This is a genomic window from Actinoplanes philippinensis (assembly GCF_900113015.1).
Taxonomy (GTDB): Bacteria; Actinomycetota; Actinomycetes; order Mycobacteriales; family Micromonosporaceae; genus Actinoplanes; species Actinoplanes philippinensis.
In genome coordinates this window covers 56226-113896 of sequence record NZ_FONV01000015.1, presented here as the reverse complement: position 1 = coordinate 113896, position 57671 = coordinate 56226, and the positions used below count along the sequence as shown (strand labels likewise).

Genomic DNA, 57671 nt, shown 5'->3' with positions numbered 1-57671 from the left:
GGAGCGGCGGCCAGAGTCAGACGCACGGACCCGGAGCAACCCGAGTCGGCGAAATTCTGGTAGCCCAGGTACGTCCCCGCAATGACGACGACTATCGCCATCGCACCTCCGACGACGCCCGCTCCCTTTGAGTTGAAGTTTCTACGATGGCGGCCAGACACGCGCTCCATAGTGCGCATGTCCGAAGCTGAATGCCATATACGTTCGGACGAAAATTACTCAGATTGGCGTTTCCGGATCTAGAAAACACCGAGCGTGATGACGCCGTCTCGATGGGTATCAACTTCGACCTGCGGCGTGCCGGTTTCGAGATGGTTTCACAACCGACACGCCGCAATGTCCGAACTTCCCTATGACCTGATCACCGCGGGATTCCACCGATGCAGGCAGGTAGGAGTCGGTTCGCCGGTCGGCTCGCCCTGCAGGCCGGGAATTCCGGTCTCCGGGTCGATGCGGAAAATGGTCACGTTGTGTGATCGCTGATTGGTCACGTAGAGGTGATCCCCGAGCAGTGCCATGTGCCTCGGCCAGACCCCGCCGGCCGGCACCTCGGCGATCAGCGTGACGCCGTCGCCGTCCCAGGCGAAGGTCGAGACGGTGTCCGGTCCACGGTTCGCCACGTAGACGAACCGCCCGTCCCGGCCCATCGTGATCTCCGACGGGAAGACCTGGCCGGCGGCCGTGCTGACGGCGACCTCGCCGCGCGGCTCCAGCGTCGGAGCGCCCGCCGGCCGATGCCAGCTCAGGGTGCCGGCCAGCTCGCCGACCACGAGCAGCGCCCCGTCCGCCGACCGCAGCAGGTGCCGCGGGCCGGTCCCGGGCTTCGCCTCGACCGCCACCTCGGGCAGACCCAGGCGGCCCGAGTTCGGGTCCAGCCGGGACCGCCACACCCGGTCCGAGCCCAGGTCGGAGATGAGCACGTCGGCGCCGTCCGGGACCACCTGGTGGGCGTGCGGGCCGGTCTGGCGCTCCGGGTCCGGGCCGGCGCCGCTGAGGGTCAGCGAGTCGCTGCGCTCCCCCGGCACCCCGTCGGCGTCCAGCGGGTGCACCGACACCGAACCGCTCGCGTAGTTCGCCACCACCAGGTGCCGGCCGTCGGCGGTGACCGCCAGGTGACACGGATCCGACCCGCCGGTCGACCGCACCGTCAGCGGGGTCAGCGAGCAGTCCGGCGCCACCGCGAAGGCGGAGACCGTGCCCTGATCCAGCTCGTTGACCGCATAGAGGACCGGGAGCGTGGGGTGCTGCGCCAGGAACGAGGGCGACGGGGTGCGGGCGGCCAGCCCGAGCCGGGTCAGATCCCCGGTCACCGGATCACGCCGCAACAGCGTGATGCCGTCCCCCTCACCTCCCTTGTCACCGGTGTAGCAGCCGACGAAGACGTACTCATGGCTCGAACCCATGCGTCGATCCCACCACAGAACCGTGGGAACGCACGGCAGGACACCACCGCCGGCGGCGCGGACCCCCGTTGATCGCCCGCGCCGCCGACGGTGGTGCCGCCGGATGCTCCCGATCAGCCGTTCAGGAGCTCGTAGGCGTCCGCCGGGGCGTTCACGGCGTCCGAGGGCGCCTTGATCGGGGCCGCCTTGCCGTACTGGTCGTAGACGACCTCGTAGGTGGCCGCCTTCGCCTTGCCGGCCGCCGGGATCTTGACGACGGCCTTGGTGACCCGGCCCGCACCGTCGAGGGTCACTTCCAGGGGTACGGTCTTCGCCTTCTCGCCGAGAGCCTTGAGGGTGCCCTCGGCCACGATGCCGGCCTCGGTGGACCTGGTCAGGTCGGTGATTCCGGCGTACGTGCCGGCGCCGGTCTCCTTGAGGCCGGTGGCGGCGGCCAGCAGCGTGCTCACGAAGCCGGGGTCGGTCTCGCCCGCATAGGCGAGGTCCTCGGCCGAGTCCTTGGCGAGCTTGCCCTGGTCCAGCTTCATCCACTTCTTCGGCAACCTGGGCAGGCCCGCGTCGGACGGGGCGTTGTCGAACGAGATCCGCGCCCAGGCCTGCTTCTCGATGACCAGGAAGCGCATCGTCAGGGTGATCTCGGAGTCCGGGATCTTCTCGAAGAAGTCGCTCGTCACCGACTTGTTCGGGGCGTCCAGCACGCCGGTCGACGACTGCTGCCCGCCCTTGATCGTGTAACGGAACGCCGGGGTGTCGCTGCCCGGCACCCCCTTCTTCAGCGTGGTAGCGGCGGAGACCGGCGCCGGGGCCTTCTCCGGCGTGGTGCCGGCGGTCCCGCCGCACGCGGTGAGGCCGGCGCCGGCGATCAGCAGGGCGCCGGTCAGGGCCAGGCGCTTGGTCAGAACGTTCATCGTCTTGTCTTTCCTCACGGGGTCCGCGATGCGTTGATGGACACAGGCTCCTGGAGACGACTGCCGATGCGCTGCGGCTATGCTGCTGCCGGCTGCCGTTCCGCTGCCGTCGATGGAAACCGCAGGTCAGACAGGGGGTGCCGGTGACCGACCAGTCAGCGTCCGGCCCACTGCGGTTCGAGGTGCTGGGTCCCGTCCGGGCCTTCCGGGAGGGCCGGCCGGTCGACCTCGGCCCGGCGAAACAGCGGGCCGTCCTCGCCGTGCTGCTGCTGAGCCCCGGCAAGCCGGTCCCGACGCATCGCATCGTCGACGCCGTGTGGGGTGACGAGCCGCCGGAGAACGGGACGAACGTCGTCCAGAAGTACGTGGCCGGCCTGCGGCGCGCCCTCGACCCGGAGCGGTCCCCGCGCACTCCCGGCGAGCTGCTCACCCTCACCGACGGCGGATACGTGCTGCAGACCGGCGCGCTCGACGCCGAGGACTTCCGCAACCGGCTGGCCCGCGCCGACGCCGAGCGCCGCGCCGGCCACCTGGAGGAGGCCGCCCGGATCGCCCGCGACGCCCTGGACCTGTGGCACGGCGAGGCGCTCGGCGGGCTGACCGGCCCCATCTTCGACGCCGCCCGGACCCGGCTGGTCGAGGAGCGGGCCAGCGCCTGCGAGCTGTGGGCGGAGATCGAGCTGTCCCGTGGCGGCTTCGCCGGGCTGGTGTCCGAGCTGTCCCGGCTGGTGCAGGAGTTCCCGTTGCGGGAGGGTCTGCGGGCGCAGCTGATGATCGCCCTGCACCGCAGCGGGCGGCAGGCCGAGGCGCTCGCCGTCTTCCGCGACGCCCGGGAGTACCTGCTGGACGAGCTGGGTGTCGAACCGGGCGAGCGGCTCCAGGAGACCCACCGGCAGATCCTGCGCAACGAGCCGATCCCCGCCGATCCGGCTCCCCCGGCCGGCACGGCTCCGGCGCCCGTCCTGCCGGCGCCGGTCTCGCCGTCACCGGTCGCGGCATACCCGGCATCCCCGCAGATCTACTCGCCGCAGCCGTACTCTCCGCAGCCGTACTCTCCGCAGCCCTACCCGGCGCCGGTGCTCGGCATCCCGCTCCCGCCCCGCCGCGACGGCATCCCCTGGGCGGAGGTGATCCTGGCCGGTCTGGTCCCGGTCGTCACCTGCGGGTTCGGCAGCTGGGCCTGGTTCGCGTACGCGACGGTCCAGCGGCGTGCGCTCCGGGAGGCGATCCCCCTGGTGTGCTACGTCGCCGTCTGGGCCACCGTGATCTTCCTGTGGCTGGTCGACCCGAGCCCGCTGGAGAGCGACTACACCACCCCGTCCGAGGATGCCGCGATCCTGCTGCAGTTGCTGCTCATCCCGGTCTCCGCGGTGCACGGGGCGATCCTCGCCGCGATACCCGGCGACAGCCGCCAGGCGCGCGCCCAGCGGTACATGGCCCGGCAGTTCGCGATGATCAACCCGGACGGCGCGCGACAGGCCGGCATCGGACGGCCCGATCTGCTACGCACCTTCGACGACGGCGGGCTGGTCGATCTCAACCACGCTCCGGTGCCGGAGCTGGCCCGGCTGCGCGGTGTCAGCCCGATCGAGGCGCATCACATCGCCCTCGACCGGTATCAGCGTGGCCCGTTCACCAGCCCCGACGAGCTGGCCCAGCGTGGCCTGCTGCCGGCGCGGACGGTGCGCCGGCTGACCCCGTGGCTGGTCTGCGTCCCGCCGGAGCAGACCGCGCTGTAGCGGTTTCAGCGGGCGGCCGCGGCGGCCAGCTGGCGGCGCGCCACATACTCCACCAGCTCGATCAGCACGTTGCGGGCGGCCGCCTGGTCACGGGCGTCGAAGAGGACGACCGGGACGCCCGGGTCAAGGTCGAGCGCCCGGGCCACCGCCTCCGGGGCATACCGGTGCTGGGTGTCGAAGCAGTTCACCGCCACCACGAACGGGGTGCCGCGCTGCTCGAAGTAGTCGATCGACGGAAAGCAGTCGGCCAGCCGGCGGGTGTCGGCCAGCACCACGGCGCCGAGCGCGCCCTGCGACAGCTCGTCCCACAGGAACCAGAACCGGTCCTGCCCCGGCGTGCCGAAGAGGTAGAGCTGCAGATCCTCGGTGATGGTGATCCGGCCGAAGTCCATGGTCACCGTGGTGGTGGTCTTCGCCTCCACACCGGAGACGTCGTCGGCGCCCTCGGCTCCGGTGTGGATCTCCTCGGTCTGCAGTGGCCGGATCTCACTGACCGATCCGACCATGGTGGTCTTGCCCGCCCCGAACCCACCCGCGATGAGGATCTTGAGAGCGACGGGAATGCGCGACGAGCCGCCGTTGCGGTCAGAGCGCACGGAGTCCATTGACAACCGCCTTGAGTACGTCGACGTCATGCGGCTGCGAGGCAGCCGGGGGTTCGTACAGCGAGATCAAGCCCGCTGAGCGTAGATCACCGAGGAACACCCGGACCACGCCGACCGACAGGTCGAGCTGAGCCGCCAGCTCGACCACCGAGATCGGCTCCCAGGCCGCTGCCACGATGGCATGGTGCTCCGGCTGCAACTGCTGGCCGGAGGTGAGATCGGGCACGGTCGCCACGACGAACGCGACGAGGTCGAAGTCGCAGTCCGCCGGGGCGACGCGTCCCCCCGTCATCGCATAGGGACGCACCACCGGGCCCGCGTCGTTGTCCAGCCAGTCGTGAGTCACACGCGGCTGCTCAGTAGACGTCGGACGGTGTCAGCACCGTCCGTTCGGGGGCGGCCATGGTCTGGCCGACCCGGGTGACCAGCATCGCCATCTCGTAGGCGATCAGGCCCAGATCGGCGTCGGCGGAGGCGAGCACGGCCAGGCACGCGCCCTGGCCGGCGGCGGTGACGAAGAGGAAGGCCTCCTCCATCTCCACCACCGTCTGGCGGACCGGGCCCGCCTCGAAGTGCCGGCTCGCCCCCTTCGCCAGGCTCTGGAAACCGGCCGCCATCGCCGACAGGTGCTCCGCGTCCTCCTGGTTCATCGCCGCGGAGGCGCCCAGCATCAGGCCGTCGGCCGAGAGCACCACGGCCTGCTGGGCGGTTGGCACGCGTTCGACCAGGTCGTCGAGGAGCCAGGTGAGATTCGCGCTCTGCTTCGTCTGTGCCACTTATGCGTCCTTCTCCAGCATGAGGTTCTCCCCGGGACCATCGGCGTGATCGCCGTTCACGCCGGCCTCCGGCCCGGATGGTGCTTTCTCCCCGTCCACCGCGGAGTCCGCGGAAGCCGGGAAACTGACGGTAGCCGCATCGGTGATCGTCGCGTCGGCAGGCGGCGCGGCGTGTCCGTCGGCCTCGGTACGGGCCGCGTCGGCGCGGCCACGGTTGGTGCCGGTCTGCAGCGCGCTCATCAGCGAGCGCGCCTGCTCGGGGCTGCGGGCCGGGCCGGTCGGCTCCGGTTCGACGACCGGCTTGCGCAGCTGCGGGGCCAGGTTCGCCTGCCGGACCCGGCGGGGCAGGCCGTCCTCCCCGATGATCTCGCCGGTGGTCTCGCCGGGAATCTCGGCGGTCTTCTCCTCGACCTGCGCCGGGATCACCTGCGTGACCTCGGCCGGATCCGGCTCCACCACGGCCGGCGCCGAGTTGCGGGGGACCGCCCGCGGCGCCACCGGCAGGCCCGCGGCCAGCTCGTCGAGCACCGACGGGTCGACCGTCCGGTCCGCCTGGGGCGAGCCGTTGACAGCGGGTGTCGGCAGCGTCGGCTTGCGGACCCGCCGCCGCTGGACCAGACCCTCGGCGCTCAGCTCGGCCGCGACCGTGCTCGGCGCCGGGCCGGTGATCTCCGGAGCCGTCCGGTGATGGCCGTTCAGCGCGGGCGCCTCGGCCGGCGCGGTGGCCGGCGCGGCGGCGATCGCCGGGATGTCGTCGGGCGCCGGGCGGTGGCCGGGGCCGGTGATCTGCGGCAGCTCGCCGCTGCCGGACCACTGCAGGGCGCCGGTCGGCTCGTCGGACCCGCCGTCGAAGCCGGCCACCAGCTCGCCGGGGACCAGCACCACAGCGGTGACGCCGCCGTACGACGAAGCCCGCAAGGAAACCCGGATGTTGTGCCGCTGAGCGAGCTGGGCGACCACGAACAGGCCGAGCCGGGCGCTGTCCGCGGGGTCGAAGTCGGGCGGCTCCACCAGGCGGCGGTTCGCCTCGGCCAGCGACTCCGGGGTCATGCCCAGGCCACGGTCCTCGATCTCGACGGCGTACCCGTTCGGGACGACCTGGCCGGTCACCTGGACCCGGGTGTGCGGCGGAGAGTAGGACGCCGCGTTCTCGATCAGCTCGGCCAGCAGGTGGATCACGTCACCGACCGACCGGCCGACGAGCGAGGACGAGGCGATCGTCCGGATGTCGACCCGCTTGTAGTCCTCCACCTCGCTGATCGCGCCGCGGACGACGTCGATCACCGGGACCGGGTTGCGCCAGCCACGGCCCGGGGCGGCGCCGGCGAGGATGACCAGGTCCTCGGCGTGCCGCCGCATCCGGGTGGCGAGGTGGTCGACCCGGTACAGATCCTCCAGCTCCCGCGGGTCGGTCTCCCGGCGCTCCATCTTGTCCAGCAGGGACAGCTGACGGTGCAGCAGCGTCTGGCTCCGGCGCGCGATGTTGAGGAAGACCTCGTTGATGCCGCGCCGGACGTTGGCCTCCTCGACCGCGGACTGCACGGCCGTACGCTGCACGTCGCTGAACGCCCGGCCGAGCTGGCCGATCTCGTCCTGCCCGTACGCCAGCGGCGGCGTCTCGGAGTCGACATCGACCATCTCGCCGTGCCGCAGCCGGCCGACCACCGCGGGCAGCCGCTCGGAGGCCAGCTCGATCGCGTCGCGCCGCAGCCGGATCAGGCGGCCGACCAGCGAGCGGCCGAGACGGACCGAGACGTAGACCGAGGCGCCCAGGGCGATCAGGCCGAGCAGCGCGGCCAGGCCCAGCTTGCCGAGGATGTCGACGGCGAACGGGGTGGCGTCCTTGGAGACCTGCGAGATCGTGCGCTCACCGAAGAGCCGCAGTTCCTGGGAGGCGTAGTCGTACGCGTGCTGCCAGTCGGTGCCGGAGACCGGTGGCGCGCCACCCGCGTAGTTCTGCGCGAGCAGCTTGTTCTGCAGGATGTCGAGGTCGATGAAGGTCGGGTGGATGACCAGCCGGGCGTAGTCGTCCTGCGAGCTCTCCGGCATGTCGGCCACACCGGAGCGGAGCAGGTAACGCTCGACGCCGATGTACTCGATGAGAGTCTCGCGGGTCTTGTTGTCGATCCGGCCGCCCGCGTTGGCGCCGGCCAGCAGCGCGTCGATGCGGCTCAGATACTCCAGGCCACGGAAGGCCGCGATCAGGCCACGGACCTCCCGGTCGACCCGCTCGTCGAAGAACACCGCGGCGGTACGGAAGACGTCGAACCCCAGCTCGATGATCGAGTCGTACTTCTGCGCCAGGTAGAGATAGCTGGTGCGCCGCTCGTCGACCTCCTGGCGCAGCGGGCCCAGCTCGCCGACCTTGACCAGGAAGCCGGACACCTCGGCACGCAGGTCGTCGGTCATCTCGGTGTCGGTCGCGGCCTGCTGGAACTCGTCGATGATCCGGTCGGTGGTGTCCCGCTCGCGGGCCAGCTCGGTCTTCGCCGGACGGGTGGTGGCCTGGTAGATGGCCGAGAAGTGCCGCTCCCGCTGCAGCTGAGCGATCAACCGCAACCCGGGGTCGCCCAGTTTCTGCACCGCGTCCCGTGCGTTGAGCAGGGTGAAGGCCGGCCCGGCGGTGACCACGGTCGCGAAGATCCAGATCGCGAGCAGCGCGGACAGCGGCACCGCGACCATCGCGATGATCTTCGAACGGATCGACCAGTTGCGGCTTCTCATCAAGCTCCGCCAGAGGGGTTCGGCAGGGAACGATCAGCGGACCGCCCGTGGCACCGGCCGCCTGGGAACGGGGGGAACGTCCGGTACGCCCGTGGCGAGCGCTGGCAAAGAATACGTAATGACGTCCGTCTCAGCTAGTTCCCGGGCCTGTCCGATCCCTGCCCTCTCTCCTGTTTGTCCAGCCAGAACGGCCCGCGATCTTTTTCTCATCGATCGTCGGTCTTACGACACTGTGCGCCCGCACACTGCCCGATTACGACCCTGGTGCGCGTTGTCCACGCCGGCGTGATTGGCGCGTGGTGCCGGATGGGAATACAGGGACGGAAGAAGGAGGAACCTGATGTCCACCGCCACCACCATCGTCCTGATCGTCGTCGTCCTACTGGTGCTGGCCGCGATCGTGGTCGGTGTCCAGGCCGCGCGCCGCCGCCGGCTGCGGCAGACCTTCGGCCCCGAGTACGACCGCGTGGTCGCCGACACCGGCAGCCGCACCGAGGCGGAGAAGGAGCTGCTCGAACGCACCAAGCGACACGCGCAGCTCGAACTGAAGCCCCTCTCCGCCGAGTCCCGTGCCCGCTACTCCGCCGCCTGGGAGGAGGTCCAGATCCGTTTCGTCGACGACCCGAAGGACGCGGTCTCGACCGCTGACGAGCTGGTCACGCGACTGATCGCCGAGCGGGGCTACCCGACCGGCGACTACGACGAGCGGCTCGCCGACCTGTCCGTGGAGCACGCCGCCACCCTGGAGCACTACCGCTCGGCGCACGACATCAGCCGGCGCAGCCGTGACGGCCAGGCCGAGACCGAGGACCTGCGCCAGGCGCTCGTCCACTACCGCGCCCTCTTCGCCGACCTGCTCGGCGAGGACCCGGTCGCGCACACCACCCCGGCGCCGCGGCCGGCCGCCGAGGACACCACCCGCCCCGACACCACCACCGAACCCAGCCGCTGAGGAGGCACCGACGATGCGCTTCTTCTCCAACGAGGCCCAGGACAACGTCGACGACAAGAACGACCGCCCCACCGACCCGGACACCACCGCGCCCGTCCCGCAGCAGCGGGCCGGCTCGCCCTGGCAGCACGACACCGACCCGGCCCCGCAACCCACCGCGGCCGGCGCCTCCACCGGGGGCGACGCGGACCGGACCGTGGCGTTCAGCGACGGCGTGACCCGCGACCGAGACGACGCCGAGCCGGCGCCCAAGCACTCGCTGCCCGACGACACCACCCCCCGTCACCAGCTCCCCGACAAGGACGACACGGTCGAAGACGACAAGACCGACGAGGGGGTACGCCCGGACGACACCGGCGTCGACTCGGCCCTCGACGACCGCGGCACCTTCGACGACCCGCACCTCACGGAGACCGGCACGACCCCCGCGGCGCCGAACGACGGCGACCCGGAGGATCGGGTGCAGGACGAGCCGGCTGTCGTGGACGAGCCCGGCCCGACGCCGGACCCCACGCCGGACCCGACGCCGGACCCGGTGGTGGCGCCGGTGGCGGAGCCCGCCGCCGAGACGCCGGCCGAGTCCGGTCCGCTGCCGTTCTTCCCGGCCGCCGACACCCAGCCGCTGCGCGACCGCTGGCGTGACGTGCAGCTCCGCTTCGTCGACGACCCGAAGGGCGCGACCGCCGACGCCGCCGGCCTGGTCGACGAGGCGGTGGACAAGCTCAGCCAGGCGCTGCGTGACCACCGCGGCTCGTTCGCCAAGGGCACCGACGACACCGAGGCGCTGCGGGTCGAGCTGCGCAGCTACCGCGACATCCTGGACCGCCTGCTCGGCCTCTGAGAAGAAAGGGGGAGCCGGACGGCTCCCCCTTTTTCGTGCGATCGGTGACGGCGACCGTCCATCATGTGCTCGGTGACGGCGACACGGACCCGCTCGGCTCGGTGGACGGCGTCGCCGAGTCGCTCGTGGACGGTTCCGGCGACGGGCTCTCCGATGCCGACGGCGACGACGAGACCGGCGGCGACGAGGGCGGCGGAGGCACCGGCGGAACCGGCCGGCCGGTGTCGCTCACGTGGGTGGCCACCGGGGACGGCCGGACCGCGACCGGCGAGGCGCTCGACGTGAGCGGGGTGTACGAATACGTGCTGAGCGGCTCGTCGTCGTCCGGCATCTCGCCCGCCCCGGCCCCACCGAAGTCCATGTCGGCGCCGGGGAACTGCTCGTCGACCGGCGCGGGCCGCTGACTCGGCGCGAGATCGACCACACTGAGCTGGGCGCCGAGCCACAGTGCCGGCCCGAGACCGACCGCGAGTATGGCTCCGAAGAGCGCCACCGGCCCTCGTTCCATGACGGCCCCTCCCCCGCTTCGCCCGACGATCGTCCCGCCTCGTCCGGATACCTGCCTACCCATTCCGGACGTACGTGAAGCGAACAATTCGCTGAGGTCATTGTGACCCCGAGTGACGCGACGGTTGCTCATCCGTCGCGAACGAGACTGCGTTCACTTTCGGGTACGGGAGAGACCTCCACCGGGTTCAGTGGATCACCTCATCGGGTCGGCTCAGCGGGTTCCGGCGAGGAAGGTCACCGCCTCGTCCCAGGCCGCCCAGCCGCCCGGCAGCTCGTCGGTGTCGAGCGCCGTACGCACGCTCAACTCGCCGCCCGCACGCATGCCGAACGTCCAGCCCTTACGCCGACCGGGCACTGTGGTCACCCCGGCCACGTCGGCGAACGCGACGAACCGGCCGCCCGCGGGAAGGGCAAGACCGTCACCCGCCGGGGCATCGGGCTTCTCACCCCCGGGCGCCGCCATTCCACCGATCGGCACACCGCCGGCCGCGATCCTGGTCAGCCGCCGTTTCGACTCCGGCCCGCGGCCGCGGGGCAGCCCCGGCACCAGCAGCAGCCCGAGATCGGTGATCAGCACGTCGGTCCGCGCCCCGTCGGCGGACAGGTTGACCAGTCCACCGAGGACCTGCGCGCGCGCCGAGCCCGGCCGGGACGCCGCCGCGGCCAGATCCACGCCCGCCTCGGTCAGGTAGGCACGCACCGCCTCGGTGGTCTCCGGGTCCGCCGCCGCGGCCGCCAGCTCGGCGAGGTCGAGGTAGGTCCCGTCGGCGCCGACCACCTCGGCCGCGCCGGTCCAGCTGTGCCGCCACCGAGCCACACCGCTGCGCAGGGCGGCGAGGGCCAGCATCAGGCCGAGCAGCTCGACGATCCGGGAGGTGGTCTCCTCGGCCGGCGCCTTCGGGAAGACCGCCTCGGCGGCCGTCCGCAACCGCCCGTCGGCGGCCAGGGTCAGCAGCTCACCGGCGTCCGGCACCGGGCTTCCGACCGCCCGGGAGATCGCGACGAGCGCCGCTTCGGCCTCACGTTCCATCTCGGAGGTACGCGCCACGCTGAGACATTCGTCCCAGCTGACCACTTTCCGACCCTGGGCCGGGAAGGCGACGACCTGCAGAGCCCGCCCGAGCGCCGGCAGGTCGGGCACCAGGTCCTCGACCGGCCTCTCCTCCACCGGCGCCGCGGATCCGGCCGGCGGCGCGGGATCGGCTGGCGGCGCGGGATCGGCCGGCGGCGCGGGATCGGCGGGTGCGCCGGGCTCGAGGGGCGCGGCGGGGTCGGCGGATGCGAGGGGCACGGCGGGGTCGACGGATGCGACGGATGCGGTCGGATCGGTGGACCCGGCAGACACGACGGGCTCCGCGGGGGCGACCGGCTCCGCGGGGGCGACGGAACCGGCAGACGCGGGCGAGGGGGCCGTGAGTGAGCCGGGTGACGGGGACGACGGGGCGGCGGCAGACCGGGACGACGGGGCCGCGGTCAGGGCCGCGATCCGCTCGGCCAGCGGCGGATGGGTGTCCCACGGCCCCGACGGCTCCGGGTCGCGGGCCCGCAGCATGGTCATCTCGGTGGTGCGGGCCGCCAGCACCCGCAGCAGCCCGCCGAACACGTCGTCCGGCACGAAGCCGGCCTGCCATCCGGGCCCCACGTACTCGGCGTGGAACAGCCGCTGCATCCCGGCCAGCGCCGGCAGGTCCCGCAGCGCCGCGACGGTGGCCTCGGTCCCGGCGTGCGCCGCGGCGATCCGGTCCGCGGCCAGCTCCTGCGCCCGGCTGAACGGCGCGTCCATCCGGCGGTAGAACCCCGCATACCACCGCAGGACGATCGCGGCCGGCCCGCGCCGGGAGATCCGCGGCATGGCCCGGCCGATCGCCACCCGGCCGCGGTAGGCGAGCGGCGCCCACCGCCCGAGCGCCGCCGAACCGTGCGCCAGCTCGTGCGTGACGACGGCGGTGAGCCGGTCCGGGGTGAGCGCCTGCAGCAGCGGCAGGCCCAGGTAGAGGTCGCGGCGGCCGCCGATCACACCGAGCAGGTGGGTACGCTCGCCGAGGGCCGCAGTGGCGTCGGCGACGACGGTCACCCCGGCGGGCGCGGCGACACCGGCGGCCTTCGCGGCGTCGTCGATCATCGCCCAGAGGCGGGGCGCCTGGTCCCGGGCGACCGCCACACCGGCCGGAGTGCGGTGCCGGGTGTGCAGGGCACGCCACGTCGCATACGCCAAGGTGCCGAACGTGGCCAGGCTGAGCGGCACGCCGATCCGCACCGCGAGCGCGCCGGGCAGCAGCGAGAGAACCGCCCAGAGAGCGAGCAGGACGGCGGCGAGCTGCGCGCCGGCGACGACGAGGAACCCGGCCAGCGCGGCGGCCGACCGCCCCGCCCCTGGTGCACCCTTGCTCAACCCGCGCTCCTCCCGCCCGGTGGGCCACCAAGAGTAGGGCCAAAACGCTGGGTAACCGTTTCGTGCCCGTGCTGTGGGTAATACGACCGCTATGGCTGACCTCGATCAGACACTGGCCGTCGCCCTGAAGGGGTACGCGTGGCTGCCGGATCTGCGCCGCCGGGCGGGTGGCGGGCCGGTGCGCACCCGGGTGATGGGACAACCGGCGGTGGGCATCTGCGGAACCGCCGCGGCCCGTTTCTTCTACGGGACGGGGAATCTGGAGCGGCACACGGCACTGCCGAGTCTGGTGGTGCACACGCTCTTCGGCGCGGGCGGGGTGCAGACCCTGGACGGGGACGCCCACCGGCGGCGCAAACCGCTCTTCACGTCGCTGCTGACGGGGGACGGTGTCGACCGGCTCGCGAAGATCGCCGGGGAGGAGTTCGACGCGGCCGCCGACACCTGGCGGGAGGGACCGCCGGTGCGGCTGTTCGACGAGACGGCGCGGATCCTCGCGCGTGCGGTGTCGCGCTGGGCGGGCGTACCGCTGGAAGATCGTGAGATTCTCGCCCTGGCCCGGGATTGTGTCGCGATGGTGGACGGGTTCGCGACGGTGGGTCCGCGCACGGCGCGGGCGCTGGTGGCACGGCGGCTCCAGGAGCGCCGTCTTTCCAAGATCATTGCGGGGGTACGGGCGAAGCCGCGCACCACGAGCGCCCTGTCGGCGGTCGCCCACCACAGCGACGACGGCTCACCGGTGGATCCCCGGACCGCGGCCGTCGAGCTGCTGAACATCCTGCGCCCGACGATCGCGGTGGCCTGGTACGTGGCGTTCGCGGCGCACGCCATGGACATGTGGCCGCGTCATCAGTCCCGGATGCGGGCCGGCGACGACGACTACACGCTGGCTTTCACCCACGAGGTGCGGCGTTTCTACCCGTTCGCGCCGTTCCTGGGTGGGCGGGCGACGCGTGACCTGTTCTTCCAGGGCGAGCCGATCCCGGCCGGGACGCTGGTGCTGCTGGACGTCTACGGGCACCATCACGACCCGGAGCTGTGGATCGACCCGTACCGCTTCGACCCGGACCGTTTCCTGGGCCGGGAGCCCGGCGAGTTCGACCTGATCCCGCAGGGCGGCGGCGATCCGCGGACCGGCCACCGCTGCCCGGGCGAGAAGATCACGATCGCGCTGCTGGGCACGCTGTCGCGCCGGCTCGCCGAACTGGACCACTACCTGCCGCCGCAGGACACCGGCATCACCCTGTCCCGGATCCCGGCGCTGCCCCGCGACCGGATCCGCCTGGTGGTGCCGGAGCATCACCGGCCGGCGCGGGCCACGCCGGCGGTCAGTGCCAGTCGATCTCCGGTGAGCGGTGGAAGTTGATTCCGCCGGCCGTCCAGCGCGGGCCGAAGGCGGCCAGCCGCTCCCGGAACGACTGCCAGTCCCGGCCGTCCTGCGGTGACCAGGCCACCTCGGCGACGGCCGGCAGCCGCGGCAGGGTGAGGTAGCGCACGTCGTCGACGCTGCGCAGGGTCTCCGACCAGAGCGGCGCCTCGACCCCGAGGATCGCCTCCTCGCCGACACCGGGCAGGCGCTGCGCCGGGTCCCAGTCGTAGGCCCGCTCGACGCTCAGGTGGCCGGCCCAGTCCAGGCCGAGCGGGGTGTCCGCGTCGTACTTCATGTCGAGGTAGGTGCGGTCGGCCGGGGAGACGATCACCCGGCGGCCGGACGCGGCGGCGCGGGCCACGGCGTCGTCGGCGGGCTCGATCCGCCAGTACTGCACGATCGCGTCCTCGGGCAGGTCGACGGTGGCGATCTCGTGCCAGCCGATCACGCTCTTGCCGAACCGGCCCGGGATCGGCAGCACCCGGTCGAGGAACGTGCGGTAGTCCTCCGGCGGCGTGGACAGGCACTCGTCGCCGCCGATGTGCAGGTAGGGGCCGGGCGTCACGGCGGCGACCGTCTTGAGCACGGTCTCGACGAAGGCGTACGTCTCCTCCCGGCCGGCGACCAGCGAGGAGTAGCCGACCTCGGCGTCGGTGCGGGGCGCGACCGGCTGCCCGTCGGCGGTCAGCTCCGGATAGGCGACGTGCACCGCGTTCACGTGGCCGGGCATGTCGATCTCGGGAACGATCGTGACGAACCGCTCGGCCGCGTAGGCGACCACGTCGCTGTACTCGGCGAGGGTGAGGAAGCCCGGGCCGGCCCCGTCGACGCCGGTGCCCGCGCCGCCACTGACCTCGGTGAGCCGGGGCCAGCCGGGGATCTCCAGCCGCCAGCCCTGGTCGTCGGTGAGATGCAGGTGCAGGTGATTGATCTTGAACTGGACGAGCAGGTCGACGTGCGCCTTGATCTCGGCGGCGGTGAAGAAGTGCCGGGCCAGGTCGAGCATCGCGCCACGGAAGGCGTACCGCGGCCGGTCCTCGATGACGCCACCGGGCAGCACCGTGCCGAGCTGGCGCAGCGTCTGCACACCCCAGAAGACGCCCTGCGGAGCGCCGCCGGCCAATGTCACCCCGGTCGCGGCGATCTCCAGGCGGTACGCCTCCGCGGCGAGCGAGTCGTCCAGAGCGAGGGTGATCGCGCCGTCCGGGGCCAGGGGCAGGCCGAGGTGCGCGGCGACACCTTCGAGTGCGGGCGGGGCGCTCACCGCCGTACCCCCGGGAATGATCGTGAACGATGCGGCCGTGACCGGCCGCACCGAGGCCGGCCGGGGGATAACATCGCCGAGTCGCTGCATCCGATCGCTCACTCTGAAGATTGTAAACAGTTAGGCTATGACGACCATCACACGTCTTGCCGGCTCGGGTGACGAACCGGTCCTGCACGACCTGGCCGCCCGGACATTCGGGCTGGCCTGCCCACCGGGGACCGCCCAGGCCGACATCGACGCGTTCATCGTGACGAACCTGTCGGCCGAGCGCTTCACCGCCTACCTGGCCGACCCGGCACGCATCCTCATGATCGTCTCCGTCGACGGCGAGCCGACCGGATACTCCATGCTGGTCGGCGGCCCGATCACCGACCCGGATGTGGCCGCCGTGGTCGACCAGGCCACCAGCATCGAGCTCAGCAAGTTCTATCTGGCGCCGGAGCGGCACGGCACCGGGGCCGCGGCCGCGCTGATGACCGCGACGCTCGCCGCGGCCGCCGGGACCGGGACCGCGACCTGCTGGCTCGGGGTCAACCAGCGCAACGTGCGGGCCGCGAGGTTCTACGCCAAGCACGGCTTCGAGATCGTCGGGGTGAAACGGTTCCTGGTCGGCTCCGAGTGGCACGACGACCACATCCGGCAACGGGACATCTCCGCCCGGCACGGCTGAGGTTCGGGCAGCGGCCCTCGCCGCGACTGCCCTTCCCTTCCGTGAACCGGATGCGGCGGTTCGGGCATCAACGGGTGTGAACGACCTACGCTCGCAACCGATGCACCTCGCCGACGACGTGCTGATCCGGGAATCGGTGCGGCAGCCGGAACAGTTCGCGCCACTCTTCGACCGGCACGCGGTGGCGATCCACCGCTATCTCGCCCGCCGGATCGGGGCGCCCGCGGACGACCTGCTCGCCGAGACGTTCCTGATCGCCTTCCGCAGACGCGCCGCCTACCAGCCGCTCGGCCTGGATGTGCGGCCCTGGCTGTTCGGCATCGCCACCAACGTCCTGCACCGGCACGTCCGCCAGGAGGAACGGCGTTACCGGGCACTGGCCCGCGCCGCCCGCGAACAGTCCACACCGGATCAGGACGACCGGGCCGACGATCGGGTGGACGCCGCGGCCCTCCGGGCCGACCTGGCCGCGGCGCTGGCGAAACTCAAGCCCGGCGACCGCGACGCGCTGTTGCTTCTGGCCTATGCCCAGCTGTCGTACGCCGAGATCGCCGCGACCCTGGAGATCCCGGTGGGAACCGTCCGCTCCCGCATCAACCGGGCCCGCAAGCTGACCCGCGCCGCCCTCGAACCGGCCCTCACATCCGATCCCGCGCCCGATCCTCCGGCCTCACGCAGCCCCTCAGCCGTATCCGGCCTCCCGCCCGCTTCCGGCTCCGCCGCCGCGCTCAGCCCCTCGACCGTGTTCGACTCCCCGGAGGTGGGAAATGAACGATCTTGAATTGCTCGACCGTCATGGCCCGGATGCTCCACCCGTCTCCGACGTGACACTCGCCGCGGCGCGTGCCCGGCTCCTGTCCGGCATGGACAGCACCGCACCGGCCCCGCGAAGCCGTCCGGCCCTGTTCCGCCGCGGCCCGATGCTCGCCGGCCTGGGCCTGGCCGCCGCGGTGGCCGTCGCCGCCGTGGCGGTCCCGCGCCCGGATGCCCGCCCCGATGGCCGCCCGGATGCCCGACCCGACGCCGCGCCCACCGCCGCCCCGGCGATCACCTCCAGCGGACCATCCTCCGGCGCGCCGCCCGCCACGAGTGGGATCCGCCTGGTGGCCGCCACCGCGCCCGGCTTCCCCTACACGATCCCCGGCCTCGGTGACGCGACGTTCACCGCCGACCCGGGGGGTCCGATCATCGCGGTCTACCTGGCCGACGACCGCAGCGACGTCTACCTCAGCACGGCCACGGAGGCTCCCGGCTTCGGCGGGGAGCCGGTCGACGTCGAGATCGACGGCCGCCCCGGCCGCCTGCTGCCGTTCGACGGAACCTCCGACGACGGTCGTCCCCCGCTCACCCTGGTCTGGGAGCACCGCGACGGGGTGTGGTTGAGCCTGACCGGCCACCGGCGGTACGGCACCCCGGAAGCCCTGGTGAAGCTGGCCGGGAAGGTGCAGGACAAGCCGCAGCGGTTGCGTTTCGAGGTGACCGTGGGCCTGATCCCGGACGGCTGGGAGCTGGCGGCCTTCAAGGACGAGAGCATCCTGATGTACCGCGACCCCGCCGACCCGCAGACCGGCTTCCAGGTGCAGTGGACGCCGGGATCACGCCCGCTCTTCCGGGCGGCCGAGGTGGACGGCCTGGAGAAGGCGTCGAAGGTGACGGTGCAGGGCCGCCCGGCCGACCTGTTCCGGTGCCGGGACTTCTGGATGGTGCAGGCGAGACTCGCGGACCGTTCGATCGTCCGGGTGATGACCCCCCGGACGTTCACCGCCGACCAGGCCGTGCAGCTCGCGGAGTCCGTGCGCCGCAGCTGAGCCCCGTTCAGGAAGATTTGTATAAGGCTCCGCTTAAACGTGACAGGAATTTGTCGTACCCCGTCAGTAGGTTCTTGCCTGCGGACCGGCGCCACGGGGGCGCCGGTCCGTCCAGAGAGCCTCAGGCCGTGTGCCGCACCAGGGCCTCCCCGGCGCGGCGCAGGGCGTCACGCAGCTCGTCCGGCGACTCGACGGTGAAGGGGGCGCCCAGCACACCGAGCGCCATCACCGGCCAGCCCAGGTCGTCGACGCTCATCCGCAGCCGGCAGCCGCCCTCGGGCAGTTCCTCGGTGTGGCCCCAGTCGCCGACGAAACCCTGGACCGTCGCGACGTCGGCATGGATCACCACGGACACGTCGTATCGGCTGGGGATGGTCCGCATCCGCGAGCGCAGCCACGCGACCGGGTCCCCGCCGGGCAGCTCCCGCGGGCGGAAACGGGCGCCGGTCGGCTGCGGCGCGGTGAGCCGGTCCACCCGGAAACTGCGCCAGTCGCCGCGCTCCAGATCCCAGGCCACCAGATACCACCGGCGTCCGAGCGAGACCAGGCGGTGCGGCTCGACGTGCCGGCGGCCGGCCTCGCCCTCGCGCGGGGCGTAGTCGAAGCGCAGCCGCTCCTCGCCGCGGCAGGCCATCGCGAGGGTGGTGAGGGTCAGCGCGTCAAGGACCGGGCCGCCACCGAACACGCCGGGAGCGGTGACGGCCTGCAGCGCGTCGATGCGGCGGCGCAGCCGGGGCGGGAGCAGCTGGATCACCTTGGCGAGCGCCCGTACCGACGTCTCCTCGAATCCGGCGACCGCGCCCGCCGCGGCGGTGCGCAGACCGACCGCGATGGCCACCGCCTCCTCGTCGTCGAGCAGCAGGGGCGGCATCGCCGCACCGGCCTGCAGCTGGTATCCACCGGCGACACCGCGGGCGGCATCCACCGGATAGCCCAGCTCGCGGAGGCGGTCCACGTCGCGGCGCAGCGTGCGGGCGCTGACCTCGAGACGCTCGGCGAGCTCGGAGCCCGGCCAGTAGCGATGCGTCTGCAGCAGGGACAGCAACCGCAGCATTCGTGCACTCGTGTTCGCCATGGCTCCAGAATCTTCGCTATTGCGGTCAGGAAGTGGCCGCTACAAATCCTACCGGCGGAGCCTGAACGATCCCCCGAAAAACCCGGCTGGTCGCTGAGAGCCGGCCGAGCCCCGGCCCGCTACCTTGTCCCTCGCGGAAGACGAGCAGGTCAAGTGAGGCGGAAGGGGCCGGGCCGATGCGACGCCGACTGATTCCCGGGGTGTTCAAGGAGTTTCTGGACACCCTCACCCGGCCGGTCGGCGGCGAGGAGGCGGCGCGCTCCAGCAATCCGGACGCGATCGTCGACTGCGCGGTCTATGCCGGCGGGCTGCGGCACGGCGGCGCGGCGCAGGTCCCGTTCGCGGACGCGGCGCGGGTGGCCCGGCGCCGGCGCGGCTCGTTCGTGTGGCTCGGCCTGCACGAGCCCGACCTGGCCACCATGCGCCCGGTGGCGGAGGTGTTCGGCCTGCACGACCTGCTCGTCGAGCAGGCCGTCTCGGGTGGCCACCGGCCCGGTGTGCAGACGCTCGGCGACGTGACCCGGCTGGTGCTGCGCACCGCCCGCTATGTCGAGCACGATCGGCTGACCGCCACCTCCGAGGTGGTGGAGACCGGTGACGTCACGGTGCTGATCGGCCCGTGGTTCGCGATCACCGTGCGGCACGGCCCGGTCGGCCCGCTCTGGGAGGTGCGCAAGGAGCTGCAGAGCCGGCCGGAGGTGCTGCGCCAGGGCCCGTGGTCAGTGGCGTACGCGGTGGGCAGCCGGATGGTGGACAGCTACCTGGACGTGGCCGAGCACGTGGAACGGGATCTGGAGCGCATCGAGGAGGAGACCTTCGCGTCCGAGCGCAACGCCGAGTTCGCCCACATCTACCAGCTGAAACGGGAGATGGTGGAGTTCAAGCGAGCGGTGTTGCCGCTGTCCGAGCCGCTGGCCCGGCTGATCGGGTCGCCGGAGCTGCCGGCCGGGTTGCGCCCTTACCTGGAGGACGTGCGGGGCCGGCTGGCGCGGGCCGTGGACCGGGTGGGCAGCTTCGACGACCTGCTCAACTCGATCCTGCAGGCCCGGCTCGCGCAGGTGTCGGTCGACCAGAACCACGACATGCGCAAGATCGCCGCGTGGGCGGCCATCGCCGCGGTGCCGACCGTCATCGCCGGCGTCTTCGGGATGAACTTCGAACACATGCCGGGTCTGGACTCGACGTACGGCTTCTACGCCTCGATCGCCACGATGTCACTCATCGGTGGTGGCGTATATCACCGTCTGAAGAAGTCCGGCTGGCTGTAGTCACTCAAAGTAATTGCGCCATCGTCCGCCGAATCGGTCTTTTTCCGAGCTAGACGGGTATCCGGTGGCGTGCTTCCCGCCCTACCGATGAACACGGCGAGTTACTAGGTTCGGTAACTGAGTCGATCATTGGGGGGAATCAGCGTGACGGCAACCGAGACCTTGCCACGGCACGCCAGGCACGGCGTCCTCGCGGCGCTGAAGGGTCACGTCGATCTGTTCCTCAACGCGGGCTCGCTGATGGCGACGACTCTCGTCACGTCCGCGTTCGGGTTCGCCTACTGGTGGGTGGCGGCCCATCTGGCGCCGCAGGCCGCGGTCGGCCAGGCGTCCGCCGCGGTGTCGGCGATGACCCTGATCGGCACGATCGGCATGTTCGGCATGGGCACCATGCTGATCTCCGAACTCCCGACGGTCGCCCGCGGCAAGTGGGACCTGATCTCCACCTGCCTGCTCACCGCGGGTGTCGCGGCCACCGCCGGCGGCCTGGCCTACGTCGTGGCCGCCCAGTGGGCGCCGAGCCTGCGCGACGCGCTCGGCGGCAGCGCCGGCACCGTCCTGCTGATCGCCGGCATCGCCCTGAACGCCATGACGCTGGTCCTCGACGAGGCCATGGTCGGCCTGCTGCAGGGGCCGCTCCAGCTGATGCGCAACGCCTGGTTCTCGCTGATCAAGCTGGTGCTGCTGGGCCTGGTGGCGGTCGTCCCGGGTCTCGCGCTGACCGGCCCGGTGCTGCTGCTGACCTGGGTGGCCGGCATCGTCGCGTCGACCGCGATCCTGTTCCGGGTGCTGCGCCGACGCGGCATGATCGACTCGTTGCGTCCGCGCCCGTCGCTGATGCGCGGCCGCGGCCGGGCCACCTTCGACCACAACCTGCTGAACCTGGCCACCTATCTGCCCCGGGCCGCGCTGCCGCTGATCGTCACCGCCACCCTGTCGGCCGAGGCGAACGCCGCTTTCTACACCGCGTTCATGGTGCTGTCGTTCATGGCGATGGTGCCCGGCAACGTGGCGCTCACGCTCTTCGCGGTGACCGCCGGCGACAAGGGCGCGCTGCGCGGCAAGGTCCGGGTCGGCCTGCTGATCTGCCTCGGCGGCGGTCTGCCCGCCTCACTGGTGGTGTTCCTGCTGTCCGAGCAGATCATGGGCCTGTTCGGCGCGGACTACGCGAAGTCCGCGGGCGAGGCGCTGGCGATCCTGTCGCTGACCTACGTCCCGTTCGTCTTCCACCACTTCTTCCTGGCCATCTCCCGGGTGCAGAACCGTCTGCGCGGCGCGGGGATCTTCTCGGTCTTCGCGGGCGTGGCCGAGCTGCTGGCCGCCTGGTGGGCCGGCGCCCATGGCGATCTGAACGACCTGGTCACCGCGGTGGCCGTCGTGATGGCCGTCGAGACGGTGCTGGTCGCCCCGACCGTGCTGAAGGTCGTCTTCGCACCGGTCGCCGACATGTCCGCGGTAGGAGAGGGAGTCAACGTCATGTCCACCACCAGCCTGACCCTGCACGAGCGCGCCTGGCTGCCCCTGGAGTACATCCGCACCGTCGGCCCGCTGACCGGCGTCGACGCGGACCGGGTCCGTAACGCGCTGATCGGCCTGCACGCCGCCGACCCGACCCACCGGGCGGTCTCCCGGCTGGACCGTTCCGGCGCGAAGTGGCAGCACATGGACGCCGTGTCGTTCGCCGGCTGGGTGCAGGACGCGGTCACCGACCTCGGGCCCGGCCCGGTCGACTTCGACGCGATGACCCGGCGGCTGCAGGCCGAGCCGCGGGCCCACCACCCGGTGCGGATCCTGGTCGGCGGCGGATACTTCGCGCTCAAGGTGTCGCACGCCTACGGCGACGCGGGCCCGGTCAACGTCCTGGTCCACGAGCTGGTCCAGGCGGCGTACGAGGGTCGCGCGGCCCGCATCGCGCCGTCGGAACGACACCGCACCGCGCTGCTGAAGGCCTGGTGGAAGCAGTTCGGGATGCAGCCCTCCCGCTGGAAGGAGGGGCTGAGCTTCGCCCGCCCGCCGCACGTCGAGGAGGGCCCGGCCCGCCCGTGGCAGGCGGACCTGACGGTGACGACGGCCCGATCCGGCCAGGTGCTCGGCCAGATGCGGACCTGGCGCGACCAGTACGCGCCGGGCGTCACCACCTCGGCGATCACCTTCGCCGCGTTCACCTCGGCACTGATCGAACTCGGTCTCGACCCGGACCTGCGGGGTGGCACGTTCCTCGCCGACGCCCGCCGGTACCTGGGTGAGGGCGTCAGCATCGACAGCAACTTCTGCATGGGCCCGTACCTGACGCCGCCGAGCCTGACCGACCCGCTCGCCATCCACCGGACGCTGAAGGCGGAGCTGGCCACCGGCCGGATCCTGACCATGATGCTGCTGCGCGAGGGCAAGATCCTGCTGACCGGCGCGCCCGGCATGCCGGACCCGTTCCCGTCCGAGATCGCGGTCGAGGCTCGGCCCCGGCTGACCTTCAGCAACCAGGGCCGGCACGACGTGCTCGGTGACCTGCCGTGGGCGGTCGAGCCGGCCGGCCGGGTCAACCAGAGCGTGCCGACCCTGAACGGGCCGGAGGGCATCACCCTCACCACCAGTGAGATGAACGGTGTCCTGCACCTGGAGGCGACGTTCCACGCCAGCACGTACAACCCGGCGGTCGTGGCCCGGGCCCTGGAGCTGGTCTGCGCCGACCCGGCCGGATTGATCATGGCGCGTCGCTGAAATGCATTAAAGATCGATCAACAATGGTACGGCCAGAGGTGACGCCCGATCGGCATTGACGATCGGGCGTCACCTCATCCGCGATTCAGCCCGTGACGATCAATTGCCGGACGTGCCCTGGCCACCACCGGGGGTGTGCTGACCAGGGCCGTCCTGCCCCGGACCCGCGGGCCGCTGCGGACCCGGCGAGTCCTGGCCCGGACCACTGTGCCCCGGGGCGCCGGGACCGTCGTGGTTCGGGCCGCCCGGCCGGCCGTGCCCGGGACCGCCCGGACCGTCCAGGCCGCCCGGGCCGGTGTGGCGCAGCACGGGCAGCGACAGCACCGCCGTGCGCGTCTGGGTGCGGGCCCGGAAGCCGCAGTCGTCGTAGGAGATCGTCGCCCAGAGTTTGGCGACACCGGGCCCCCGTCGGTATGCCGTGACCCGGACCCGGGTGTGGCCGGTGTGCCCGGGCCGCAGCGTGTCGCCGCGGGTGAACGACGCCGAGCGCCGGGCTCCGGGGTATTCGACGCGGACCCGTTCACCGCGCACGCGGACCTCGGCGTCGCAGATCCGCCGGTCGGTCCGCCAGGGGATGGACACCCAGCTGCCGGTGCCGGCGCGAACCGACTGGAGCCAGTTCGACACCGGCTGCGGACCTCGGGGAGCCGCGCCCGCCGGGGTGGTGGCAACGGTGGTCGCCGTGCCGAGGGCCGCTGTCACCAGAGCGATGGCCGCGCCGATTCGCCGTGTCTTCTGCATCGAGATTCCTCCCATGCCTGCGGGTCCGCCGGTCACCATCGACCGGCCTGGCAAAGCGGACACTATGCGGAATTCACCCATACGCCATTATTTTAAGCGGCGTTTCGGAGCAAAAAGATAATCCGGACAAAATGTTTAGATTCGGTAGTCCGAAAAGATGATGTTGCCGCGCTCGGCTGAATCGCCCCGGATACGGGGTAATGCGACGACATGACGCAGCACACCGCACCAGAGGATCTCGGCGCTCCGGTGTCGTACCTCGTCCTCAAGAACGGCACGGCCGTCTACGACCGCTCCGGCGACGAGGTCGGCACCGTCGACCACGTCCTCGCCGACGAGCCGGCCAACCTCTTCCACGGCCTTCTGATCAAGACCGCCGACGGGCACCGGTTCGCGGCCGGCGACCAGGTCGACGGCCTCTTCGAGCACGGCGTGATCGTCGCTGAGCCGGCCGATCGCCTGGCCACGCCGAGCGCCGACGCCCCCGCCGAGCAAGCCGGGAACCGCGCCACCGGCCTGAAGCGCGCCTGGGAGTGGCTGATCCGGCCGAAATGAGAACCGGCCGGCTCTCCGGGCTGTCCGAGCACGCTCGGGACGACCGGGAGAGCCAGCCGGAATTGACCGGGAGCCGCGCGGAGGCGGCCCGGGCGTGGCTCAGCCGCGGCCCCAGCGCAGCAGGCAGGCGCCCATCGACATGCCACCGCCGAACCCGGCCAGCAGCACCAGCTCGCCGTCGCGCAGCGACCCGTTGTGGTTGGCGTCGTCCAGGGTGACCGGGAGCGAGGCGCTGCCCACGTTGCCGTACCACGGCAGCGTCAGGTGGGTGTGCGCGTTCTGCAGGCCGGCCGCGTCCACGAGTTCCTGCAGCATGATGCCGTTGGCCTGGTGCGGGACGAAGTGGTCGACGTCCTCGGCCTTGAACTCGTTGCGCCGCAGCAGCGCGTCGAGCGCCGGCGGCACGCCGGTGGCCACGAAGTCGCGGACGCCCCGGCCGTTCATCCGGAAGTAGTGGTCCCCGTCGGCGACGGTCGCCGACGACGCGGGCAGCCGGCTGCCGCCCGCCTTGACGTGGATCAGGTCGTTCGCGTCGCCCCGGGAGTTCAGCTCCAGGTCGACGATGCCGTAGCCGTCGGGCACCCGGCCGACGACCGCCGCGCCGGCCCCGTCACCGAACAGCACCGCGGTCCGCCGGTCGCCGAAGTCGAGGATCCGCGAGTACACGTCCGAGGCGAGCACCAGGACGAGCGCGTCGGGCTGGGTCTGGACCAGGCCGTTCGCCACGCCGAGGGCGAAGACGAACCCGGCGCAGACGGCGTTGACGTCGAAGCAGGCCGCCCCGGTGGCGCCGATGGCGTGCTGCACCAGGTTGGAGGTCGGCGGCTGCGGGGAGTCGCCGGTCGAGGTCGACACGATGATGTAGTCGATCTCGGCCGCCGTCACGCCGGCCCGCTTCAGCGCCGCCCGCGCGGCGTGCGCCGCCAGATCGGAGGCCGCCTCGTCGGGGGCGGCGAATCTGCGCGCCTCGATCAGGGTCTTCCGGGACACCCATTCGGGGTCCGCGTCCGGCACCAGAGCGAGCAGGTCCACGTTGGTCACGACCCGCTCGGGGAGGTACGACCCGGTACCGAGAATGCCTACCGCCACGCCTGTTCTCCCAGCTCTCCGCACGTTTTCACGTTTCCGCGACCGCCCTGCAAAGGTAGTTCCGCAGGGCGGTGACGTGCGGATCGATCGGGTGGCGGTTCGGCTGATTAAGAACGGACAGTCGGCAGGCCGCCATCGGCCCGAAGTGGTGTCTACTGGCGACCGCGATCCCGGTACGTCCACGAGCCGTCACCGAGAGTGGTGCGGCCGGCCCGGCCCGGCTGCTGCGACTGCTGCGACTGCTGCTGCGGAGCCGCGGGACGGCCACCGAACGGCGCTTTAGCGGGCGCCGGGCCCTGACCCTGGCGGTGGTCGATGCGGGCCTTGAGGTACTCGGCCGCGGCCCGGTCCTCCTCGGTCGGCGCGGAGACCAGCGCGTAGCCCATGCCGATGATCGCGAAGACGACCGCGGCGCCGACCGGCACGAGCAGGCCGGCCGCGGTGGCGCCCTCGACCGAGCCGAACTGGCTCTCCGGGACGACCGACATCGCCAGCATGCCGGTGAAGTGCATGCCGTTGACCGCGATGCCCATGACCAGCGCGGACACGAAGATGGCGATCGGCTTGGTGACGACCAGGGTGAGCCAGAGCGCGACGGTGGCGGCGACCACGGCGATCGCGATCGAGGCGATCACCTCCCGGCCCGAGTAGTGGATCTGGCCGCGCAGCTCCATGGCCGCCATGCCGGTGTAGTGCATCGCCGCCACACCGAGGCCGGCCAGGACGCCGCCGATCAGGATGCGGATCTTGGAGGCCGTACGCCCGAGGAGCGCGATGGACAGGCCGACGCCGACCGACACCAGCGCGATGATCGCGCTCGCCACGGTGAGGCCGATGTCGTACCGGATCGGGGTGCCGTCGACGTCGAAGCCCATCATGGCGACGAAGTGCATGCTCCAGATGCCGGTCGCGCCGATCGCGACCGCGGCCAGGGTCAGCCACCAGAACCGCTCGCTGCCGGTCTTCGCCGACCGGAGCCGCACAGCGCTGGTGAGTCCGAGTAGTGACCCGAGCACGGAGAGGATGTAACTGACCGTGGGAGTCAGCGCTCCGTATTCAAAGTGATGGATCTGCGCCATCTCGCGCCGTTCCTCTCGTTCGCGATTCCGCCGGGCTGCATACTGCCCTCACCACCGCCATGGGCGTGACTGATTGTGACGCAGGTTTCGTTACGAGAGAACGTGCACAGCATCTCGATTTGGATCACGCCAAACGTGAGACGGAGCGGCTACCCGCACTTCCGGCGACATAAGCCCACAGACTGTCACACAGTCGTCACAGGGGAAAGGCATCGCCTAAGATAACTTTCCGTAACATCGGAGAAATCCTCATAAAGGCCTGGATCACCCGGCACGGGACAGCATGACCAGCGCCTGCGCCCGCTGCGAATGCAGAATCTGGACGGTGTCCTCGGTGCAGGTGCCGGGTTTCTCGTCCATCACACAGAGGGTGCCGACCACGTGCCCCTCGGCCGAGTTCAGCGGCACGCTCGCGTAGGAGCGCACCCCGCTGACCGAGAAGAGCGGCGAACCGGCGTACTCCTCGTCGGCAGCGCTGTCACTGATCAGCACCGGCACGTCCTCGGCCACCACGATGGTGTCCGGCGACCACTCGACCGGCACGCCCCCGGCCTCGCGCACCCAGCGCGGCATGCCGTGCGACCCGGCCACCACCACGCTGTCGTTGAGCACCAGCGTGACCGCCGCCGCCGGGACCCCGGTCAGCTCGGTGAGCTTCTCGGCGAAGGCGTCCAGGATGTCGGCGTGGGCCGGCCGGGTCAGATAGTCGGAGACGGCGAGCAGCCGCCCCACATCGACCAGCTGGTGGGTGGCGTCGTGCTGCTGGCCACCGTGGGCGGCCAGCAGCTCGTTGGCGGCCTCGACCACGTGCTTGGGCCGCACCGGCTTGGAGATCGTCACGTCGCAGAGCCCGCGGGCGGCGGCCGGCGCCGCGGCGGAGAGCATGATCACCGGGATCGAGGCGGTGGCGGCGTCGCCCCGGAGGCGGCCGGCCACGTCCAGTCCGCTCATCCCGGGCATGTGGTGATCCAGGATGATCAGGTCCGCGCCCGCCTCGTTGATCATGTCGAGGGCGTCCGGGCCGGTAGGGGCGGTACGGACGGTGTGCCCCGCGTTGCTCAGCACCGTGGACAGCAGCTGAGCGATGTCGGTGTCGTCCTCGGCGACCACGATCGACGCCATCGGTGTGCTCCCCCATCGCTCGGTCCCCGGGTCGCCCGACGATAACCCGGATCGCCCGCGCCGTGGCCGTGAACAGGCAATACACGTAGGGTGTAGCAATGCCGGAGCGTCTGACCAACTGGGCGGGGAACATCGGGTTCGAGGCGCGGCGGCTGGTCCGCCCACGCAGCCTCGACGAGCTGCGTGAGGTGGTCACCGGCGCGGGGCGGGCGCGGGTCCTCGGCAGCGGCCACTCCTTCAACCGTCTCGCCGACACCGACGGCGACCTGATCTCGCTGGCCGAGCTGCCGCGCACGGTCGAGATCGCGGCCGACCGCGCCACCGTCCGCGTCGACGGCGGCATCCGCTACGGCGAGCTGGCCACGCGGCTCGCCGCCGAGGGCCTGGCCCTGCACAACATGGCCTCGCTGCCGCACATCTCGGTGGCCGGCGCGGTCGCCACCGGCACCCACGGCTCCGGGGTGCGCAACGGCAACCTGGCCACCGCTGTCGCCGGGCTGGAGATCCTGCGGGCGGACGGCTCGGTGACGACGCTGGACCGGTCCGATGCCGATCTGGCCGGGGCGGTCGTCGGCCTGGGCGCGCTCGGGGTGGTCACCGCGCTCACGCTCGACGTCGTGCCCGCCTTCGAGCTGCGGCAGTACGTCTACGAGGACCTGCCCGAGGCGTCCCTGCACGAGCACCTCGACGAGATCCTGTCGGCCGGCTACAGCGTCAGCCTCTTCACCCGCTGGTCCTCCGCCGGCATCGACCAGGTGTGGCTCAAACGCGCCGAGCCGGTGAGCGGCGACTTCTTCAGCGCCCGGCCGGCCGACGGCCCGCGGCACCCGGTGCCCGGCATGCCGGCGGTCAACTGCACCGAGCAGGGCGGGACACCCGGGCCGTGGCATGCCCGGCTGCCGCACTTCCGGATGGAGTTCACCCCGAGCAGCGGTGAGGAGCTGCAGTCGGAGTGGCATCTGCCCCGGTCGGCGGCGCTCTCCGCGATCACGGCGGTGTCCGGTCTGCGCGAGCGGGTCGCCGCGGTCCTGCAGGTGTGCGAGGTCCGTACGATCGCCGCCGACGACCTGTGGCTGAGCCCCCACCACGAGCGGGACAGCCTGGCCCTGCACTTCACCTGGATCGCCGACACCGAGGCGGTGCTGCCGGTGGTCGCCGATCTGGAGAAGGCCCTGGCCCCACTGGGCGCCCGCCCGCACTGGGGCAAGGTGTTCACGACGTCCCCTGCCGACCTGCGCGCGGCGTACCCGCGTTTCGACGACTTCGCCGCGCTCGTCGCCCGCTTCGATCCACAGGGGACGTTCCGCAACCCGTGGCTGGACGCACTGCTCGGCTAGGGTCCGAAACGAACCCTAGGAGCAGCCACAGGTGAGAGCGTGCGCCGGGGCGGTCAGGTCGTCGACCGGGCGGCTCTCCCGGCCGTGCGCCGTGTCGATCGGGAAGCCCTCGCGCACCCAGTACTCGTACCCGCCGATCATCTCCTTGACCTGGTATCCGAGCTTCGCGAACTCGAGCGCGGCCCGGGTCGCGCCGTTGCAGCCGGGCCCCCAGCAGTAGGTGACGACGGTGCTGCCGGCCGGCACCGTGGCCGCGGCGCGGGCGGCGATCTCCCGGGTCGGCAGGTGGATCGCGCCGGGAAGGCGGCCCTGGTCCCAGGCCTCGGTGCTGCGGGAGTCGACGACGACGAGGCCGGGGGTGGCGGCGTCCAGGTCGTGGTGGACGTCGCTGACGTCGGTCTCGAAGCGGAGCCGGTTGCTGAAGTGTTCGATCGCGCTGGTCATGGCATTGATCGTGCCGTCCGGGCGGGGCCGAGCCCAGTGGCGGCGACGACACCGACCGCTAAGATCCCGCCATGCACACCGTGGCCGTTCTCGCCTATCAGGGGATGTCCGTCTTCGAGACCGGCATCGTCACCGAGGTGTTCGGGCTGCCCCGTCCGGAGTTCGACTTCCCCTGGTATGCGTTGACCATCTGCGCCGAGGAGCCCGGCCCGGTCCGGCTGGTCGGCGGCGCGACCCTGCACACCGAGCACGGCCTCGACGTCTTCGCGGCCGCGGACACGCTGATCGTCCCGGGGGTGCCGGACGTCCGGGACGAGCCGTCCCCGGCGCTGGTGGCCGCGCTCCGGCGAGCGCACGCCCGGGGCGCCCGGATCATGTCGATCTGCTCGGGGGCGTTCGCGCTGGCCGGCGCCGGTCTGCTGGACGGTCGCCGGGCCACCACCCACTGGCGTTACGCGGAGACCCTGCGCCGCCGCCACCCGGCTGTCGAGGTCGACGCGGACGTGCTCTACACCGACCTCGGCGACGTGCTGACCAGCGCGGGCAGCGCGGCCGGCCTGGATCTCTGCCTGCACGTGATCCGCCGCGACCACGGCTCGAAGGCGGCGAACCTGGTGGCCCGCCGCCTGGTCGTGCAGCCGCACCGGGACGGCGGGCAGGCCCAGTTCATCGAGGCGCCGATGCCGGACGACCCCGCCGACGACCGGCTGTCGCGCAGCATGGAGTGGGCGCTGGGCAACCTGGCCACGCCGATCGCGGTGGAGACGCTGGCCCGGCGGGCGCACATGTCGGAGCGCACCTACCTGCGGCATTTCGCCCGGGCCACCGGAACGACGCCGATCCGCTGGCTGATCGGTCAGCGGGTGCACGCCAGCCTGGCGCTGCTGGAGACGACGGCGACGCCGATCGAGGAGGTGGCGGCCGCGGTCGGGTTCGAGAGCCCGGTCACCTTCCGCCACCACTTCCAGCAGGCGATGCGCACGTCACCCTCGGCCTACCGGCGCGCCTTCCACCTCGGCTGACCGGATCCGCACCCCGCCGGGCGGCAGCACGACGTCGCCCACGGTGGCCGGCCGGGCGCCGTGGTTGAAGAGGAAGAGCAGGTCACCACGACGGACCGCCTCCACGTCGGGCGGCAGATCGGGCAGCACCGGCTCGACACCGGCCGACACCGCGATCTCGTGCAGCAGGGTCTGCAGGGAGTCGTCGGTCAGGGCGGTGGAGAGATACCAGGCGCTGCCGGACCCGTACCGGTTGCGGGTGATCGCCGGCGCTCCGGCCAGCGGGCCGTCGGCGTACAGGCTGATCGTCTCGGCCCCGGCGGTCTCGACCCGTTCGATCCAGCGCCCGGCGGTGAGGTCGGCGGACAGCGCGACAGTGGCGCCCGGCGCCTGCGGGTGCCACTCGACCACCCGCATCCCCAGGACCTCGCGGAACGCGCCCGGGTAACCGCCCAGCCGGATCCGGCTGTCCGGCTCGGCGATGCCGCTCAGGTAGGTGACCACGAGCGTCCCGCCCGCGGCGACGTAGTCCCGGAACGCCGCGGCGGCTTCGTCCGAGACCAGGTAGAGGTGCGGCACGACGATCATCCGGTAGTCGCCGAGATCGGTGGACACCCCGGGAAACACGAAGTCGGTCTGGAGTTTGGCCCGGTAGAGCGCACGATGCGCCTGCCGCACCGCGCCCAGGTAGTCGATGTCCCCGGCCGGAAGACCGGGCCCCTGCAGGGCCCACCACGAGGGCGCGTCCCAGGTCACCGCGACCCTCGCGGTGGGTTGGCCGGTCGCTGCCACGTCGAGATTCCGGAGGGTACGCCCGAGCGCGATCGCCTCCCGGAAGACGGGAGTGTCGGGTCCCGCGTGCGGCACGAGCGCCGAGTGGAACAGTTCGGCCCCGCCGCGCGGCTGCCGCCACTGAAAGTACATCGCCCCGCCGGAGCCGCGGGCCACGTACCCGAGACTGTGCCGGGTGAGCCGTCCCGGCTCCTTGGCGTGCATCCGCCCGGACGTGTAGATCAGGTTGGGCCCGGTCTCCATGAGCAGCCACGATCCACCGCCCCAGCCACGGGCCAGGTCGGCGGCGAAGGCGGTCTGCTCCTCGGCGCCGGCGCCCGCGTCGTCCGGGTAGTGGTCGACGGCGACGATGTCGACCTCCTCGGCCCAGCGCGCGTGATCGACGCTGACCCAGCCGCCCTGTACGAAGTTGGTGGTGACCGGCACGTCCGGGTTCGCGGCGCGCAGCAGGTCACGCTGCTCGATGAACCCGTCGAGCAGCTCGTCGGAGAGGAACCGGCGGAAGTCGAGCACGTGTGCCGGGTTCGGCATGTACTGGGTGGCGCGCGGCGGGCTGATCTGCGCCCAGTCGGAGTAGCGCTGACTCCAGAACGACGTGGTCCACGCCTCGTTGAGGGTGCTCAGGTCGCCGTGCTTCTTCTGCAGCCACAGCCGGAAGGCGGCGGCCGTGACGTCGCAGCGGCAGTCGGTGCCGTACTCGTTGTGCACGTGCCACATGGCCAGCGCCGGGTGGTGGGCGTACCGCTCGGCGAGCCGGCCGGCGATGGTGCGGGCGGCGGCCCGGTAGGCGGGCGACGACACGCAGTAGGTGTCACGGCTGCCGTGGGTGAGGCGTATCCCGTCGGCGGTGACCGGCAGCGCCTCCGGGTGGGCGAGGGTGAACCAGGGCGGCGGCGACGCGGTCGGGGTGGCCAGCGCGACCCGGATGCCACCTTCGTGGAGCAGGCCGAGCACCCGGTCCAGCCAGCCGAACTCGTACCGGCCCGGCTCCGGCTCGAGGTCGGACCAGGCGAAGACGCCGACCGTGGCGATGTTCACCCCGGCCTGCCGCATCAGCGCGACGTCCTCCGCCCAGACCTCCTCCGGCCACTGCTCCGGGTTGTAGTCGCCGCCGAAGAAGAGCAATCAGACCACCTCTTGCTATTAGTTTGAACTCTAAACAAAATATGAGCCGTGCAGAGCAACGTCAATCCGTCGTTCCGTGACGCCGAGTCCACCGAGGACTGGGAGCGCGCGCTGATCAGCGGCAACGGCCGGCAGGGCGCGCTCTGTTACGGCTCGCCCGCCCGGCTGCGTTTCACCCTGGCCCACGAGGACCTGTTCCAGCCGGTCACCGAGCCGCTGCCGGCGCCGCTGACCGCCCCGGCGCTGCCGCGGCTGCGCGAGCTGCTCGACGCCGACCGGTTCCGCGACGCGGCTCGCGCGGTCTGCGACCTCGCCGTCGAGGAGCATCCGGGGTACGAGCAGACGCGCTGGATAGATCCGCTGATCGGCGCGGGAACAGTGACTTTCACTCCGGCGAACCCCGGTGACGGCTACCTGCGCGGCACCGACTTCAGCACCGGCGTGGCCCGGCAGGAGTGGACCGGCGTGACCGTCGACGCGTTCGTGTCCCGGCCCGCGGACATGCTGGTCGTCCGGGTCGCCGGCACGGACGGGACGGTCGGGGTCGAGCCGATCGGCGGCACTCCCGAACGGCCGATCCACTACACCGTCGACCGCCTCGGGGACGACCTGGTCCTCACCGGGCGCTTCGAGGGTTCGCTGTGGCCGGGAGCCCTGCGGGGATGGACCTTGGCGGTACGCGTACGGCGTACCGAAGAAGGGGTCTTGATCTTCGCCCGAACCGTGACCGGACCGCGGACCCCGGCCGACGCCCTCGCCGAACTGCCCTCCGGGAGCTTCGACGACCTGCTGAAGGAGCACGCCGCCGAGCACGCCGACCTGTTCGGGCGGGTCCGTCTCGACCTCGGCGGGCATCGCGCGGAGCAGCTGTTCGACGCCGGCCGGTACGCGATCGTCAGCAGCACCGGCCGCCGCCCGCCGACGCTGCAGGGGGTGTGGAGCGGCACGTATGCGCCGCCCTGGCGCAGCGGCTGGACCATCGACGGCAACCTGCAGGCCGCGCTGCTCGCCGTGCACCCGACCGGCGCCCCGGAGCTGATGCCGCCGCTGTTCGACCTGCTCGACGAGCAGATCGGCGACTTCCGGGAGAACGCGCGCCGCCTCTACGGCATGCCCGGCCTGTTCGTGCCGGCCCACCTCGGCACCCACGGACGGCAGAACCACTTCGGGCCGATCTGGTGCCTGACGTTCTGGACCACCGGGGCCGCCTGGCTGGCCCGCCTCTACCTGGAACACTGGCAGCACACCGGTGACCTGGACTTCCTCCGAGAGCGAGCGCTGCCGTTCCTGCGCGAGGCGGCCGAGTTCCACCTGTCCTTCGTCTCCGTCAGCGGCGGGCGCGCCCGGTTCAGCCCGTCCTACTCCCCCGAGAACGACCCGGGCGGCTCCGGCGATCAGGCGACCGTCGACGCCACCCTCGACGTCCAGGCGGTCGGCGCGCTGCTGCGGGGCCTCCTGACGATCAACGACGTGCTGGGGCTCGACGACCCCGACGCCCTGCGCTGGCGGTCGCTGCTCGCGGCGCTGCCCCCGATGCGCGTCAACGACGCCGGTGAGCTGGCCGAATGGGTCGACCCCCGGTTCCCGGACAACCACGAGCACCGGCACTGCAGCCACCTCTACCCGTTCTACTACGGCGGGGATCCGGCCTTCGACGAGGATCCTGCGCTGCGCGCCGCGGCGGTGCGGGCGGTGCGGGCCCGGTTGCGGTGGTGGCTGAGCGAGGCCTCCGACGAGATGGGGTACGGTCTGGCGCTCCTCGGTGTGGCCGCCGCGCACCTGGGGCTGGCCGAGGAGGCGTACGCGGCCCTGACCCGGATCTCCGAGGCGTACTGGCGACCGAACATGGCGCCCACCCACAACCGTGACCACATGTTCAACGTGGACCTGGCCGGCGGCACCCCGGCCCTGGTGACGGCGATGCTGCTGCGCAGCCGCGACGTCGGCGCCGACGGCATCGCCCGGATCGACCTGCTCCCGGCGTGTCCGGCGGCCTGGCCCAGCGGCTCGGTCCACGGCCTGGTCGCCCGGGGCCCGGTGACCGTGGACCTGGACTGGTCCCCCGGCACGGTGCGGGCCGTCCTGACCTCCGCCGTCGATCGCACCGTACACCTCGGACTGCCGTCCGGCCCGGCCGGGACGGTCACCCTCCGGGCGAACGTCCCGTACCGGGTCTAACCCTTCACGGCGCCGATGATCACGCCCTTGGTGAAGTGGCGCTGGACGAACGGGTAGATGATCAGCGCTGGGACGATCGTCACGACCACGACGGCCATCTTGATCGCCAGGCTCGGCGGGACCGTCGAGCCCAGGCCCGGGATGGCGACGGCCGCACCGGACGACGCCGGCGACTGCCCGGCCAGGATGAACTGCTGGAGCACCCGCTGGACCGGCTGCAGGTCGTTCCGGTCGATGTAGAGGATCGCGTTGAAGAACGCGTTCCAGTACCCGACCGCGTAGAACAGGCCGACCACGGCGGTCACCGCCTTGGAGAGCGGCAGCACGATCCGGGTCAGGACACGCAGCTCACCGGCGCCGTCCATGCGGGCGCTGTCGTACAGCTCGCCCGGGATGCTCATGAAGAACGCGCGCAGCACCACCAGGTTGAACGCGCTGATCGCGGTCGGCAGGATCAGCGACAGCAGGTTGTCCTTCAGCCCCAGGCCGGTGACCACGAGGTAGCTCGGGATCATGCCGGGATAGATCAGGAACGTCAGCAGGAAGTAGAACAGGATCGGCCGGTGCCCGAGAGTGCCCGGGCGGGACAGGCCGTACGCCGCGAGCACCGTGACGACCAGGCTGAGAGCCGTTCCGGCGAGCGTGACGATCGTGCTCACCAGGATCGCGTCGGTGATCTGCCCACCCGAGAAGATCACGACGTACGCCGACGGGTTGAACTCGCGCGGGAGGAACACGTACCCCCCGGCGCTGTTGATCGTCTTCTCGGACGACAGGCTGGTCACCACGACCACCCAGAGCGGCACCACCACGACCGCCACCACCAGGGTGAGGATCGTGCCCTTGCCGAGCTGGCCGAGCAGCGACGGCTGCTCCTCCCACACCGGCCGCAGCGTGTTGCGGCGCGGCCGGACCACGGTGTCTGCGCTCATCTCTTCGAATAGATCCCTTGCTCGCCGAAACGGTGCGCCAGCTTGTTGGCCCCGACGATCAGGAGGATCCCGACCGCCGCCTTGAACAGGCCGGCCGCGGCGCCGACACCCCACTGCTGGACCGCGATGCCCTGGTAGTAGACGTAGGTGTCGACCACCTCGGCCGCCTCCCGGCCGACCATCTCCCGTTGCAGCACGAACTGCTCGAACCCGACGTTCAGCGCGTCGCCCAGCCGCAGGATCAGCAGCAGCACGATCACCGACCGCAGGCCGGGCAGGGTGATGTGCCACATCCGCCGCCACCGGCCGGCCCCGTCCGCGGCCGCCGCCTCGTAGAGCGAGGGATCGATGGCCGCCAGCGCCGCCAGGAAGACGATCATGCCCCAGCCGGCGTCCTTCCAGATCGCCTCCGAGGTGATCAGGAACATGAACGTGTCCGGGTTGGTCATGATCTCCGGCGGCGTGTGCCCGGCCTGGCGCAGCGTCTGCGCGAGGAGTCCGGCCCCGCCGAGCATCATCTGGAACAGCGACACCACCAGCACCCAGCTGAAGAAGTGCGGCAGGTAGACGATGCTCTGCACCAGCGACCGGATCCGCGGCGACATGATGCTGTTCAGCAGCACGGCCAGGGCGATCGGGATCGGGAAGTAGAAGACCAGCTGGAACGCGGTGATCGACAGCGTGGTGGTCACCGAGTCCCAGAAAGCCTGGGTCTTGAAGAGGTACTCGAAGTTCCCGAACCCGATCCACTCGCTGTAGAGGAACGCCTCCAGCGGGTCGTCGCCGACGAACGGGTTGTAGTCCTGGAAGGCGATGATGTTGCCGAGCGCCGGGAGGTAGTGGAACACCAGCAGCAACGCCATCGCCGGGAAGCACATGAGCAGCAGCGGCCAGTCCCGCCGCAGCCGCTGCCCGAAGGACAGCTGCTGCCGCGAGACCGCCTTGACCTTCTTCTTCGCCCTCACCGCAGTGGACTGCGGCTCAGCGACGGGTGGCGCGCTCATCGTCCGTTGTCAGCCAGAACCTTGGCGTAGAAGTCACGGCCCGCGTCGCCGCCGGCGGCGCGCCACTCCGAGACCACCTTGTCGAAGTCGCTGACCGGGGTACGGCCCTTGAGGATGTCGGTGATCTTGTCCTCGGTGGGCTGTGCGATGGCGGCCATCTGGGTCGGCGTCTCCACCTTGATGCCGTCCCACGGGTTCGTCTCCAGATACTTCGAGGCGTCGTTGCCCCAGTTCACGAAGTCCGCGGCGTAGGTCGGGATGTCCGGGCCGCCGACGACGACCGGCGGGCGCCCGCCGAGGAAGATGAACTGGTTGGCGAACTCCTTCACCCACAGGTCGTTGGTGACCGGCGCGCCACTGGCGTCCCGCTTGAAGTGCGTGCCCTCGACCCCGTAGTTCTGCAGCTCCCACTCCTTGGTGCCGAACGGCGCCGCGGTGTAGTTCAGGACACGCAACAGCTCCTGGGTACGCTCCTGGCCGAGCCCCTTCTTGACGAAGGTCCAGAGGATCGCCGGCCGCGTCCGCCAGCGAACCGGTGCCTGTCCCTTGTCCGCGCCGAACACCTTGACGGCCTGCATGTTGAACTTCGGATTGATCTGTACGGCCGGACGCCACGTCTCCTTCCAGGAGCCGCCGCCGGTGCCGTACATGAAGAGCTTGCCGCCCTTGAACAGCGTGGTGACGTCGCCGCCCTTGCTGGCCGCGATCTCCGGGTGGACCAGCTTCTCGGCGTAGAGCCGAGCCATGAACTCGACGGCCCGCTTGTACTGCGGCAGCTCCATGCGGTGCACGACCTTGCCGTCGGCGCCCTTCATCCAGCCGTTCTCCGAGCCGCCGGCGCCGCAGATCTGCTGCACCTCGAGCCAGATGTCACCGAAGGCCCACTCGCCCTTGTCGGCGTTCGTCATCTTCTTGCCGAACTCGTAGAGCTCGTCCAGGGTGGTCGGGTCCGCGACGCCGCGCTCCTGGGTGACGTCCTTGCGGACGAAGAGCACCGAGGGGTACGGCGCGTCGGTCGGGAACGGGACGCCCATCAGCTTGCCGCCCCACACCGAGTCCTGCCAGGCCGCGGTCTCCAGACCGGCGAGCAGGGGGTACGCGTTGACCTTGTCACCGGCCAGGTAGGGGGTCAGGTCCTCGAACAGCGCGTGCACACCCTCGGAGAAGCGGGCCAGCTTGGCCACCTCCCAGCCGGGGATGCAGGTCAGATCGGGTACGTCCCGGGCGCCGAGCATGGTGTTGAGCTTGTCGCCGTATGTGTTGCCGTCCTGGATGCTGAAGTTGATCGCGCCACCCAGGTCGGCGTTGACCGCCTCGTTCAGCTTGTTGCCGGCCGGCGGCGCCGGGCCCCACCACGGGGTGGTCGCGGTGACCGGCTTGCCGCTGGTGATCACCTTCTCGCTGATCGCGTCGACGAGCGACGTCGGGTACTTCACGTAGCCGTCCGCCATCGGCCGGATGCCCTTGACGTCCGGCTGGACCAGGGTGGAGTCCTTGAACTGCGGGACCAGCCCGGCGGCCTGCTGGGCGTTGGTGGCCGAGCCCTTGCTGCTCGGGTCCTTGCTGCAACCGGCGAGAACCCCGCCACTGGCCAGGGAGGCGGCACCGAGGCCGACCAGTCCGAGGAAGTTCCGCCTGTTCGTCGACGCGCCTTCCATCGCTCCAGCCACGGCGCACCACCCTTCCGTTATGGGTTTAGTTTGGTTAGCGTCTAAACTAAGTACATCGAAGACAAGCTAACTGACGTGGTGCCGACCCGACAAGCATCGAAATGGGAGCGCACCCACGTTCCGGCACCGACCAGGGGAGACGACGAACCGCGGTGATGCGGCAAGATGACCAGGCGGACAGCACGCGACGCGCCGAGAGCGGGGCTTGATGTGAAGACCACCCGGGCCGACCCACAACCGGCCGACTTCACCGACGTTCGCGCCACCAACCTGGCCGTGGTCCTACGGCACCTGCGCGCCAACGGCCCCAGCTCACGCGCCGCGATCGCCGCGTCGACAGGGCTCAACAAGGCCACCGTCTCCAGCCTGACCGGAGCCCTGCTCGACCAGCGGCTGCTCCGCGAGACGGGCTCGAGCGGCAACCGCATCGGCCGGCCCGGCACCGCCCTGGCCCTGGACGGTTCCGCCTACGCCGCCATCGGCCTGCAGATGACCGCCGACCGCCTGACAGCGGTAGCCGTCGACTTCGCCGGCGACCAGATCCTCCTATGGCACCGCCACCTCGACGGCGCCCCCGCCACCGAGGCCCCGCCCTCCCACACTCCCGCCTCCGCCAGCCCTGCTTCCGCCCCCGGCGCCCCTGCTTCCGGCGGCCTCGCTCCCGGCTCGCGTGGCGGCCACGCCACGATCCGCCCCGGCCGGATGATCAGCGCGCTGGTCGCCTTGGCGCAGCGTGCCGCGACCCGGGTCCGGCAGCAGGGCCGGCACGTCGTCGGCATCACCGTGGCAGCGCCCGGCCTGATCTCCGACGACGGCACGGTCCAGCTGTCACCGTCACTCGGCTGGGAGAATGTGGACCTGCGCGAGCTGCTCTCCGGTTCGCTACGCCGGCCCGGGCTCGACGTCACCGTCACCAACCACGCGGGCGTCGCCGCAATCGCCGAACTACGGCACGGCGATCACGCGGTGAAGTCCGACCTGACCTACGTCACCGGCGCGGCGGGAGTAGAGGCCGGAATCGTCGTCGACGGCCGCCTGGTGCACGGCTCCCGAGGTTTCACCGGCCAGATCGGACAGTTCAGGCTGGGCCCGGTGGGCTCCCCCACCCTGGCCGACCTGGCCGGCATCGAGCAACTGGTCCGGCGCGCCCTGCCCGGCCTCACCCCCGCAGCGCTGACCGACCTGACCCCAGCCGTCGAGCAGGTGGCAAACCAGGCAAGGGCCGGCGACCCGGACACGCTCGCCGCGCTACAGGACACCGGCTGCCATCTGGGCCAGGGCCTGGCTCTGCTGGCCAACCTGGTGAACCCCGAGGTCATCGTGCTGGGCGACCACTACGCCACTCTGGCCGAGTGGATCCTGCCATCCGCCGAAGCAGAACTGACCCGCAACACCTTGGCCCCCTCCGCCGGCGGCACCCGCCTGGCTGCCTCCCGGTTGGGCCTGCACGCCGCAGCCCTGGGCGGAGCAGTAACCCACCTGGACCGCATCGACACCGGCGCCCTACCCGCAGCGGCCCACTGACCACACCTCCACACCCAGCGCCCACCCGACCCGGCCACCGCCTGGAACCCTTTCCCTGCCACCCACCCGACGCCTTCCCGGGTCACCCGCCTGAAACCCTTACCGGCCACCCAGCGACGCGCCACCACGCGGACCCGCGCCGACCAACGGACAACGTGCGCCCCGACGGCGGCTGTCGCCGAAACACCCGGCCCCACCTCCGAGAGGTTTCTCCCGACCGAGACCGGCGCCCACCGTCTCGATCTTGAACAGTGGGCGGTCACAGCATCGCCGCGACCGCCACCCCACCATGGACGACGACACTCCATGGGTAAGGGTCAATGGGGGCGAAGTGGGCGCATACCGCCTGGGTGCGGGCTGATCGGCGGGTAACAATCGATGACCGAACATGCCCGCTGCGCCTTGACCGAGGCGTAACTGTGGTGCGAGCCTCAGGGAACTCCGTTCGAAACATTCGCGAAACCACTCGCGGAGGCTTCTTTCGCCGCACTGTCGAAGCGCTTCGACAAGGCGGCTCGGCCCGAAGGAACACGTTGTGACCGCATCCCCCTCTCGCATCGTCTTTCGCGATCCGCAGCAGAAGCTCGCCGCGCGGGTGTCCGACCTCCTGGGCCGGCTCGACTTGGCGGAGAAGATCGCCCTCCTGCATCAGCACCAGACCGCCGTACCCCGTCTCGGGATCGGATCGTTCCGCACCGGAACCGAAGCCTTGCACGGCGTCGCCTGGCTCGGCACGGCAAGCGCTTTCCCCCAGGCCGTCGGTCTCGCGTCCAGCTGGGATCCGGACCTGCTGCGGCGGGTCGGCGCGGCTGTCGGCGCCGAGGTGCGGGCCATGCACCACCGTGATCCGGAGAGGGTCGGGCTCAATGTGTGGGCGCCGGTCGTCAACCTGCTGCGCGACCCACGGTGGGGCCGCAACGAGGAGGGCTACGCCGAGGATCCCTGGCTGACCGGGCTGCTGAGCACCGCGTACTCCGAAGGGTTGCGCGGCGACGATCCGCGCTGGTTGCGCACCGCGCCGACCCTGAAGCACTTCCTCGCCTACAACAACGAGACCGATCGCTGCCTGACGTCGAGCAACATGCCCCCGCGGGTGCTGCACGAGTATGAACTGCCGGCGTTCCGTCCGGCCATCGCGGCCGGCGCCGCGGTCGCCGTGATGGCGTCCTACAACCTGATCAACGGTCGGCCCACGCACCTCAGCCCACTGATCAACGAGGTGCTGCGGGGCTGGGCCGAGGACGACGTGATGGTGGTCGGCGACGCCTACGCGGTGCAGAATCTCGCCGGTGACCAGCAGTTGTTCGACGATCATGCGGCCGGGTTCGCGGCGGCGCTCCGGGCCGGCATCGACTGCGTGACCGAGCCGGGGCCGCTGTCCGAGACGTCGTTCACCACGGCGCTGGAGCGGGGGCTGATCACCGAGTCCGACGTGGACGCGGCGGTCCGGCACATCCTGTCGGTCCGTGTCCGTCTCGGCGAGTTCAATCCGGACGAGGACCCGTACCGCGGCATCGGTGTTGACGTGATCGACTGCCCTGAGCACCGTGCGCTGGCCCGGGAGGCGGCCCGTGCCTCGGTCGTGCTGCTCGCCAACGACGGGATCCTGCCCCTCGATCCGGCCGGCGTGGGACGGGTGGCGGTGATCGGGCCGCTCGGCGACACGACGTTCGACGACTGGTACAGCGGCACGCCACCGTACCGCCGGACACTGCGCGCCGCGCTCGCCGACCGGCTCGGCGCCGAGGCGGTGACCTTCCACGAGGGTGCCGACCGGGTGGCGCTGCGGTGTGCGGCCGGGCTGCTCGTGGCCGGTGACGGGCCGTTGCGGGTGCTGGCCGCCGACGACGTTCCGGACGCCGCCCTCTTCGACGTGTTCGACTGGGGCGAGGAGACGTTCTCCCTGCGGTCGGCGACCGGGTTCGTCGGCGCCGACGGGCTCGGCCCCAAGGATCATCTGCTGGTCGGTGACCGTCCGGGACCCAACGGCTGGGAGGTACGGGAGACCTTCCGCCTGCAGCAGTCGGGCGTCGGCGCGGTGATCCGCCACGTGCAGAGCGGCCGCTACCTGGTCGCGGGCGGGGACGGCCTGGTCCGTACCGCCGCGGAGACCACCGCCGAGGCCACCGTCTTCACCGTGGACCTGCTGGTGGACGGGGTGGCCGAGGCCGCCGCGCTGGCCGCCGGATCCGACGTCGTGGTGCTGGCCCTGGGCAACCACCCGCTGGTGGCCGGCCGGGAGACCGAGGACCGCCGCGACCTGAACCTGCCCGGCACCCAGGACGCCCTGCTCCGGGCCGTACACGCCGCCAACCCGCGAACCGTGTTGACGCTGACCAGCAGTTACCCGTACGCGATCGGCTGGGCGAAGGACAACCTGCCCGCGCTGCTGTGGTCGTCCCACGGCGGCCAGGAGCACGGGACGGGCCTGGCCGACGTGCTGTTCGGCGCCGACCGGACGGGCGCACCCGTCGACCCGGCCGGCCGGCTCACCCAGACCTGGTACGCCGACGCCGCTGAACTGCCCGACCTGCTCGACTACGACATCATCGCGAGCGACGCCACCTACCTCTATTTCCGGGGCGTGCCGCTGTTCCCGTTCGGTCACGGGCTGTCCTACACGCGGTTCACCTACGAGAACCTGCACGTCACGGCCGACACGATCGACCCGGACGGCGAGGTCACGGTACGCGTCGACGTGCTCAACGCCGGCGACCGCCCCGGCGTCGAGATCGTGCAGCTCTACACCCGTCAGCAGAGTTCCCGGGTCAAGCAGCCGCTGCGCCGCCTGCGCGGCCACCGTCACGTACGCCTGGCCCCCGGCGAGCGATCCACCGTGGACCTGCTGCTCCCCGCCGCCGACCTGGCCTTCTGGGACGTCACACGCTCCCGCTGGGTGATCGAGGACGCCACGCACACCATCGCGGTCGGTTCCTCGAGCGCCGATTGGCGTCGGACCGCGTCACTGCGCGTCCGCGGCGAGAGAATCCCGGCCAGGTCACCGAGGTCCACACTCAAGATGATCGACAACGATGGGTACGCCGGAACGACCCCCGTGGCCATCCCCACCCTTCCCGGGGAGGCCCTCCGCAGCACCCACCCCACCGCCTGGGCAGTCTTCGACGACGTCACCTTCACCCAGCCGCTCTCCAGCGTGACCGCCCATTTCCCCACCACCGCCATCCCCACAGCCCCTGACACCTCCACCGAAGCGACGATCACCCTCCGCCTCGACGACCCACTCGCCGGCCCGATCCTGGCCACCTTGCCCGCGGACCCCGGCTCTCCGACCGCCCCCATCCCTCAGGTGACAGGCACGCACGCCCTGTTCGTCCTGTTCAGCCACCCAGAAATCACCCTGGCCACCCTCTCTTTCAGCTGACCCACTTCCCCGCCCGCCCAAAGCCCCCATCAGCCGGCCCTCGAAGCCCAACCCCGCCAGCACCGAGCGCCGCATCCGCCCCACCGAAACAGCACTACGCGCCAGCCGGGCAAGATCGACACCGGCCAGCCCCAGCGCTCCGGGGGAACAGCGGTGCGCGCTGACCGGGCAAGGTCCGCCAACCCCGGCCAGCAGCCAGCGCGGTAACTGCGGCCGGGATACAGCGCTGGGCGCTAGCCGAGCAAGATCCAGAACCGCTAGCCGTCAGGGCTGTATCCGGCACCGCGAAGCAGCGGCACGGGCTGACGGCCAGCGGGCGGCACCGCATCCGGGACCGGGAAACGGCGATACGGACCGGTGGCCAGCAAGCGGCACTACATCCGGGACCGAGAAACGACGGCGCGGGTCGGCCGCCAGCAGGCGGCACCACATCCGGGACCGGGGAACGGCGATACGGACCGGTGACCAGCAGGCGACACTACATCCGGAGCCGGGACACGACGGCGCGGGCCGGCCGCCAGCGGGTGGCTCTGTGCCTGGGGTCGGGAAGCAGGGGTGGGGCTGGCCGGGGTCGGGACGGTGGGTGAGGATCGGGGCATGAGTGATGTGGGGCAGGCTCTGGCGTTTGCGGGTGTGATCGGGCTGGCCGCGGTGTCGCCCGGGCCGGACTTCGCCATCGTGGTGCGGCGCTCGGTCGCGGCGGGCCGGCTGCACGGGATGATGGCTGCGGCCGGGGTGGCGGCCGGTGTGTTCATCTGGTCGGTGGCTGCCGCGCTCGGGGTGGCTGCTCTGCTGGCGGCGTCGGCTGTGGCGTTCACGGTCGTCAAGTTGGCCGGGGCGGCGTACCTCCTGTGGCTCGGGGTGACAGCGCTGCTCGCCGCCCGGCGCGGCGGCGCGGGCCCGGACCAGACGCCGGGCGGGCGTGCCGGGGGAAGCCTGTGGCGATCGTTCCGGGACGGCCTGCTGACGAACGTGCTGAACCCGAAGTGTGGCGTCTTCTTCGTGGCGGTGCTGCCGCAGTTCGCGCCGGTGGACGGCTCGGCAGGTGCGGTGCTGCTGTTGTCGCTGGTGGCGGTGGGCGTGACGATCGCCTGGTTCGTGGTGGTCGCCAACCTGGTGGCCGCGCTGCGCCGGGTGCTGTCCCGTCCGGCCGTGCGCCGCTCGCTCGACGCCGTTACCGGCGCTGTCCTGGTAGCCCTCGGCCTGCGCCTGGCCACCACCTAATGACCCGACTGGTCCTCAGGGCTGTCTCCCGCCCGTGACGGCAACCCTCACGTCCAGCCCGGACCGGGCCCGCCGGCGAAGCAGGCCGGAGTCCGGCTGGCTGTCAGCGCTGCCGAAACGGTGACAAGCCGGCCCAAACCAAACCGGACCAGCCCGGACCGGGCCCGCCGGCGAAGCAGGCCGAAGTCCGGCTGGCTGCCAGCGCTGCCGAAACGGAGATGAGCCGGCCCAAACCAAACCGGACCAGCCCGGACCAGGCCCGCCGGCGAAGCAGGCCGGAGTCCGGCTGCGGTGGACCGGGCGGCGGCGACAGTGGCCCAACCGTCGCCGCCGCCCGGTGGCTTGTCAGGCCGGGGTTCCGGTTACCTCGGCGCCGTTGCGGGTGACCTGGTAGGTGACGGTTTCGCCGCTCCAGAAGAGGAACTTCAGCGTGACCGGCGCCCCGTCGGTGACTTCGGCGAAGAACTCCGGAGTCAGCTTGATCGCGCCGGCCGGGTAGTCGGGGGCGAAGGCGCGATCGAATTCCTTGTACGGGGTCCAGTTGTGCGGTCCGGCGTTGGTGCCGTCGGCGTAGGTGGCGGTCATGGTGGCGAGCTGGTCGCCGTTGAACGTGGTGGGTACGGCGTACGCCGCGGTGGTTCCGGTGGCGGCGGACACGACCGGGGTGTCGAAGGTGACGACGTCGAGCCGCCACGGGACGCCGCGGGAGAACCGCAGTGTCAGGGAGGTGCGGGCGCCGTACCCCCGAAGCCGTGACAGCAACGCCGCGCTGAGGGTGAGTTGATCGCCGGACACCTGGTAGTCGGGGCCGCGGCGCAGCGTCGCGGCGCCGAGCCTGACGTGGGTGAAGCCGGTGCCGTTGGGGTTGAGGGTGATGGTCTGGGCGGTGACCGGTGTGCCGCGCCGGACGAACAGCAGGTCACTGGCGGCGGTGCCGGATCGGGTGCGCCAGCTGGAGGCGATCTGTCCGAAGAGTTCGGTGTCGCGCCACACTCCGGCGGCACGGTCGAAGTGCTGCCCGTTGTCCCAGAGCATCGTCGTGATCCTGCTGATCCGGGCCTGGTGTCCGAAGAGCTCGAAGAACTTGAGCTTCTCGCCCTGTTCGATGGTGCCGGTGTGCCGGTCGAAGCCGAGCAGACCGTATTCACCGAGAATGACCGGGATGCCCTTGTTGACGAATGAGGTACGCAGCCGCTCGAAGGTGCCCAGCAGATCGGCCTGTGCGGTGGGGTCGAACCGGTACCCGCCGGCCACGTTGACGCTGAACGGCCAGTATCCGTAGTAGTGCACGGTGGCGATCAGGTGGGGGTCGTGCAGGGCGGCGAACTCGGCCGTGAGGGCGTCCAGCCGGCCTTGATCGGCGTTGGTGTGCAGCGTGGGTAGTACCAGAAGTCGAGTCGCGTTGCCTCCGCCGGAGCCGCGCACGATCCGGTGGAAGGACGTGTTGAGCTCGGCCAGGAGGGCGTAGTTCTCGGCGTCGCCGGAGCTGCCGGAGAACTGCGGCTCGTTGACGCTCTCCAGGACCAGGCGGGGCGACGCGTCCCGGAAGGCGGCCGCGACCTGGGTCCAGACGGCGTTGTAGCGGTTGAGGACGTTGTCGTGATCGGTGGGCATGGTCGCGATCCACTGCCACGAGTCGTGATGAAGATTGATCATCACGTAGAAGCCCTCGTCGAGCGCCCAGCCGACGACCTCACGGACCCGGGCCAGGTAGGCCGGGTCGACGACGAGGTCCGCGCTGAGGTGCTGCCCCCAGGTGACGGGGATGCGGATGCTGTTGAAGCCCTGGTCACGGATGCCGGCGAGCAGCTCGCGGGTGACTCGCGGATTGCCCCACGAGGTCTCGTCGTCGCCGGTGGCGTCGAAGGTGTTGCCGAGGTTCCAGCCGGGCTGCATGGCGGCGACGGCTTGGGCGGGGGTACGGACGGACTCGCGCGCGCCCGCCGCGGAGGGGCCCGCGGTGGACAGGCCGGCGGCGAGCAGGGCGAGGACGAGCAATCTGCCGAACAGGCGCGACATGACGCTCCTAGGAGGACACGCGTGGGGTCTGATCTCGGCAGACTATGTATGGACGTCAAACTATGTCAATCGATGAAAAGGGATGGACAGCGATGGACGGGCCGCCTGAGCGAGAGGGGGATGCGCTCCTCGCCCGGACGGCCCGTCCCGTGCGGCCCGCACCGATCACCCGCTGCGTCGTCGAAGGGTGATCCCTCATCGCGCGCCGACCATTCGGCAAAAAGGCGAACGCACGACGTTCAGCGCGCGGAGGCTAGTACTCGGTGCATTCCACCAAAAGGCTGACTCACCGAATCATGCGCTTCGAGTAAACCGATTAACCTGTCTCCGGCGAAGAACTGCGACAAGGGTTCGAACGGGTCAGATGCGGCCGTCTACCTGCAACTACGCAAGTTGCATACTCGCTGTTTCGAACGGCGTACCTCCAATCAGGATTGGCACACAATTTCCGCGAACACATATTGTCGCGGCGCCAAAACCCTTCGTACTCTAAAGCCCAACATCATCGATCGCCTTGAGTACGATGAAACGCGGGGAGCAGCCATGCTTGTCAAGATCATCGACCAGATCACCGACGATGAGATGCACAAGGCAGCCTGGGATCTCTATGAAGGCGCGTTCCGCGACCTCCGCTCCCTCGCCGTGCAACGTCACCTGATGTATCGGTCAGAGTTCGAAGAGGTCATGCGCGACCCGAGGGTCGACAAGTACCTCTGCCTCAACGACGACGGCAAGCTCTGCGGCCTGTCCACGTTCACCAACGACCTCTATGCGGTGCCCCTGATCGCACCCGAATACTTCGAGCGCCGATGGCCCGAGATGTACGCCCAGAAGCGCATCTGGTACGTCGGTTTCGCCGCGGTCGGCACCGAGGCCCGTGACACCCGGGCCTTCTCGGAACTGGTCACGGCCATGCAGCAGACCGCCGCCGCCCGGAACGGGATGATCGGGATCGACTACTGCCGGTACAACGACGACGAGCGCAATTTCGGCCGGGTCGTCCGGCTGATGCTGAAGCGCCTGTCCGGCGGCGCGATGCGCGCCGAGTGCCTGGACCAGCAGTCGTTCTGGATCTACGAGTTCCCGGCGGCACCGAGCTTGAGAGCTGCCGCCTGATCCTCTAGCTCAGGTTCATAGGCGCCCTCCACATCGCCCAGAGCGGCGGTCCGTCGGGAAGGTCGATCACGGACCGGACCCGGTATCCGTGCCGGAGGTAGAGATCGCGGTTGCGCGGGTCGTTCGCCTCCAGATAGGCCGGGATGCCGGCCCGGTCCAGACGGGCGTGGTGCCGGTCGAGCAGGGCGCTGCCGATGCCCTCGTTCTGCCGGCCCGGCCGGACCGCGAGGAAGGCCAGGTAGTGATGCGGCTCCAAGGGGTGTTCCGCCTCCAGAGCCGCGTCCAGCTGCTGCACACGGTGGAAGGCGGTGTCGGAGGCCTCCTTGACCCGGCGCTCGTAGTCCATCGGCGGCGGGATCATCGCGGTCAGCGGGAACCACAGGGCCACCCCGCACATCCGGCCGTCGTCGGCGTCGGCGGTGCTGTAGACCTCGCCGTACTGCAACGCGTACTCGACGAAGATCTCGAAGTAGCCGGGTGACAGACGCCGGCGCTCGGCGGCGTCCGGGTGCAGCCAGCGGGCGACCGGTCCGTCCCACATCGCTTCGGCCACGAGGTCGGTGATCTCCTCGGTGTCGAACGGCGACACGTGGCGGATCACGAGTTCCTGGATGGCGTACGTCATCGGGATTCCCTACCTGAGCTGGTCGTCGAATAGTGGTCCTGGAAGGCCATCGAGTGCGAGTGCGGGCGGGGCGGCTCGGGGAACTCGAAGAGAGTCCGGCGCTCCACACCGCGGCCGATCACCGCGTACACATCGGGCTTGGTGTAACGGACGATCGCCGCCCAGCCGGCGCCGAGCACCGCCAGCACCGCGTACCCGGCCGCGAAGGCCCAGTTGAAGATGGAGTCCTCGGCCAGCCCCAGGACGTCGCCGAGCCCCACCACGGTCGCGAAGAGGATGATGCTGAGCAGGAAGAACGCGATCACCGGGGTGACCCGGCCGCGCCACACGTTCTCCAGCCTCGGGTGTTGCACGAAGAACGCGATCACCGCGGCCGAGGTGCCCCACATCAGGATCAGCACGCCCAGGCCGCCGACCACCGTGAGGTATCCGAAGAGCTGCACCAGCGGGTCGGCGTGGGTGAACCAGTAGGCGAGGATCGCGATCAGCGACAGCACGCTCTGGGTGATCGAGCCGACCACCGGCGCGCCGGTCCGCGGGTGGGTGTAACCCCACCGGCTCGGCAGCATCCGCTCCCTGCCGAGGGCGAACTGGTAGCGCGACACCGCCGCGTGGAAGGCCAGCAGCGCCGCGAAGATACTGGTCATGAAGAGCAGATAGCCGATGGTGATCATGATGTCCGGCACATGTGGACTGACCAGGCTGAAGACCAGGTTCGTCTGCTCCCGCTGGGCGTCGGCCACGATCCGGCCCGGGCCCGCGCCGACCGACATCGCCCAGGCGGACACCGCACACATCAGGCCGGCGAGCAGCACCGCGAGGTGGGTGGCGCGGGAGATGGTCCGTTTCGGGTCCTTGGCCTCCTCGGAGAGCACGACCGTCGCCTCGAACCCGGTGAACCCGCCGATCGCGAGCACCATCATCGCGACGACCTCGGGTGTCAGCAACTGCGCCGGGTTGAGCATCGCGACGCTGACCGCGCCGTCGCGCGGATTGGCCACCATCACCAGGTCGTAGACCAGCACCACGGCGATCTCGGCGATCAGCAGGACGCCGAGCACCTTGCCGCTCAGGTCGACCCAGAGCATGCCGAGCACCGCGATGATCGCCCAGGCGAACAGCGCGCAGGCCACCCACGGGACGTTGAGCCCGAGTGAACCGAGGATGCCGGCGGCGACCACACCGAACAGTCCGAAAAGACCGATCTGCATCATGGCGTACGCCGGGAGGGCCACGAAGGCCGCGGCGACGCCGAGCTCACGGCCGAGACCATGGCTGATGTACGAGTAGAAGGCCCCTGAATTGACGATGTGCCGGCTCATCGCCACGAACCCGACCGTGAAGATCGACAGGATCCCCGCGACGACGATGTAGACCAGGGGCAGCGCGGTGTTGCCGACCACCGCGTAGACCGTCGTGATGGCTCCGATGATCACCGTGAGCGGGGCGGCCCCGGCGACGCCGAAGAAGACCACCGACGAGACGCCGAGCCGGTTGTTCGCGAGGGCCGCGCTGATGATGTCCGAACCGGGGGCGCCGCGCTTGGCGGCCGCCTCACGGTTCAGCTCGTTCAGCATCGTGCCGGCCCAGCGGTCGACGTTGTCCCGTCGTCGTTGATGGCGTCCGGGGCTCACCGGCGACCGACCGCCAGCGCGGACCCGACGAGGGCCTCGGTGCACTCGACCAGCTCCCGGAGATCACCGGGCAACGAGGCGATCATGCTGGGCAGCGCGTGGTAGATGTGCGGGTAGTTCTCGAACCCGTACATCACGTGCCGGGTCAGTCCGGTGGAGACCACCAGCCCGACGAGCATCCGGTCGGTGACGTTCAGCTCCATGCCGCGGACCAGCATGTTCGCCACCCGGGTGGAGGCCCAGGCGGCCGCGTTGCGCTGGCGGGCGGTGTTGGGCATGTAGAGGGTCTGTGTGGTGCCGAGCATCCGGCGCTTGGTGACGAGCTCGACCGCGCCGACCCGCATCAGCCGCTCCGCCACCCGCAGCGCCGAGTCCTGCGCGAGGAAGGCGAGCCAGGTGCGGATGTCGCGGTGCTGCGGCTGGGCGTTGAGCAGATCGAGGATGTCGTGGTTGAGCGCGTCGCGAGGTGGGCGCCGGTCGAGGACGATCAGGTCGCCGTCGCTGACGGCGATGCGGCCTTCGAGGACCAACTCCGCGAGTAATGCGGCAGCCAGCCCCAGGCCGGTCGCACGAGGATGCAGCCGGGACCGCCCGGTGCGGTCCTCGTGTGCGATCAGGTAATACTGGTCAGCCAACACTCCGTCCACGCCCCTTAGACGCAAGTTCCAATGATCTTTTACCTAGGAATGTAGGAAACAAGACAGAACTCGATGTCCGCAGCATCATGTACCCAACATCAAGGTCAATACAAGAAGTACTAGACTTCTTATTCAGTACCCGCAGTATTTGATCATTCGAGATTTGCGATCATGAAATGGGTATCCGGATCGCGCGAGCGCGGTCGTAATATCGACTTCATCAGGACCGTAGGGAGTCCAGGTGTCCGATATAGAGGGTCCGACGCTGCGACGCCGCCGGCTCGGGGCGGAGCTCAAACGATGCCGGGAGGCCGCCGGCCTCACACAACAGGACGTGTCCCGACACTTCGAGTGGCACTCCGCCAAGGTGACCCGCATCGAGACCGCGCGCGTCGCGGTCACCCCGCGGGACGTCCGTGACCTGCTGACCCTCTACAACGTGCGGGACCAGACGATGCGCGAGGCGCTGGTCGAGCTGGCCCGCCAGTCCCGCGAGCGCACGTGGTGGACCGACTATCGCGACATCATGCGCCCGGGCAACTTCGTGGGCCTGGAGGCCGCCGCGTCGGCGATGCGGACCTGGGAGCCGGTGCTGATCCCGGGGCTGCTCCAGACCCCCGATTACATGCGGTCACTGATGAGAAGCGGTCGGCCCACCGACCCCGAGGAGCACATCGACCGGCGGATCGCGCTGCGTCAGACCCGTCAGGGCCGGCTCACCAGCGATCGCCCGCTCGAATTGTCGGCGTTCATGGACGAGGGAGCGCTGCACCGGGTGATCGGCGATCGAGAGGTCATGACCGAGCAGCTGCGCCATTTAATCGAGATAGCTAAATTGCCAAATGTTTTCCTGCAGATACTGCCCTTCTCCGCAGGTGCGCACCCGTTCCTGAGCGGTCCGGCGGCGCTATTGGAGTTCCGAGAGACCACCCATTTGGATGTTGTTTATATGGAAGGTCTTGCGGGAGACTTGTACGAGGAACAACCAGACATGGTTGACTGGTATCGGCAGGAGTTCGAGCGATTGAGTGACATGGCGCTCGACCATCGCACGACCATCAAGATGATCGAGGGTCTGCTCGTCGCTTAGCACTCCCGCGGAATCTCACATCGAAGGGAGGTGCTTGAGTTGCTCGCGCACCAAATCGACGGAGCTGTCTGGAGGAAGGGCAGCCGTAGTAACGGGACCGGCGGCAGCAACTGCGTCGAGGTCGCATTCCTCGACCAGGGAATTGCCGTCCGTGACAGCAAGGACCGGATGGGACCGGCCCTCATGTTCACGTCGGCGGAGTGGACCGCCTTCGTGGACTCAGCCAAGGACGGCGAATTCGACATCGTTTCGTGAAAGCCTACCGATAGGTTCGCAGCGATGGAAGGCTCGAGCTGAGGCCCGGACTTTCACGATGTGCACCCGGACGGCAGCGCCCGGTCGCTTCCAGCGACCGGGCGATCACGCATTCAGGAAACGTGAAATGGATTCCGTCATCCATTTCCGGAGTGGGCCGGGAACAATCGGTGACCACCGTTTCCGACAGTGAGCGGGAGGTCACCCGCAGCCGTGATGAAGATCGGCCAGGTCGCCACCCGTGACTCGGCGATCTCCGCCTCCCGTTGCAGACTGTCCCGGCCACGGCGCGCCAGCTGCGTGTCGTGCCAGGCCGTCCGCTCGGCGGCGACAGCGGCTCGGTAGGCCCGCTCCCGATGCTCCGCGCACCGCCGGTGCAGCACGATCTCCTGCTCGGCCGGGTGCAGGCACGGATCCCACCCGCCGCCACCGGCCAGCACGGCGGCCAGGGCCGACACCGGCAGGTCGGCGCGGGACACCGCCGCGCGTACCCCCTCGTGCAGGAAGCGCTCGCGGGCGGCGTACTCCGCGGGGTCTCGGGGTGTCCACGGCGCGCCGAAGGCCGTCGTCGCCCGGCTGCGGGCCAGGCGCGCGTCGGCCGCCTGGAACGCCGCCCACGCCGCGTCCACCCGATCGGCGGCGGCCTGCCAGTGCGCCTGCCACCTGTCGACCGCGTCCGCCGCCTGCGCGGCCGCGACCCGCAACTCCAGCGCGAAACGCACCGCGGCCTGCGCCTCGGCCGCCTCCGCCGCTCGCCGCCCGGCCCGCCGCCGCCGGGTCCGCCGGACGAAGCGCACCGCCTCCAGCAGCGCCGCCACTGGGTCACGCACCCCGTCGGGATTCGCGAGGACCACCAGCGCGGGCAGGGTGAGCAGCATCAACGCGGCCCAGATGGCCATCGGGGCCGGCTCGGTCAGCAGCATCTCGGCAAGGATGTTCATGGCGGTTTCCGTCCGCTCGTGGGGAGGTTCGCACAGCGCAGGCTTCGCCCCGGGCGCCGATGGGCGCCCGCAGGTCTCAGACGGCGGGCGGAGGGGCGCGGGAGACCGCGGCGCGGGCGGTGTCCTGCGAGGTCAGCGCGGGGGCGCGGTCCGCGGCCGGACTGCTCACGGCAGGCGGTGCGGCGCCCGGTTCGAGGGTGGCCGGTGAGGCTTCCTCAGCGGTACGGGCCACCCGCTCGGCACTCGCGCAAGAGGCGATCACGGGGCCGGAGGCCGCCGGCAGAGCCCCGGACGCGGGCGAGAAGAGCGCCAGAACCAGGAGGACAAGGACGGACAGCGACCGTGGCAGCGCACTGCTCCGGCCCGTCGTCATGTCCTGAAAATACCTTAATAAGGCTATTTGTCCGATCAGCCGCGCCGCAGGTCAGCCCCGGTGTGACGCTCCTCTAAGGTGTCGTCTGACCGGAACGGATCACTCACGTCCACCCGGCGACGACCGATGGAAAGTACTGACCCGGAAGCCATCCGGAGCTGTCGCCGACGGGAGCCATCATGCCGAAGCGATCCGTGGCCACCGACCCGGTCCTGCTGGGTCTGGTGGCCGTCGGTGTGCTCCTGGTGCCCTGGTTCCTGCACTACGGCGACCAGCGGACCGTCTCCTGGGGGCTGCAGACCGTCCTCGACGGGGCAAACACGTACTTCACTTTTCGCACCGCCACCCATCCGGCCGTGTCGGCGGCGGGCCGGCGGTTCTGGTGGGCGGCCGTGATCGCCTGTGCCGGCTGTCTGCTGGGTGACGGATATCAGACCGTCCTGCTCGTGCTGGACCCCGCTCTGACCGCGGTCAGCCCGGTGCAGACCGCGCTCGTCGTCACCGGCATGGCCGTGGTGGTCGGGGCGATGCTGCGGCACCCGCTCGGCGGCGCCGGGCGGCAGCGGCTGCGGCTCTGGTTCGACGCGACCACGGTGCTCACCGGCGTCGCGGTGTTCCTCTGGTACTTCGTGCTGGCCACCGACCTGAGCGGGCGCCGGGCCACCGACCTCTGGGGCGCCACGGCCACCGCCGTGGTGATGCTGCTGATCACGTTCGGGCTGCTCAAGCTGATCCTCAGCGGCACGGCGCCGTTCACCCGCGCGGCCGGGATCGCGGCCGCCGTCGGTGTCTCCGGCACCGCCTTCGCCGGGCCGGTCGCGCTCGGCTTGATCGGGGACCCCGGGCCGGGCGGCGCCAGCGTCGTCCAGCTGCTGCCCTGCGTGCTGGCGTCGGCGTCGTTCCGGGTCCAGCAACTGCACGTGTGGCGGCTCGCCGAGAAGCCGCCGACCGGGATGGGTGGACGCTCCAGCCGGCTCCCGTACCTCGCGGTGATCGCCACCCAGATCCTGCTCGTCGTCTCGCTCCGGGAGGACGACGTCGACCTGCGGGTGTGGGGTGTCGCGATCGGCGCCGTGGTGATCACCGCGCTGGTGCTGGGCCGGCAGGTGGCGGCGCTGCACGACAACGAGCGGCTGCTCACCGAGATCGACGGGCAGGCCGAGCGATTCCGGGCCCTGGTGCAGAACACGTCGGATCTCACGCTCGTCGTCGACTACGACGCGACCATCACCTACGCCAGCCCGGCCGCGCTGCGGGTTCTCGGGGTGCAAGACAGCGAGCTGGTGGGCACGTCGCTGCACGACCGTACCCATCCGGAGGACATCGTGACGACGGTGGCCGACCTGGAGCGGCGGCTGGCGGCCAACCCGGGCACGGGGATCAGCACCCAGGTGCGCTGGCGGCACGCGGACGGCTCGTACCGGTGGCTCGACGTGGTCACCACCGACCTGATGCACAACACGAACGTCGGCGGCGTGGTGCTCAACGCCCGGGACGCCACCGAGGCGCGCGCCCTGCACGACGAGCTGCACCGCCAGGCCAACCACGACACGCTGACCGGGCTGGCCAACCGGCTGCTGCTGCACCGGCGGCTGTCGGAGGCGACCGAGCGGGTCAGCATGCTGCTGATCGACCTGGACGGCTTCAAGGAGATCAACGACCGGCACGGGCACCACACCGGCGACCAGGTGCTGATCGAGGTGGCGCACCGGCTGACCGGGCTGCTCGGGGCCGGGGAACTGGCCGCCCGGCTCGGCGGCGACGAGTTCGCGGTGCTGCTGCCCGGAACCGCCGCCACCGCCGCCGCCCGGCTGGCCGACCGGATCAGCGCCGTGCTGGCCGAGCCGATGCCGATCGGGGGCGGACTGCTCGCCGTCGGGGCCAGTGTCGGCGTCTCAGCCGGTGAGCCCGGGGACGGCGACGGCCTGCTGCGTGAGGCCGACGCCGCCATGTACCGCCGCAAGCGCGAACGCCGGGAGCGGCGCAACCGGGCCGTCGGTCAGGGAGCCGTCCAGCCGGCCGGGACCTGACCGATCCGTACCCGCTGGGGGTGATCGCCGACGGCGACCGAGGCGACCGCCTGCCCGGTGGCGAAGCTGATCGCGGTGACCCGGTCGGCGCCCGCCTCGGAGATCACGCAGTCCCGCCCGTCCGCGCTGACCGTGGCCCAGTACGGCTTGATCGCGGTGACCAGCGGACCCGGGGTGAGGGTCGCGCGGTCGACGACCGTGGCGTAGTCGTCCATGGTCCCGGCGACACACAGTTTCGCCCCGTCCCGGCTGATCGACAGGCCGTGGTGGCGGGAGTCGTTCACCCACGTGGTGCGGTCCGGGTCGGTGGCCGGGTTCTGCGGCAGGTCACGGATCCGGGTGATCTTGTCGGTGGCCACGTCGTACTCGATGACCCCGGCGAAGAACGAGACCTGGAAGTAGAGCTTCGACTCGTCCGGGGTGAAGACGGCGGGCCGGACCGCGTCGGAGAGGTCACTGCGGCCGAAGGCGTTCAGCCGGTCGCGCATGTCGATCGTCCGGACCACCCGGTAGGTGGCGGTGTCGGCGATGGTGATCTTCCGGTCCCCCTTGGTGAAGTCCAGCCAGGGGGCGTCCAGGTCGGTGTTGACCTCGCCGATCGAGCTGTTCCAGAGGTATTTTCCGCCGCCGGTGAAGATGTTCTCGTGCGGCTTGTCGCCGGTGGCGAAGGACCCGAGCTGCCGGCCGGTCACGATGTCCAGCACGTGCACCGTGTTGCCGGTGGAGGCGGAGACGGCGACCGTGCGCCCGTCCGGCGAGACCGCCATGTGGTCGGAGCGGAAGCCGCTGACCGGGAACCGCCACTTGAGCGCGCCGGTCGCCAGGTCGATCGAGACCACGTCGGCGAAGCTGGGCCGGGAGACGACCAGGGCGTCACCGGCCGGGGTGGTGTACATGTCGTCGACCAGCTGGTCGTGGCCCTCCCCCGGGCCCTGCTGGATGCCGAGGTAGAAGGCGAGCCGGATCGGGTTGAGGTAGATCTCGGTGAGCCGCTGCGCCCGGTCCGGGATCACCGACAGCCGGCCGATCCGGGCGTACCCGCCGCTCGGCTCGATGACGTCGACGGTGCCCTCCCAGTTGTTGCCGACGAACATCACCTGGCGCAGCGCGGCCGCGGCCTGCGCCGGGACGGCGAGAGAGCCGAGCGCCAGCAGGCCGCCGACGGTGGCGGCGAGCAGACGGCGCAGAGGTACGGGTGAGGCCATCAGGTGACTCCCATCAATGTTCGTTACCGGTCAGTAACGACCATGAAACAAGAGAGTCACTCACATTGATAGATGTCTTTATGTTCTCTTCCCGTAAACGAGGGCGCCGGCGCAACCCGAAAGGGTCACGCCGGCGCCGTCGACACCAGCCCTCAGATCACCGGTACTTGCGGTAGTCCGTCTGGGTCTGCGGGTTGAACTGCCACGTCCTCTCCCGCTCCGCCTTGTCGATACGGCGGTCGCTGACCTCCAGGACGTCGAAGCCCTTCTGGATGTCGTTGGAGTAGATGTAGCCGTTGTACCAGTACGCCGACCAGGCGCCGCCGACGATCAGCCGGTCCGTGCTCAGCGGGCCGCGCTCCCAGAAGGCGATCTCCTTCGGCTTGCGCGAGTCGGTGAAGTCCCAGACCGAGATACCGCCCTGATACCACGCCTGGACCATGATGTCGCGACCCTTGACCGGGATCAGCGAGCCGTTGTGGGCCACGCAGTTCTCGGTCACCGCGTTCTCCCGCGGGATCTTGTAGTAGCTGCGGAACTCCAGCTTGCGCTTGCTGCCCCGGCCGGTGATGTCGTAGATCGCGTCCGCGCCCTTGGTCGCGCCGATCGACGGCAGGCACTCGGCGCCACCGCCGCCACCGAGCTCGTCGGTGAAGACCACCTTGGTGGCGTCGTTGTTGAACGTCGCCGAGTGCCAGAACGCGAAGTTCTCCGCGTCACGCACGGTGGTGATGACCTTCGGCGCCGCCGGCTTCGAGATGTCCAGCAGCACACCGTCACCCATGCAGGCGCCGGCCGCGAGATCCTTCTCCGGGTACGCCGTGATGTCGTGGCAGCCGGAGGTGGTGCGCGAGTCCGCGTCACCGGGGAAGCCACCGTCCGGGAAGAGCACCGGCGCGGACACCAGAGCCGCCTCGGCCGGCTTCTTCAGCGGGACCTTGACGATCGAGATCTTGTCGTGCGGCTGCGCGCAGTTCGGCAGGTCGACGACGTCCAGGTTGTACGAGGACACGTAGGCGTACACCGAACGGTCCCGGCCCTTGCCCGGCACCAGCGTCAGCGTGTGCGAGCCGCAGTCGGTCTTGACCGCCTTCACGTACTGCGGGTTGCGCGGGTCGCTGATGTCGAAGATCTTGACACCCTCCCACCGCGGCGTCTCGGCGGGCGCGCTGTTCGGCACGGCGACGCTGTTGCAGGAGTCGTCACTGCGGATCGAGTCGGTGCCGAGGAACAGCAGGTTGCCGTAGACGGAGACGTCGTTCTGCGCGCCCGTGCAGAGGACCTGGACGGCCTGGACCGGGTCCTTCGGGTTGCTGATGTCCCAGACGGTGAAGCCGTTGTAGTTGCCGGCGAACGCATACTTGCCCTGGAAGGCGAGGTCGCTGTTGAGCGCGTTCTCCGGGGCGAACGGGCCCGTCTTGGGCTCGTTGGCGATCAGCTTGATGTTGGGGCTGCTGACGATCTCGTCCACACCCGGGATCGTGGCCGGGTCGGCCTGGGCGGGTGCGGCAACCAGGAAAC

47 protein-coding genes and 1 pseudogene (2 of these 48 cut by a window edge) are annotated in these 57671 nt (G+C 70.7%); 21 read left to right on the top strand and 27 right to left on the bottom strand.

The window, feature by feature from the left end:
* The 3 genes from BM290_RS35585 to BM290_RS35575 form a co-directional block, all read right to left on the bottom strand.
* Positions 1 to 101: the 5' end (the start) of a substrate-binding and VWA domain-containing protein gene (locus BM290_RS35585; RefSeq protein WP_093620345.1), read on the bottom strand. 1624 nt of this gene lie to the left of the window's left edge; 101 of the gene's 1725 nt are visible here — the first part of the coding sequence; the start codon lies at positions 99 to 101; its stop codon lies beyond the left edge, outside the window.
* A 249-nt stretch (positions 102 to 350) separates the two neighbouring features.
* Positions 351 to 1403: a lactonase family protein gene (locus tag BM290_RS35580; RefSeq protein WP_093620344.1), complete on the bottom strand. Its 1053-nt coding sequence runs from the start codon at positions 1401 to 1403 to the stop codon at positions 351 to 353.
* 113 nt (positions 1404 to 1516) lie between these two features.
* Entirely contained in the window at positions 1517 to 2311 is a 795-nt protein-coding gene (locus BM290_RS35575) for a hypothetical protein (RefSeq protein ID WP_093620343.1), read from the bottom strand.
* Between the two features lie 143 nt (positions 2312 to 2454).
* On the opposite strand from BM290_RS35575, the gene BM290_RS35570 reads away from it, so the two are divergent.
* Entirely contained in the window at positions 2455 to 4050 is a 1596-nt protein-coding gene (locus BM290_RS35570; protein ID WP_143134039.1) for an AfsR/SARP family transcriptional regulator, read from the top strand.
* A 5-nt stretch (positions 4051 to 4055) separates the two neighbouring features.
* On the opposite strand, the gene BM290_RS35565 is transcribed toward BM290_RS35570, so the two are convergent.
* The 4 genes from BM290_RS35565 to BM290_RS35550 form a co-directional block, all read right to left on the bottom strand.
* Positions 4056 to 4655: a GTP-binding protein gene (locus tag BM290_RS35565; RefSeq protein WP_093620341.1), complete on the bottom strand. Its 600-nt coding sequence runs from the start codon at positions 4653 to 4655 to the stop codon at positions 4056 to 4058.
* Positions 4636 to 4947 (bottom strand): DUF742 domain-containing protein, encoded by a 312-nt coding sequence (locus BM290_RS35560; RefSeq protein WP_239143968.1) that lies wholly within the window; start codon positions 4945 to 4947, stop codon positions 4636 to 4638. The genes BM290_RS35565 and BM290_RS35560 overlap by 20 nt, the downstream gene beginning before the upstream one ends.
* A gap of 64 nt (positions 4948 to 5011) precedes the next feature.
* Entirely contained in the window at positions 5012 to 5431 is a 420-nt protein-coding gene (locus BM290_RS35555; protein ID WP_093620339.1) for a roadblock/LC7 domain-containing protein, read from the bottom strand.
* Positions 5432 to 8155, bottom strand: coding sequence for a sensor histidine kinase (locus tag BM290_RS35550; protein ID WP_093620338.1), 2724 nt, complete (start codon positions 8153 to 8155; stop codon positions 5432 to 5434).
* A 340-nt stretch (positions 8156 to 8495) separates the two neighbouring features.
* Here BM290_RS35550 and BM290_RS35545 point away from each other — a divergent pair, with 340 nt between their 5' ends.
* Genes BM290_RS35545 through BM290_RS35535 form a run of 3 tightly spaced genes read left to right on the top strand, consistent with a single transcriptional unit; the run spans position 8496 to position 10352 of the window.
* Complete coding sequence (locus tag BM290_RS35545) at positions 8496 to 9107, top strand: hypothetical protein (RefSeq protein WP_093620337.1); 612 nt, start codon at positions 8496 to 8498, stop codon at positions 9105 to 9107.
* Positions 9108 to 9120: 13 nt separating this feature from the next.
* Positions 9121 to 9948 carry a hypothetical protein gene (locus BM290_RS35540; RefSeq protein ID WP_093620336.1) on the top strand — a complete coding sequence of 276 codons (828 nt, stop codon included), beginning with the start codon at positions 9121 to 9123 and terminating at the stop codon, positions 9946 to 9948.
* A gap of 44 nt (positions 9949 to 9992) precedes the next feature.
* Positions 9993 to 10352 carry a hypothetical protein gene (locus tag BM290_RS35535; protein WP_143134038.1) on the top strand — a complete coding sequence of 120 codons (360 nt, stop codon included), beginning with the start codon at positions 9993 to 9995 and terminating at the stop codon, positions 10350 to 10352.
* A gap of 317 nt (positions 10353 to 10669) precedes the next feature.
* Here BM290_RS35535 and BM290_RS50840 read toward each other — a convergent pair whose 3' ends face one another.
* Positions 10670 to 12850 carry a M48 family metalloprotease gene (locus BM290_RS50840; protein WP_093620334.1) on the bottom strand — a complete coding sequence of 727 codons (2181 nt, stop codon included), beginning with the start codon at positions 12848 to 12850 and terminating at the stop codon, positions 10670 to 10672.
* Between the two features lie 91 nt (positions 12851 to 12941).
* On the opposite strand from BM290_RS50840, the gene BM290_RS35525 reads away from it, so the two are divergent.
* Complete coding sequence (locus BM290_RS35525) at positions 12942 to 14216, top strand: cytochrome P450 (protein WP_093620333.1); 1275 nt, start codon at positions 12942 to 12944, stop codon at positions 14214 to 14216.
* On the opposite strand, the gene BM290_RS35520 is transcribed toward BM290_RS35525, so the two are convergent.
* Complete coding sequence (locus tag BM290_RS35520) at positions 14179 to 15585, bottom strand: family 20 glycosylhydrolase (protein WP_239143947.1); 1407 nt, start codon at positions 15583 to 15585, stop codon at positions 14179 to 14181. The genes BM290_RS35525 and BM290_RS35520 overlap by 38 nt on opposite strands.
* Before the next feature lie 25 nt (positions 15586 to 15610).
* On the opposite strand from BM290_RS35520, the gene BM290_RS35515 reads away from it, so the two are divergent.
* The 3 genes and pseudogenes from BM290_RS35515 to BM290_RS35505 all read left to right on the top strand — a co-directional run bounded on the left by BM290_RS35515 (position 15611) and on the right by BM290_RS35505 (position 17964).
* Positions 15611 to 16156, top strand: coding sequence for a GNAT family N-acetyltransferase (locus tag BM290_RS35515; RefSeq protein ID WP_093620331.1), 546 nt, complete (start codon positions 15611 to 15613; stop codon positions 16154 to 16156).
* A 100-nt stretch (positions 16157 to 16256) separates the two neighbouring features.
* Positions 16257 to 16805: pseudogene (locus BM290_RS35510) on the top strand (RNA polymerase sigma factor); the annotation flags it as partial.
* A gap of 118 nt (positions 16806 to 16923) precedes the next feature.
* A complete protein-coding gene (locus BM290_RS35505) occupies positions 16924 to 17964 on the top strand; it encodes a hypothetical protein (protein WP_143134037.1) in 1041 nt (346 codons plus the stop codon).
* A 121-nt stretch (positions 17965 to 18085) separates the two neighbouring features.
* On the opposite strand, the gene BM290_RS35500 is transcribed toward BM290_RS35505, so the two are convergent.
* Complete coding sequence (locus tag BM290_RS35500) at positions 18086 to 19039, bottom strand: helix-turn-helix transcriptional regulator (protein ID WP_239143946.1); 954 nt, start codon at positions 19037 to 19039, stop codon at positions 18086 to 18088.
* Positions 19040 to 19215: 176 nt separating this feature from the next.
* Here BM290_RS35500 and BM290_RS35495 point away from each other — a divergent pair, with 176 nt between their 5' ends.
* Together BM290_RS35495 and BM290_RS35490 are read left to right on the top strand one after the other, a co-directional pair.
* Entirely contained in the window at positions 19216 to 20307 is a 1092-nt protein-coding gene (locus BM290_RS35495; protein WP_093620327.1) for a magnesium and cobalt transport protein CorA, read from the top strand.
* A gap of 144 nt (positions 20308 to 20451) precedes the next feature.
* Complete coding sequence (locus BM290_RS35490) at positions 20452 to 23025, top strand: lipopolysaccharide biosynthesis protein (RefSeq protein WP_093620326.1); 2574 nt, start codon at positions 20452 to 20454, stop codon at positions 23023 to 23025.
* Positions 23026 to 23124: 99 nt separating this feature from the next.
* On the opposite strand, the gene BM290_RS35485 is transcribed toward BM290_RS35490, so the two are convergent.
* Positions 23125 to 23766 carry a hypothetical protein gene (locus tag BM290_RS35485; protein WP_143134036.1) on the bottom strand — a complete coding sequence of 214 codons (642 nt, stop codon included), beginning with the start codon at positions 23764 to 23766 and terminating at the stop codon, positions 23125 to 23127.
* A 210-nt stretch (positions 23767 to 23976) separates the two neighbouring features.
* On the opposite strand from BM290_RS35485, the gene BM290_RS35480 reads away from it, so the two are divergent.
* On the top strand, positions 23977 to 24321 hold the full coding sequence (locus BM290_RS35480) for a PRC-barrel domain-containing protein (protein WP_093620324.1): 345 nt from the start codon (positions 23977 to 23979) through the stop codon (positions 24319 to 24321).
* Between the two features lie 99 nt (positions 24322 to 24420).
* On the opposite strand, the gene BM290_RS35475 is transcribed toward BM290_RS35480, so the two are convergent.
* The 3 genes from BM290_RS35475 to BM290_RS35465 all read right to left on the bottom strand — a co-directional run bounded on the left by BM290_RS35475 (position 24421) and on the right by BM290_RS35465 (position 27611).
* Positions 24421 to 25410 (bottom strand): 3-oxoacyl-ACP synthase III family protein, encoded by a 990-nt coding sequence (locus BM290_RS35475; RefSeq protein WP_093620323.1) that lies wholly within the window; start codon positions 25408 to 25410, stop codon positions 24421 to 24423.
* Between the two features lie 152 nt (positions 25411 to 25562).
* Complete coding sequence (locus BM290_RS35470; RefSeq protein ID WP_239143945.1) at positions 25563 to 26426, bottom strand: MHYT domain-containing protein; 864 nt, start codon at positions 26424 to 26426, stop codon at positions 25563 to 25565.
* Between the two features lie 327 nt (positions 26427 to 26753).
* Positions 26754 to 27611, bottom strand: coding sequence for a response regulator (locus BM290_RS35465; protein ID WP_093620321.1), 858 nt, complete (start codon positions 27609 to 27611; stop codon positions 26754 to 26756).
* 98 nt (positions 27612 to 27709) lie between these two features.
* Here BM290_RS35465 and BM290_RS35460 point away from each other — a divergent pair, with 98 nt between their 5' ends.
* Complete coding sequence (locus tag BM290_RS35460) at positions 27710 to 28948, top strand: D-arabinono-1,4-lactone oxidase (RefSeq protein ID WP_093620320.1); 1239 nt, start codon at positions 27710 to 27712, stop codon at positions 28946 to 28948.
* A 15-nt stretch (positions 28949 to 28963) separates the two neighbouring features.
* Here BM290_RS35460 and BM290_RS35455 read toward each other — a convergent pair whose 3' ends face one another.
* Positions 28964 to 29392: a rhodanese-like domain-containing protein gene (locus BM290_RS35455; RefSeq protein WP_093620319.1), complete on the bottom strand. Its 429-nt coding sequence runs from the start codon at positions 29390 to 29392 to the stop codon at positions 28964 to 28966.
* 71 nt (positions 29393 to 29463) lie between these two features.
* Between BM290_RS35455 and ftrA the strand changes: the two genes are divergently transcribed.
* A complete protein-coding gene (gene ftrA / locus BM290_RS35450; RefSeq protein ID WP_093620318.1) occupies positions 29464 to 30414 on the top strand; it encodes a transcriptional regulator FtrA in 951 nt (316 codons plus the stop codon).
* On the opposite strand, the gene BM290_RS35445 is transcribed toward ftrA, so the two are convergent.
* Positions 30376 to 32310 (bottom strand): beta-galactosidase, encoded by a 1935-nt coding sequence (locus BM290_RS35445; RefSeq protein WP_239143944.1) that lies wholly within the window; start codon positions 32308 to 32310, stop codon positions 30376 to 30378. The two genes, ftrA and BM290_RS35445, sit on opposite strands and share 39 nt — an antisense overlap.
* 48 nt (positions 32311 to 32358) lie before the next feature.
* On the opposite strand from BM290_RS35445, the gene BM290_RS35440 reads away from it, so the two are divergent.
* Positions 32359 to 34488 (top strand): glycosyl hydrolase family 95 catalytic domain-containing protein, encoded by a 2130-nt coding sequence (locus BM290_RS35440; RefSeq protein WP_093620317.1) that lies wholly within the window; start codon positions 32359 to 32361, stop codon positions 34486 to 34488.
* Here the strand turns inward: BM290_RS35440 and BM290_RS35435 are convergent.
* Genes BM290_RS35435 through BM290_RS35425 form a run of 3 tightly spaced genes read right to left on the bottom strand, consistent with a single transcriptional unit; the run spans position 34485 to position 38094 of the window.
* A complete protein-coding gene (locus BM290_RS35435; protein ID WP_093620316.1) occupies positions 34485 to 35420 on the bottom strand; it encodes a carbohydrate ABC transporter permease in 936 nt (311 codons plus the stop codon). The two genes, BM290_RS35440 and BM290_RS35435, sit on opposite strands and share 4 nt — an antisense overlap.
* Positions 35417 to 36424, bottom strand: a complete 1008-nt coding sequence (locus BM290_RS35430; RefSeq protein ID WP_093620315.1) for an ABC transporter permease — start codon at positions 36422 to 36424, stop codon at positions 35417 to 35419. The genes BM290_RS35435 and BM290_RS35430 overlap by 4 nt, the downstream gene beginning before the upstream one ends.
* On the bottom strand, positions 36421 to 38094 hold the full coding sequence (locus tag BM290_RS35425; RefSeq protein WP_143134035.1) for an extracellular solute-binding protein: 1674 nt from the start codon (positions 38092 to 38094) through the stop codon (positions 36421 to 36423). The genes BM290_RS35430 and BM290_RS35425 overlap by 4 nt, the downstream gene beginning before the upstream one ends.
* A gap of 210 nt (positions 38095 to 38304) precedes the next feature.
* Here BM290_RS35425 and BM290_RS35420 point away from each other — a divergent pair, with 210 nt between their 5' ends.
* From BM290_RS35420 to BM290_RS35410, 3 genes are all read left to right on the top strand, one after another.
* Positions 38305 to 39618: an ROK family transcriptional regulator gene (locus tag BM290_RS35420; RefSeq protein WP_093620313.1), complete on the top strand. Its 1314-nt coding sequence runs from the start codon at positions 38305 to 38307 to the stop codon at positions 39616 to 39618.
* Between the two features lie 535 nt (positions 39619 to 40153).
* Positions 40154 to 43000 carry a glycoside hydrolase family 3 protein gene (locus tag BM290_RS35415; RefSeq protein WP_239143943.1) on the top strand — a complete coding sequence of 949 codons (2847 nt, stop codon included), beginning with the start codon at positions 40154 to 40156 and terminating at the stop codon, positions 42998 to 43000.
* A gap of 597 nt (positions 43001 to 43597) precedes the next feature.
* The gene (locus BM290_RS35410; protein ID WP_093620312.1) at positions 43598 to 44224 is read left to right on the top strand and encodes a LysE family translocator; all 627 of its coding nucleotides are present in this window, start codon (positions 43598 to 43600) and stop codon (positions 44222 to 44224) included.
* Between the two features lie 345 nt (positions 44225 to 44569).
* Here the strand turns inward: BM290_RS35410 and BM290_RS35405 are convergent, their stop codons facing one another.
* The gene (locus BM290_RS35405; protein WP_093620311.1) at positions 44570 to 46243 is read right to left on the bottom strand and encodes a cellulase family glycosylhydrolase; all 1674 of its coding nucleotides are present in this window, start codon (positions 46241 to 46243) and stop codon (positions 44570 to 44572) included.
* Between the two features lie 543 nt (positions 46244 to 46786).
* Here BM290_RS35405 and BM290_RS35400 point away from each other — a divergent pair.
* Complete coding sequence (locus BM290_RS35400) at positions 46787 to 47359, top strand: hypothetical protein (protein WP_093620310.1); 573 nt, start codon at positions 46787 to 46789, stop codon at positions 47357 to 47359.
* Between the two features lie 4 nt (positions 47360 to 47363).
* Here BM290_RS35400 and BM290_RS35395 read toward each other — a convergent pair whose 3' ends face one another.
* The 3 genes from BM290_RS35395 to BM290_RS35385 are packed head-to-tail and all read right to left on the bottom strand — an operon-like array spanning position 47364 to position 50256.
* Positions 47364 to 47984 carry a GNAT family N-acetyltransferase gene (locus BM290_RS35395; protein WP_093620309.1) on the bottom strand — a complete coding sequence of 207 codons (621 nt, stop codon included), beginning with the start codon at positions 47982 to 47984 and terminating at the stop codon, positions 47364 to 47366.
* On the bottom strand, positions 47981 to 49618 hold the full coding sequence (locus tag BM290_RS35390) for an APC family permease (RefSeq protein ID WP_307837969.1): 1638 nt from the start codon (positions 49616 to 49618) through the stop codon (positions 47981 to 47983). The genes BM290_RS35395 and BM290_RS35390 overlap by 4 nt, the downstream gene beginning before the upstream one ends.
* Positions 49615 to 50256 (bottom strand): GOLPH3/VPS74 family protein, encoded by a 642-nt coding sequence (locus BM290_RS35385; RefSeq protein ID WP_177320026.1) that lies wholly within the window; start codon positions 50254 to 50256, stop codon positions 49615 to 49617. The genes BM290_RS35390 and BM290_RS35385 overlap by 4 nt, the downstream gene beginning before the upstream one ends.
* 241 nt (positions 50257 to 50497) lie before the next feature.
* Between BM290_RS35385 and BM290_RS35380 the strand changes: the two genes are divergently transcribed.
* Together BM290_RS35380 and BM290_RS35375 are read left to right on the top strand one after the other, a co-directional pair.
* Positions 50498 to 51346: a helix-turn-helix domain-containing protein gene (locus BM290_RS35380; protein WP_093620306.1), complete on the top strand. Its 849-nt coding sequence runs from the start codon at positions 50498 to 50500 to the stop codon at positions 51344 to 51346.
* 30 nt (positions 51347 to 51376) lie between these two features.
* Positions 51377 to 51601 (top strand): DUF397 domain-containing protein, encoded by a 225-nt coding sequence (locus BM290_RS35375; RefSeq protein WP_373871131.1) that lies wholly within the window; start codon positions 51377 to 51379, stop codon positions 51599 to 51601.
* A 137-nt stretch (positions 51602 to 51738) separates the two neighbouring features.
* Here BM290_RS35375 and BM290_RS35370 read toward each other — a convergent pair whose 3' ends face one another.
* Together BM290_RS35370 and BM290_RS35365 are read right to left on the bottom strand one after the other, a co-directional pair.
* A complete protein-coding gene (locus BM290_RS35370; protein ID WP_093620305.1) occupies positions 51739 to 52542 on the bottom strand; it encodes a hypothetical protein in 804 nt (267 codons plus the stop codon).
* Positions 52543 to 52618: 76 nt separating this feature from the next.
* Complete coding sequence (locus BM290_RS35365; protein ID WP_093620304.1) at positions 52619 to 52915, bottom strand: hypothetical protein; 297 nt, start codon at positions 52913 to 52915, stop codon at positions 52619 to 52621.
* Between the two features lie 179 nt (positions 52916 to 53094).
* On the opposite strand from BM290_RS35365, the gene BM290_RS35360 reads away from it, so the two are divergent.
* Complete coding sequence (locus BM290_RS35360; protein ID WP_093620303.1) at positions 53095 to 54945, top strand: diguanylate cyclase domain-containing protein; 1851 nt, start codon at positions 53095 to 53097, stop codon at positions 54943 to 54945.
* Here BM290_RS35360 and BM290_RS35355 read toward each other — a convergent pair.
* Both BM290_RS35355 and BM290_RS35350 read right to left on the bottom strand, forming a co-directional pair.
* Positions 54915 to 56150, bottom strand: coding sequence for a YncE family protein (locus tag BM290_RS35355; protein ID WP_093620302.1), 1236 nt, complete (start codon positions 56148 to 56150; stop codon positions 54915 to 54917). The two genes, BM290_RS35360 and BM290_RS35355, sit on opposite strands and share 31 nt — an antisense overlap.
* Positions 56151 to 56307: 157 nt before the next feature.
* Positions 56308 to 57671, bottom strand: partial view of a hypothetical protein gene (locus BM290_RS35350; protein ID WP_093620301.1) — the 3' portion only. It continues 70 nt past the right edge of the window; only the last 1364 of its 1434 coding nucleotides appear in the window; the start codon falls outside the window, past its right edge — the gene reads right to left on this strand; the stop codon is at positions 56308 to 56310.

What these genes read in the sequence shown, in the direction of transcription:
- BM290_RS35580 (WP_093620344.1), bottom strand. Translation starts at nt 1,403, where the DNA reads ATGGGTTCGAGCCATGAGTACGTCTTCGTCGGCTGCTACACCGGTGAC.
- BM290_RS35575 (WP_093620343.1), bottom strand. Translation starts at nt 2,311, where the DNA reads ATGAACGTTCTGACCAAGCGCCTGGCCCTGACCGGCGCCCTGCTGATC.
- BM290_RS35565 (WP_093620341.1), bottom strand. Translation starts at nt 4,655, where the DNA reads ATGGACTCCGTGCGCTCTGACCGCAACGGCGGCTCGTCGCGCATTCCC.
- BM290_RS35560 (WP_239143968.1), bottom strand. Translation starts at nt 4,947, where the DNA reads ATGACGGGGGGACGCGTCGCCCCGGCGGACTGCGACTTCGACCTCGTC.
- BM290_RS35550 (WP_093620338.1), bottom strand. Translation starts at nt 8,155, where the DNA reads ATGAGAAGCCGCAACTGGTCGATCCGTTCGAAGATCATCGCGATGGTC.
- BM290_RS35545 (WP_093620337.1), top strand. Translation starts at nt 8,496, where the DNA reads ATGTCCACCGCCACCACCATCGTCCTGATCGTCGTCGTCCTACTGGTG.
- BM290_RS35540 (WP_093620336.1), top strand. Translation starts at nt 9,121, where the DNA reads ATGCGCTTCTTCTCCAACGAGGCCCAGGACAACGTCGACGACAAGAAC.
- BM290_RS35525 (WP_093620333.1), top strand. Translation starts at nt 12,942, where the DNA reads ATGGCTGACCTCGATCAGACACTGGCCGTCGCCCTGAAGGGGTACGCG.
- BM290_RS35515 (WP_093620331.1), top strand. Translation starts at nt 15,611, where the DNA reads ATGACGACCATCACACGTCTTGCCGGCTCGGGTGACGAACCGGTCCTG.
- BM290_RS35505 (WP_143134037.1), top strand. Translation starts at nt 16,924, where the DNA reads ATGAACGATCTTGAATTGCTCGACCGTCATGGCCCGGATGCTCCACCC.
- BM290_RS35500 (WP_239143946.1), bottom strand. Translation starts at nt 19,039, where the DNA reads ATGGCGAACACGAGTGCACGAATGCTGCGGTTGCTGTCCCTGCTGCAG.
- BM290_RS35495 (WP_093620327.1), top strand. Translation starts at nt 19,216, where the DNA reads ATGCGACGCCGACTGATTCCCGGGGTGTTCAAGGAGTTTCTGGACACC.
- BM290_RS35485 (WP_143134036.1), bottom strand. Translation starts at nt 23,766, where the DNA reads ATGCAGAAGACACGGCGAATCGGCGCGGCCATCGCTCTGGTGACAGCG.
- BM290_RS35480 (WP_093620324.1), top strand. Translation starts at nt 23,977, where the DNA reads ATGACGCAGCACACCGCACCAGAGGATCTCGGCGCTCCGGTGTCGTAC.
- BM290_RS35465 (WP_093620321.1), bottom strand. Translation starts at nt 27,611, where the DNA reads ATGGCGTCGATCGTGGTCGCCGAGGACGACACCGACATCGCTCAGCTG.
- BM290_RS35460 (WP_093620320.1), top strand. Translation starts at nt 27,710, where the DNA reads ATGCCGGAGCGTCTGACCAACTGGGCGGGGAACATCGGGTTCGAGGCG.
- BM290_RS35455 (WP_093620319.1), bottom strand. Translation starts at nt 29,392, where the DNA reads ATGACCAGCGCGATCGAACACTTCAGCAACCGGCTCCGCTTCGAGACC.
- ftrA (WP_093620318.1), top strand. Translation starts at nt 29,464, where the DNA reads ATGCACACCGTGGCCGTTCTCGCCTATCAGGGGATGTCCGTCTTCGAG.
- BM290_RS35435 (WP_093620316.1), bottom strand. Translation starts at nt 35,420, where the DNA reads ATGAGCGCAGACACCGTGGTCCGGCCGCGCCGCAACACGCTGCGGCCG.
- BM290_RS35430 (WP_093620315.1), bottom strand. Translation starts at nt 36,424, where the DNA reads ATGAGCGCGCCACCCGTCGCTGAGCCGCAGTCCACTGCGGTGAGGGCG.
- BM290_RS35410 (WP_093620312.1), top strand. Translation starts at nt 43,598, where the DNA reads ATGAGTGATGTGGGGCAGGCTCTGGCGTTTGCGGGTGTGATCGGGCTG.
- BM290_RS35405 (WP_093620311.1), bottom strand. Translation starts at nt 46,243, where the DNA reads ATGTCGCGCCTGTTCGGCAGATTGCTCGTCCTCGCCCTGCTCGCCGCC.
- BM290_RS35400 (WP_093620310.1), top strand. Translation starts at nt 46,787, where the DNA reads ATGCTTGTCAAGATCATCGACCAGATCACCGACGATGAGATGCACAAG.
- BM290_RS35395 (WP_093620309.1), bottom strand. Translation starts at nt 47,984, where the DNA reads ATGACGTACGCCATCCAGGAACTCGTGATCCGCCACGTGTCGCCGTTC.
- BM290_RS35370 (WP_093620305.1), bottom strand. Translation starts at nt 52,542, where the DNA reads ATGAACATCCTTGCCGAGATGCTGCTGACCGAGCCGGCCCCGATGGCC.
- BM290_RS35365 (WP_093620304.1), bottom strand. Translation starts at nt 52,915, where the DNA reads ATGACGACGGGCCGGAGCAGTGCGCTGCCACGGTCGCTGTCCGTCCTT.
- BM290_RS35360 (WP_093620303.1), top strand. Translation starts at nt 53,095, where the DNA reads ATGCCGAAGCGATCCGTGGCCACCGACCCGGTCCTGCTGGGTCTGGTG.
- BM290_RS35355 (WP_093620302.1), bottom strand. Translation starts at nt 56,150, where the DNA reads ATGGCCTCACCCGTACCTCTGCGCCGTCTGCTCGCCGCCACCGTCGGC.